The sequence below is a fragment of the Pseudomonas sp. MIACH genome (assembly GCF_001269925.1).
GTDB lineage: Bacteria > Pseudomonadota > Gammaproteobacteria > Pseudomonadales > Pseudomonadaceae > Aquipseudomonas.
In genome coordinates this window covers 113,446-169,220 of sequence record NZ_LHVO01000063.1, presented here as the reverse complement: position 1 = coordinate 169,220, position 55,775 = coordinate 113,446, and the positions used below count along the sequence as shown (strand labels likewise).

At 61.9% G+C, this 55,775-nt stretch carries 54 protein-coding genes and 3 pseudogenes (2 of these 57 only partly in view); 31 read left to right on the top strand and 26 right to left on the bottom strand.

Annotated elements, in window-relative coordinates; translation table 11 throughout:
- Positions 1–723: the 5' portion of a helix-turn-helix transcriptional regulator gene (locus AD670_RS27600; RefSeq protein ID WP_053139686.1), read on the bottom strand. The gene continues 255 nt to the left of window position 1, outside the view; only the first 723 of its 978 coding nucleotides appear in the window; it begins with the start codon at positions 721–723; the stop codon falls past the left edge of the window.
- A gap of 264 nt (positions 724–987) precedes the next feature.
- Between AD670_RS27600 and AD670_RS32165 the strand changes: the two are divergent.
- Positions 988–1,650 (top strand): annotated as a pseudogene (locus AD670_RS32165) (PAS domain-containing protein); the annotation flags it as partial.
- Positions 1,636–1,947 (top strand): annotated as a pseudogene (locus tag AD670_RS32385) (methyl-accepting chemotaxis protein); the annotation flags it as partial. The pseudogenes AD670_RS32165 and AD670_RS32385, both read left to right, overlap by 15 nt.
- 43 nt (positions 1,948–1,990) lie before the next feature.
- Here AD670_RS32385 and AD670_RS27590 read toward each other — a convergent pair.
- Positions 1,991–3,319 carry a hypothetical protein gene (locus tag AD670_RS27590; RefSeq protein WP_053139682.1) on the bottom strand — a complete coding sequence of 443 codons (1,329 nt, stop codon included), beginning with the start codon at positions 3,317–3,319 and terminating at the stop codon, positions 1,991–1,993.
- A gap of 291 nt (positions 3,320–3,610) precedes the next feature.
- Between AD670_RS27590 and AD670_RS27585 the strand changes: the two genes are divergently transcribed.
- The 4 genes from AD670_RS27585 (at position 3,611) to AD670_RS27570 (ending at position 7,426) form a co-directional block, all read left to right on the top strand.
- The gene (locus tag AD670_RS27585; RefSeq protein WP_053139681.1) at positions 3,611–5,110 is read left to right on the top strand and encodes an APC family permease; all 1,500 of its coding nucleotides are present in this window, start codon (positions 3,611–3,613) and stop codon (positions 5,108–5,110) included.
- Positions 5,055–5,675, top strand: a complete 621-nt coding sequence (locus AD670_RS27580) for a DUF3156 family protein (RefSeq protein ID WP_053139679.1) — start codon at positions 5,055–5,057, stop codon at positions 5,673–5,675. The genes AD670_RS27585 and AD670_RS27580 overlap by 56 nt, the downstream gene beginning before the upstream one ends.
- 116 nt (positions 5,676–5,791) lie before the next feature.
- Complete coding sequence (gene feaR, locus AD670_RS27575) at positions 5,792–6,754, top strand: transcriptional regulator FeaR (RefSeq protein WP_053139677.1); 963 nt, start codon at positions 5,792–5,794, stop codon at positions 6,752–6,754.
- A 15-nt stretch (positions 6,755–6,769) separates the two neighbouring features.
- A complete protein-coding gene (locus tag AD670_RS27570; protein ID WP_053139675.1) occupies positions 6,770–7,426 on the top strand; it encodes a TetR/AcrR family transcriptional regulator in 657 nt (218 codons plus the stop codon).
- Positions 7,427–7,449: 23 nt separating this feature from the next.
- Here the strand turns inward: AD670_RS27570 and AD670_RS27565 are convergent, their stop codons facing one another.
- The 6 genes from AD670_RS27565 to AD670_RS27540 form a co-directional block, all read right to left on the bottom strand.
- Positions 7,450–8,220: an SDR family oxidoreductase gene (locus tag AD670_RS27565; RefSeq protein WP_053139673.1), complete on the bottom strand. Its 771-nt coding sequence runs from the start codon at positions 8,218–8,220 to the stop codon at positions 7,450–7,452.
- Positions 8,213–9,013 (bottom strand): SDR family NAD(P)-dependent oxidoreductase, encoded by an 801-nt coding sequence (locus AD670_RS27560; protein WP_053139671.1) that lies wholly within the window; start codon positions 9,011–9,013, stop codon positions 8,213–8,215. Before AD670_RS27560 ends, AD670_RS27565 begins: the two co-directional genes overlap by 8 nt.
- On the bottom strand, positions 9,006–9,827 hold the full coding sequence (locus tag AD670_RS27555) for a molybdenum cofactor biosynthesis F family protein (RefSeq protein ID WP_053139669.1): 822 nt from the start codon (positions 9,825–9,827) through the stop codon (positions 9,006–9,008). Before AD670_RS27555 ends, AD670_RS27560 begins: the two co-directional genes overlap by 8 nt.
- Before the next feature lie 85 nt (positions 9,828–9,912).
- On the bottom strand, positions 9,913–10,572 hold the full coding sequence (locus AD670_RS27550) for a LuxR C-terminal-related transcriptional regulator (protein WP_053139668.1): 660 nt from the start codon (positions 10,570–10,572) through the stop codon (positions 9,913–9,915).
- 56 nt (positions 10,573–10,628) lie between these two features.
- Entirely contained in the window at positions 10,629–10,994 is a 366-nt protein-coding gene (locus tag AD670_RS27545) for a cupin domain-containing protein (protein WP_053139666.1), read from the bottom strand.
- A gap of 31 nt (positions 10,995–11,025) precedes the next feature.
- Positions 11,026–12,324 (bottom strand): FAD-binding oxidoreductase, encoded by a 1,299-nt coding sequence (locus tag AD670_RS27540; protein WP_053139664.1) that lies wholly within the window; start codon positions 12,322–12,324, stop codon positions 11,026–11,028.
- Between the two features lie 239 nt (positions 12,325–12,563).
- Between AD670_RS27540 and hpaR (AD670_RS27535) the strand changes: the two genes are divergently transcribed.
- The gene (hpaR, locus tag AD670_RS27535) at positions 12,564–12,986 is read left to right on the top strand and encodes a homoprotocatechuate degradation operon regulator HpaR (protein ID WP_053139663.1); all 423 of its coding nucleotides are present in this window, start codon (positions 12,564–12,566) and stop codon (positions 12,984–12,986) included.
- 79 nt (positions 12,987–13,065) lie between these two features.
- Here hpaR (AD670_RS27535) and hpaI read toward each other — a convergent pair whose 3' ends face one another.
- The 8 genes from hpaI to AD670_RS27495 all read right to left on the bottom strand — a co-directional run bounded on the left by hpaI (position 13,066) and on the right by AD670_RS27495 (position 20,400).
- Positions 13,066–13,869, bottom strand: a complete 804-nt coding sequence (gene hpaI / locus AD670_RS27530) for a 4-hydroxy-2-oxoheptanedioate aldolase (protein WP_053139662.1) — start codon at positions 13,867–13,869, stop codon at positions 13,066–13,068.
- 13 nt (positions 13,870–13,882) lie between these two features.
- A complete protein-coding gene (hpaH, locus tag AD670_RS27525) occupies positions 13,883–14,686 on the bottom strand; it encodes a 2-oxo-hept-4-ene-1,7-dioate hydratase (RefSeq protein WP_053139661.1) in 804 nt (267 codons plus the stop codon).
- Positions 14,687–14,698: 12 nt separating this feature from the next.
- Entirely contained in the window at positions 14,699–16,003 is a 1,305-nt protein-coding gene (locus tag AD670_RS27520) for an MFS transporter (RefSeq protein ID WP_053139659.1), read from the bottom strand.
- Positions 16,004–16,054: 51 nt separating this feature from the next.
- The gene (locus tag AD670_RS27515) at positions 16,055–16,447 is read right to left on the bottom strand and encodes a 5-carboxymethyl-2-hydroxymuconate Delta-isomerase (RefSeq protein ID WP_053139657.1); all 393 of its coding nucleotides are present in this window, start codon (positions 16,445–16,447) and stop codon (positions 16,055–16,057) included.
- Positions 16,448–16,492: 45 nt separating this feature from the next.
- Positions 16,493–17,350 carry a 3,4-dihydroxyphenylacetate 2,3-dioxygenase gene (gene hpaD / locus AD670_RS27510; RefSeq protein ID WP_053139655.1) on the bottom strand — a complete coding sequence of 286 codons (858 nt, stop codon included), beginning with the start codon at positions 17,348–17,350 and terminating at the stop codon, positions 16,493–16,495.
- Between the two features lie 148 nt (positions 17,351–17,498).
- A complete protein-coding gene (gene hpaE, locus AD670_RS27505) occupies positions 17,499–18,959 on the bottom strand; it encodes a 5-carboxymethyl-2-hydroxymuconate semialdehyde dehydrogenase (RefSeq protein WP_053139653.1) in 1,461 nt (486 codons plus the stop codon).
- 5 nt (positions 18,960–18,964) lie between these two features.
- Positions 18,965–19,735 (bottom strand): fumarylacetoacetate hydrolase family protein, encoded by a 771-nt coding sequence (locus AD670_RS27500; protein WP_053139651.1) that lies wholly within the window; start codon positions 19,733–19,735, stop codon positions 18,965–18,967.
- On the bottom strand, positions 19,732–20,400 hold the full coding sequence (locus AD670_RS27495; protein WP_053139649.1) for a fumarylacetoacetate hydrolase family protein: 669 nt from the start codon (positions 20,398–20,400) through the stop codon (positions 19,732–19,734). Before AD670_RS27495 ends, AD670_RS27500 begins: the two co-directional genes overlap by 4 nt.
- Before the next feature lie 179 nt (positions 20,401–20,579).
- On the opposite strand from AD670_RS27495, the gene hpaA reads away from it, so the two are divergent.
- The 6 genes from hpaA (at position 20,580) to AD670_RS27465 (ending at position 26,961) form a co-directional block, all read left to right on the top strand.
- Positions 20,580–21,485 (top strand): 4-hydroxyphenylacetate catabolism regulatory protein HpaA, encoded by a 906-nt coding sequence (gene hpaA / locus AD670_RS27490; protein ID WP_053139647.1) that lies wholly within the window; start codon positions 20,580–20,582, stop codon positions 21,483–21,485.
- A 183-nt stretch (positions 21,486–21,668) separates the two neighbouring features.
- Entirely contained in the window at positions 21,669–22,091 is a 423-nt protein-coding gene (hpaR, locus tag AD670_RS27485; protein ID WP_053139645.1) for a homoprotocatechuate degradation operon regulator HpaR, read from the top strand.
- Positions 22,092–22,259: 168 nt separating this feature from the next.
- Positions 22,260–23,252 (top strand): helix-turn-helix domain-containing protein, encoded by a 993-nt coding sequence (locus AD670_RS27480; RefSeq protein ID WP_053139643.1) that lies wholly within the window; start codon positions 22,260–22,262, stop codon positions 23,250–23,252.
- 68 nt (positions 23,253–23,320) lie between these two features.
- A complete protein-coding gene (locus AD670_RS27475; RefSeq protein WP_053139641.1) occupies positions 23,321–24,253 on the top strand; it encodes a transporter in 933 nt (310 codons plus the stop codon).
- Positions 24,254–24,263: 10 nt separating this feature from the next.
- The gene (locus AD670_RS27470; protein ID WP_053139640.1) at positions 24,264–25,496 is read left to right on the top strand and encodes an MFS transporter; all 1,233 of its coding nucleotides are present in this window, start codon (positions 24,264–24,266) and stop codon (positions 25,494–25,496) included.
- A 16-nt stretch (positions 25,497–25,512) separates the two neighbouring features.
- Positions 25,513–26,961 carry an amidase gene (locus AD670_RS27465; protein WP_053139638.1) on the top strand — a complete coding sequence of 483 codons (1,449 nt, stop codon included), beginning with the start codon at positions 25,513–25,515 and terminating at the stop codon, positions 26,959–26,961.
- A 61-nt stretch (positions 26,962–27,022) separates the two neighbouring features.
- On the opposite strand, the gene AD670_RS27460 is transcribed toward AD670_RS27465, so the two are convergent.
- Entirely contained in the window at positions 27,023–27,886 is an 864-nt protein-coding gene (locus AD670_RS27460; RefSeq protein WP_053139892.1) for a sensor domain-containing diguanylate cyclase, read from the bottom strand.
- A gap of 220 nt (positions 27,887–28,106) precedes the next feature.
- Here AD670_RS27460 and AD670_RS27455 point away from each other — a divergent pair, with 220 nt between their 5' ends.
- On the top strand, positions 28,107–28,886 hold the full coding sequence (locus AD670_RS27455) for a FadR/GntR family transcriptional regulator (RefSeq protein ID WP_053139636.1): 780 nt from the start codon (positions 28,107–28,109) through the stop codon (positions 28,884–28,886).
- On the opposite strand, the gene AD670_RS27450 is transcribed toward AD670_RS27455, so the two are convergent.
- Together AD670_RS27450 and AD670_RS27445 are read right to left on the bottom strand one after the other, a co-directional pair.
- Positions 28,826–29,659 carry an NAD(P)-dependent oxidoreductase gene (locus AD670_RS27450; protein ID WP_053139890.1) on the bottom strand — a complete coding sequence of 278 codons (834 nt, stop codon included), beginning with the start codon at positions 29,657–29,659 and terminating at the stop codon, positions 28,826–28,828. The genes AD670_RS27455 and AD670_RS27450 overlap by 61 nt on opposite strands.
- Positions 29,660–29,740: 81 nt before the next feature.
- Complete coding sequence (locus AD670_RS27445; protein ID WP_053139634.1) at positions 29,741–30,466, bottom strand: oligogalacturonate-specific porin KdgM family protein; 726 nt, start codon at positions 30,464–30,466, stop codon at positions 29,741–29,743.
- Positions 30,467–30,825: 359 nt separating this feature from the next.
- Here AD670_RS27445 and AD670_RS27440 point away from each other — a divergent pair, with 359 nt between their 5' ends.
- The 9 genes from AD670_RS27440 (at position 30,826) to AD670_RS27400 (ending at position 42,083) form a co-directional block, all read left to right on the top strand.
- Entirely contained in the window at positions 30,826–31,980 is a 1,155-nt protein-coding gene (locus tag AD670_RS27440; RefSeq protein WP_053139633.1) for a mandelate racemase family protein, read from the top strand.
- A 72-nt stretch (positions 31,981–32,052) separates the two neighbouring features.
- Complete coding sequence (locus AD670_RS27435; RefSeq protein WP_053139631.1) at positions 32,053–33,663, top strand: ABC transporter substrate-binding protein; 1,611 nt, start codon at positions 32,053–32,055, stop codon at positions 33,661–33,663.
- A gap of 20 nt (positions 33,664–33,683) precedes the next feature.
- Positions 33,684–34,721, top strand: coding sequence for an ABC transporter permease (locus AD670_RS27430; RefSeq protein WP_027603508.1), 1,038 nt, complete (start codon positions 33,684–33,686; stop codon positions 34,719–34,721).
- A 45-nt stretch (positions 34,722–34,766) separates the two neighbouring features.
- Positions 34,767–36,377, top strand: coding sequence for an ABC transporter substrate-binding protein (locus tag AD670_RS27425; RefSeq protein WP_053139629.1), 1,611 nt, complete (start codon positions 34,767–34,769; stop codon positions 36,375–36,377).
- Positions 36,378–36,419: 42 nt separating this feature from the next.
- Complete coding sequence (locus AD670_RS27420; protein WP_027603510.1) at positions 36,420–37,337, top strand: ABC transporter permease; 918 nt, start codon at positions 36,420–36,422, stop codon at positions 37,335–37,337.
- 14 nt (positions 37,338–37,351) lie between these two features.
- Positions 37,352–38,191 carry an ABC transporter ATP-binding protein gene (locus AD670_RS27415; protein ID WP_027603511.1) on the top strand — a complete coding sequence of 280 codons (840 nt, stop codon included), beginning with the start codon at positions 37,352–37,354 and terminating at the stop codon, positions 38,189–38,191.
- An 11-nt stretch (positions 38,192–38,202) separates the two neighbouring features.
- Complete coding sequence (locus AD670_RS27410) at positions 38,203–38,979, top strand: ABC transporter ATP-binding protein (RefSeq protein WP_053139627.1); 777 nt, start codon at positions 38,203–38,205, stop codon at positions 38,977–38,979.
- Between the two features lie 200 nt (positions 38,980–39,179).
- On the top strand, positions 39,180–40,091 hold the full coding sequence (kdgD, locus tag AD670_RS27405; protein ID WP_053139625.1) for a 5-dehydro-4-deoxyglucarate dehydratase: 912 nt from the start codon (positions 39,180–39,182) through the stop codon (positions 40,089–40,091).
- Positions 40,092–40,283: 192 nt separating this feature from the next.
- Positions 40,284–42,083 (top strand): glycosyl hydrolase family 28 protein, encoded by a 1,800-nt coding sequence (locus tag AD670_RS27400; protein WP_053139623.1) that lies wholly within the window; start codon positions 40,284–40,286, stop codon positions 42,081–42,083.
- A 223-nt stretch (positions 42,084–42,306) separates the two neighbouring features.
- Here the strand turns inward: AD670_RS27400 and ppk2 are convergent, their stop codons facing one another.
- Complete coding sequence (gene ppk2 / locus AD670_RS27395) at positions 42,307–43,224, bottom strand: polyphosphate kinase 2 (RefSeq protein ID WP_053139621.1); 918 nt, start codon at positions 43,222–43,224, stop codon at positions 42,307–42,309.
- A gap of 187 nt (positions 43,225–43,411) precedes the next feature.
- On the opposite strand from ppk2, the gene pstS reads away from it, so the two are divergent.
- From pstS to AD670_RS27365, 6 genes are all read left to right on the top strand, one after another.
- The gene (gene pstS, locus AD670_RS27390; RefSeq protein WP_053139619.1) at positions 43,412–44,440 is read left to right on the top strand and encodes a phosphate ABC transporter substrate-binding protein PstS; all 1,029 of its coding nucleotides are present in this window, start codon (positions 43,412–43,414) and stop codon (positions 44,438–44,440) included.
- A 74-nt stretch (positions 44,441–44,514) separates the two neighbouring features.
- Entirely contained in the window at positions 44,515–45,480 is a 966-nt protein-coding gene (gene pstC, locus AD670_RS27385; RefSeq protein WP_053139617.1) for a phosphate ABC transporter permease subunit PstC, read from the top strand.
- Positions 45,480–46,391, top strand: a complete 912-nt coding sequence (pstA, locus tag AD670_RS27380) for a phosphate ABC transporter permease PstA (RefSeq protein WP_053139615.1) — start codon at positions 45,480–45,482, stop codon at positions 46,389–46,391. Before pstC ends, pstA begins: the two co-directional genes overlap by 1 nt.
- Before the next feature lie 76 nt (positions 46,392–46,467).
- On the top strand, positions 46,468–47,229 hold the full coding sequence (gene pstB / locus AD670_RS27375) for a phosphate ABC transporter ATP-binding protein PstB (RefSeq protein ID WP_010210300.1): 762 nt from the start codon (positions 46,468–46,470) through the stop codon (positions 47,227–47,229).
- 55 nt (positions 47,230–47,284) lie between these two features.
- The gene (locus AD670_RS27370; RefSeq protein ID WP_053139613.1) at positions 47,285–47,983 is read left to right on the top strand and encodes a hypothetical protein; all 699 of its coding nucleotides are present in this window, start codon (positions 47,285–47,287) and stop codon (positions 47,981–47,983) included.
- Positions 47,983–48,591 (top strand): hypothetical protein, encoded by a 609-nt coding sequence (locus AD670_RS27365; protein ID WP_053139611.1) that lies wholly within the window; start codon positions 47,983–47,985, stop codon positions 48,589–48,591. Before AD670_RS27370 ends, AD670_RS27365 begins: the two co-directional genes overlap by 1 nt.
- 73 nt (positions 48,592–48,664) lie before the next feature.
- Here the strand turns inward: AD670_RS27365 and AD670_RS27360 are convergent, their stop codons facing one another.
- Positions 48,665–48,916, bottom strand: coding sequence for a hypothetical protein (locus AD670_RS27360; RefSeq protein ID WP_053139889.1), 252 nt, complete (start codon positions 48,914–48,916; stop codon positions 48,665–48,667).
- Between the two features lie 170 nt (positions 48,917–49,086).
- Between AD670_RS27360 and AD670_RS27355 the strand changes: the two are divergent.
- Positions 49,087–49,245, top strand: a pseudogene (locus AD670_RS27355) (C4-dicarboxylate transporter DctA); the annotation flags it as partial.
- A 41-nt stretch (positions 49,246–49,286) separates the two neighbouring features.
- Here AD670_RS27355 and AD670_RS27350 read toward each other — a convergent pair.
- The 5 genes from AD670_RS27350 to AD670_RS27330 form a co-directional block, all read right to left on the bottom strand.
- Positions 49,287–49,634 (bottom strand): BrnA antitoxin family protein, encoded by a 348-nt coding sequence (locus AD670_RS27350; RefSeq protein WP_053139607.1) that lies wholly within the window; start codon positions 49,632–49,634, stop codon positions 49,287–49,289.
- A 3-nt stretch (positions 49,635–49,637) separates the two neighbouring features.
- Positions 49,638–49,919 carry a BrnT family toxin gene (locus AD670_RS27345; RefSeq protein ID WP_053139605.1) on the bottom strand — a complete coding sequence of 94 codons (282 nt, stop codon included), beginning with the start codon at positions 49,917–49,919 and terminating at the stop codon, positions 49,638–49,640.
- Between the two features lie 338 nt (positions 49,920–50,257).
- Complete coding sequence (locus AD670_RS27340; protein WP_053139603.1) at positions 50,258–51,598, bottom strand: cytochrome c; 1,341 nt, start codon at positions 51,596–51,598, stop codon at positions 50,258–50,260.
- A gap of 16 nt (positions 51,599–51,614) precedes the next feature.
- The gene (locus AD670_RS27335; RefSeq protein WP_053139599.1) at positions 51,615–53,846 is read right to left on the bottom strand and encodes a molybdopterin cofactor-binding domain-containing protein; all 2,232 of its coding nucleotides are present in this window, start codon (positions 53,844–53,846) and stop codon (positions 51,615–51,617) included.
- Positions 53,846–54,304, bottom strand: a complete 459-nt coding sequence (locus tag AD670_RS27330) for a (2Fe-2S)-binding protein (protein WP_053139596.1) — start codon at positions 54,302–54,304, stop codon at positions 53,846–53,848. The genes AD670_RS27335 and AD670_RS27330 overlap by 1 nt, the downstream gene beginning before the upstream one ends.
- Before the next feature lie 411 nt (positions 54,305–54,715).
- On the opposite strand from AD670_RS27330, the gene AD670_RS27325 reads away from it, so the two are divergent.
- Positions 54,716–55,775, top strand: the 5' portion of a protein-coding gene (locus AD670_RS27325; RefSeq protein WP_371263203.1) for a methyl-accepting chemotaxis protein. Its footprint extends 848 nt past the window's final position; only the first 1,060 of its 1,908 coding nucleotides appear in the window; the start codon lies at positions 54,716–54,718; the stop codon falls past the right edge of the window.

Here is a 55,775-nt window from a genome sequence, read left to right as displayed (position 1 = left end):
GTGCTTGCCGTCATAGCCCCCGGCGTCCATCGCGACCGGCAGGCAAGGGCCGGTCCAGTCCGGCCATTCGCTGAGCAGCAAGTCGACGAAGCCACGTTCCGTACAGTGCAGGGTGCCGCGCTGGTCGCACACGGCAAGTGCGAGATTGCGCGGGTGGGTGAGGGCTTCGCGCATGGCGACCAAGGTACGAATCTGATTGGCCGAGACCGCCGCCACCAGGTGCCGCATGAGGTTGTTCAGCAGCAGGCAGTCCTGCTCGGTAAAGCGTGGGGCGTCGGGCGCACGGTAGAGCGTGAGGTGATCGCTGAGGTGGGTTTGCGGGTCGATGTACACGACGCACAGTAACTCACCGATCGCGTAGCACGAGCCGAGCCAGTTGAGCCCCGGGCCGTTGGCGGGGTTGCGCATGTCGACGATGACCGCTTGTCCCGGCACGTCGTTGACCCTGGCGATGGTCACATCGATATGGCGAATCGATTGCCAATCGGCCAGGTAGCTGCGGTGCAGGTTGTAGAGGTAGGAGCTGTGTTCTTCCGGCAGGCCGTCAATCAGCGCAGCCCGGCCCCACCAGGCGCTGTCGAAGGGCAGTAGTTGGCGGATGCAGCTCAGCGCCGCTTCGTGGAAGTGCTCGATGTCTTTGTCCTGCGCCAGGCGCTGGAGCTCCAGTGTCATCGCGCTGAATGCCTCCAGCAGGCTGGCGTGACCATGATCATGACGGCTCATTCGTATGTACCTCTGTGCGACATTCTTATTGTTTTCGTCACGAAGTCATTAAGGGCCGGAACGTCGTTTGGACGTGGGCAGGGCCTGGGGACAAGTATCGACGGGTTGAAAGCCGATCACCATCCTACAGATGCATGATAGCGCCCGACGCAGGGGTTTTTTGGATGGCAGCCACGCGCAAAAGTCTTGCAGGCTCGTACAAGCAATCACGCTCGGTTTGCGATCAGATCCGGGGTTTCGACTCGATCAGAAAGGGCCAGGCCGATGTTCTTCAAGAAAAAACAGCCGATGCAGGACGTTGCCGCCGTCCTCAAGCAACTGCTGGCGGGGGAGGTGTTGGGAACCCAGGCACTGCACGCTTATCCGTCGGTGCAGGCCGACCTGGAGCAACTCGCCACACAACATGCGCAGGCTACGCGGCAGTTGCTGTTGCTCGAGGAGTCAGCCCGCGATCAGGCTGCCGAAGGGGCGCGCAGCGAACAGGCACTTGCCGTGCTTCGCCGGCAACTGGAGCAGGCCGGGCAGCGTGAACAGGCGCTGGAAGCCGAGTTGCGTGAGCATGCGCAGCGCGCCCTTGCGCATCAACACGAGACGCAGATCTGGGAGCTGCTGCTCTGCACCATGACCGAAGGCTGCTGGGACATCACCGTGGTCAACGGTGACGTGCAGGACCCCGCCAGCTGCATGCGGATTTTCAATCAGTTCCGTCTGCTCCTGGGCTACGCGCCCCATGAGCTGCCCGATGGCTGGGACGCGCAGGTCAGCATTACCCACCCCGATGACCTGCAGAAGATCATGGCGATCTTCGATCAGGAAATCCTTGCGCCCCAGGGCAGCGGTGAGTACGTGTTTGAATACCGGATGCGCCACAAGACCCGTGACTACATCTGGTGCAGGGAGCGCGGGCGAGCGGTGCGCGATGCCCAGGGGCGTTTGACGCGGGTGATCGGCGCGGTACGCGATATCAGCGATGAGCAGTCGGCGAAGACCACCCATCAACAGCTGCTCGCACACAATCAGGCCACCTATGGCCAGATCGCCACGGTGGTGAGTGTGATCAAGGGCATTGCCGACCAGACCAACCTGCTGGCCTTGAACGCCGCCATTGAAGCGGCCAGGGCCGGCGAGGTCGGGCGCGGGTTCTCGGTGGTGGCCGATGAGGTGCGCAAGCTGGCGGAAAACACCCGTCAGGCGACCCATCAGATCCAGACGATGCTGCATCAGCACGAACGCTAGGAGGGAGCTGCGGCGCAGCTCCTGAGGCCGGTCAGAAAGGCACGGCCACGGTCAGTTGGCTGTAGAGGTTGGTGCCGTTGCCACCCACCTGGTTACCCCCGGTGTCGGCAGCCTTCTTGGGTTGGTAGATGCCCACCAGCGGGCTGATGATCAGGTGGCTGTTGACCGCCCATTCGGCGTACAGGTCCAGCTCCCGTGCGTCGAGGTTCAGCGCGTCGTGTTTGCGCAGGGTATTGAAGTCGAAGTACAGCGCGCCGACCGTCAGGTTCTCCAGGGGCGTCGCCTTGAGACCGACGTGATGGATGCCGGTATTGCTGTTGAACGGGCCGGCATAGTTGGAGGCGACTTCACCCTGGAACCAGGTGCCGTAGCCGCTGCTGAGCCCGGTGAACAGCGGATCCCATTTTTGCGAGTAGCGCGTGTAGCGGTAGGTCACTTTTGGCGACCAACCGACATCGGCGAAGGTGTAGCCGGCCTCGCCGTACCAGGCTTTTTCCGGCCCCGCGTCCTTGTCTTGCCAGGCGTATTCGAAGGCGAAGCTGGCGTTGTCGATGCCCGCGCTGCCTTCGCCGCGCAGGCTGTAAGTGTCCAGGCCCTCGCGCTGTTTCTGGAAGTCGCTGGCCCACTGGTCGGTGACGTTCATGCCGTGGACCCAGGTCAAGCCCAGCGTGCCAGCGGCGGCCGTGTAGTCGAGGGTGCCCGCCGCCAGTTCGGTTTCGGCCTGGGCACGGTTGTCCGACTTGAGCCACAGCACCGAACCGTGCAGGCCCTCTTGCCCGCCCAGGCGCAGCACCGCCGTGCGGTCGAACGCGTGGCGTGCCGCCAGGTAATAGGCGCCGCCACGATTCAGTGCACCGTCAGCCGGGCCTTTGCCCAGGTTGGGGCCGTCGTCGTTGATCAGGAAACCCCGGCCGATCTTGACCACCTGGCGCCCGACGGAAAAATCCACACCGTCCTTGCCCAGCGCCGGAAACAGATCGGCCGAGCGCCATCCCAGGTAGGCGTCTTCGATTTTGGTGGTGCGTTCGCTGCCACCGGTGTTGCCCGCCGCATCGCCGTCGCCCCAGGTGCCGGAGCTGACCCAGTTGAGCGCGCCATACGCAGTGCCGTGCCCTGCAAGGCCCTGGTCGCCGCTCACCCCGTACTTGATGAAACCCTCGCGCCAGGTCGAGCCGCCCGGTGTGCCGTCGTAGTTGTGACGGCTGTTGAACATCCCGTAGACCGCCAGGAAGTCCGCATTCAGGTGGGTGTCCTCATCGGCGTACAGCTCATAGGCCTGGGCCGATGAATGGCCGATCAACAGTGCGATACCCAGGCCGACGGCCAAGGACAGCGTGCGTGGTTTGAGTGTGTGCTCCATTGTTATATTCCCCAGCATGGTTAGGTCGAGGGCGCATTAAGATGACCGCAGGCAGGGAAAGTCTTTCACCTGCGTGCCACGCAATTGATCCTGCCCGCCAAGCCGTATGCCTTGGCAGGCAGCAACAAAAGCCACGGCAGACATGGGCAAGACGATCAGCGCCGGGGAGGCGCACAGTGATTTTGCGCACGATGCCGTTTCGATCAGGGACTGGCTGGGGAGGGCTTTATCGCCGGCTCCTTGTACGGCTCGATGCATCCACTCAGAAATCCGCTTTCGAGGATCCGTACCATGTCGATCAATGACCGGCTCACACAGCATTTGAAACGAGGCAGCGTCGGGTTTCCGACCGCGCTGGCCAGCACCATTGGCCTGATCATGGCCAGCCCGGTGATTCTCACCGCAACCATGGGCTTCGGTATTGGCGGCAGCGCCTTCGCGGTGGCCATGCTGATTGCGGTGGTGATGATGCTGGCCCAGGCGACCACCTTCGCCGAGGCCGCCTCGATCCTGCCGACCACCGGCTCGGTCTACGACTACATCAATTGCGGCATGGGCCGTTTCTTTGCGATCACCGGCACGTTGTCGGCGTACCTGATCGTGCATGTGTTCGCTGGCACCGCCGAGACGATTTTGTCCGGGGTCATGGCCTTGGTGAACTTCGAACACCTCAATACCCTGGCGGAGTCTGCCGGCGGTTCCTGGTTGCTGGGGGTGGGGTTTGTCGTGGTGTTCGGCATTCTCAATGCCTTTGGCGTCAGCGCCTTCGGCAGGGCCGAGATCATCCTGACGTTCGGCATGTGGACCACGCTGATGGTGTTCGGCGTGCTCGGTCTGATCGCCGCACCAGCGGTGCAACTGGAGGGCTGGTTCGGCGTGTCGCTGGTGGGTACCGACCTGATCACCATTCTGTCGCTGGTGGGCATGGCCATGTTCATGTTCGTTGGTTGTGAGTTCGTCACGCCGTTGGCCCCGGACCTGCGCAACTCGGCCAAGGTCATGCCCAAGGCCATGATTTTCGGCTTGTTGAGCGTGGCGACCTGCATGTTCATCTACGGCGCGGCGATGAAGCGCCAGGTGGAAAACGTGGTGCTGGATGCCGCCACCGGCGTGCACCTGCTCGACACGCCCATGGCGATCCCACGCTTTGCCCAGCAGGTCATGGGCGATATTGGCCCGCTGTGGCTGGGGATCGGTTTCCTGTTCGCCGGTGCCGCCACCATCAATACGCTGATGGCGGGCGTGCCGAGGATTCTCTACGGCATGGCGGTGGACGGCGCGTTGCCCAAGGTCTTCACTTATTTGCACCCGCGCTTCAAGACGCCGCTGCTGTGCATCCTGGTGGCGATGCTGATTCCGTGCCTGTATGCCCTGTGGTTGGGCGGCAACACCGACAACATCATGCACCTGGTGCTGGCGGCGGTGTGTGCGTGGAGTTTCTCTTATCTGCTGGTGACGCTGTCGGTGGTGATCCTGCGCATTCGTCGTCCGGATCTGCCACGGGCCTATCGCTCGCCGTTCTTCCCGTTGCCACAGATTCTTTCCAGCGTCGGCATCTTGCTGGGCATGTGGTTCATTACCCCGCCGGGCATGAACCCTGCGGACATTTATGTGCCGTTCGGGGTGATGCTCGGGATCACGGCTTCATACGCGTTGTTCTGGACACTGGTGGTACAGAAGGTCAATCCATTCAAGCCGGCTTCGGTAGAAGAAGTGCTGGCCAAGGAGTTTTCCCATGAGCCTGGCAACCCTCACAACCGTTATCTCGAGCAGGCTGCAAAAGCTGTCTGAGCTGTTCAGCGCCCAACGGGCCCCGTCCGGTTACCGGCCTGGGGTCACGCTTGAGTACGTGCGGCGCAACCTCGGGCTGGCGAGTTTCACCTCGACGGGGCCAGCCCAGGCAAGGTTTTGCCTGGACGACATCGGCCTTCAGGTCGACGTGGCCGAGCGCACCGAAGCGCAATTGCTGATGCACCTGGTCATGACCGAATTCATGTTCACGGTGGCCGCCTCAGAGCAGGGCAGTGCGCGCTTTGAAGTGCACCACAGCGGGTCGATTCGACGCACGGGGCTGGCCTGTCGGCAACGGGCAGGCGCTCCGGTTTTGCTGGCCAGGCTCCAGGCAGCCTTGAACGACGACCCCGGCCTGCATCAAGCGTTGATGGGGCTGGACTTCAAGCGCCTGCACCTCGATTTGAGCGGGCAGCAATGGCAGGTTCGGCTGGAACACATGGGCGGCAGCGAGGTGGTCAACCGCATGCCGGCGTTTCGGCGCTACATCCCCTTGAGCGGCGCGCAGCGTGATGGGCTGTTGACGGTGCTGGCGGGTTTGCAGCGGGTATTGGGCGCGATCTGAGTTGAGGAATTGGCATCATTAGTGCTTCTACAGTCGGTATCACGGACTTGTTGCGCCTATATAGATAACATGTTAACTATTGGCCAACAAAAACAAGAAACCATTGTGGAGATGCCATGAGCACCTATCAGTCTGCGCACTATGGGTTGGAAACCTGGACTCGGGATCTGCGAGCGGCCTGCGGCCATTTCGACACGGAACTGGCCTTCAACCGTTCACTGTTCATCGGTGAGGTTTCCAAGCACTCCCGGGGCGGCTTGTCACTGGCCAACCTGCGGACCAATGCCGGCCTGATCAAACGCGAGCGGCCCAATGCCGATCACGATATGGACCAGCATTGTTTCCTCGTCAGCCAGCGCAGCGGCTATTGCCAGATCAGCCAGAACGGCCAGGTCATTCAACTGGCCCCCGGCGATATGTTGCTGATGGACTCCACGGGTTCGATCGAGATCAGCCCGTTTGGCCTTATCGAACATGCCTCACTGTCACTCTCGCGCAACGAAGTGTGCAAGCAGCTGGGCAACGCCTCGAAAACCTTCGGCAAGATCTCTTCGAGCAAGGCCTGTGGGCGCATGCTCCACGTGTTGATGGACCAGCTGTGCCGCGAGGGCCTGGAGGGGCAGGATTCGATTGAAGAGGCCGAGGCCCTGCAAGCGGCGTTTGTCTCCCTGCTCGGTTCAGCCTTTGAACTGCATGACGCCCCAGGCGACAGCGGCGTGTCCTTGCAGGGCAGCAACCTGCGCAGTTATGTGCAGAAAGTCATCGACGAGTCCCTGACCCAACCCGGCCTCAGTCCGGTAGGCCTGGCCAGCCGCCTGAACATCTCGGTGCGGCATTTGTACCGTTTGTTTGAAGAGCAGGACGACAGCGTCTGCCGCTACATCCAGCGTGCGCGGCTCAAGCGCAGCGCGGACGATCTGACCAACCCGTTCCTCAAGAGCGAGTCGATCACCTCGATTGCCTACAAGTGGGGTTTCACCGATTCCGCGCACTTCAGCCGCTCGTTCAAGAAGCAATTCGAGCTGTCGCCCAAGGATTTTCGTTCCACTCATCTGCAGCAAGCGGCCGGGGCGGCGTAGGGTATCCATCGATCCATGAAACCGCTCACCCTGTCGGCCCATAACATTTGCGCAGTCGCGGTTGAACACTTTGCCGCCCATGGCTACGACGCCTCATCGCTGAACGAAATCGCGGTCGGGGCGGGTATGCGCAAGGCCTCGCTGTATGCGCATTTTGTCAGCAAGGATGCGCTGTTTCAGACGGTCTTCGAGATTGCCCTGGCCCATGAACATCAGTACATCGCGCAGTGCTTCAAGGAAGAGACCGCCCACACCGGCGTGCCGGGGCAATTGCACCTTGAACGGTTGAGCGGGCGCTATGAAAGGTCGGCGCACCTGCGCTTTCTGTTGCGCACGGCGTACTTTCCACCGGCGGAAATTCGCAGCGTGATCACGGCGGGATTTGAGGGTTACCTGGCGTGTATTCGCCAAGACTTTCAGCATGCAGCGCAAGGTCGATACAGGACGGTACGACCCGAAGCGCTTGAGGTGTTTGGCGACGCCTACCTGGGCATTGTCGACAGCTTGCATGTGGAGCTGATCTATTCGACGCCCCAGGGTTACGTCAAACGGCTTGCGGCGTTGTCGCGGGTGTTCAGTGATTCACTGTCGCTGCTTGAGGGAGCCGAGCGCTATTCAACGGATACACCACGATCAACATGTGGGAGGGGACTTGCCCCCTCCCACAGTTGATCCGGTTTACACCCCGACAGAGGTCATTTCACCTCAGGCAACGTCGAGCCGCCGTCCACCACGATGGTCTGCCCGGTGATGTAGCCCGCCAGGTCGGAGGCCAGGAACAGCATCGCCCCGGCAATATCCTGAGCGGCACCGAGCCGTCCCAGTGGCACGCGGCTGGCGATGTCGGCATTGACCTGGCTGTCGCCCAGGTTATCCATGGCCGGTGTGGCAATCATCCCCGGCTCGACGCCGTTGACGCGCACCTGGTAAGTCGCCAGCTCCAGTGCTGCATTGCGGATAAAGCCGTTGACCCCGGCCTTGGACGCCGCGTAGTGACTGAGTCCGGCATAGGCGACCCGTGGCCCGGTGACCGATGAGGTGACCAGCACGCAGCCACCGCCCTGGCGTTGAAACATCGGCAAGGCGGCCTGGGTCAGCCAGAACAGGGCCGAGAGATTCACCGCCAGCGTGCGCTCAAGAATGGCCGGGGTGATCTGCGCGAACGCGGTCAACGGAAAGTAGCCGGCGTTGTGCACCAGAATATCCAGGCGGCCCTCGTCCTGTTCGATGGCCTTGATGCCTTCGAACACCGCAGTCGCGTCGGCCAGGTCGAGCGCGATGGCCTCGACCTGGCAGCCTCGCGCACGCAAGCCTTCGGCCAATGCCTGGGCTTGTGCCAGGCGCAGGTCCGCGATCATTACGCGGGCGCCACGCCAGGCGAACGCCTCGACGATGGCCTGGCCGATACCCTGGGCGCCGCCGGTGACCAGCACGGTCTTGCCGCTGAAATCCAAGTCTTCAGGCATGTACACGCTCCATATGGACGTAAGCCAGTGTGGGCACATCGACGATGCTCGAACCGCCATCGGCGACCACGCTGGCCCCGGTGATGATCGCGGCGTCCGGGCTCGCCAGGAAGCGGCACACCTTGGCGATTTCCTCGGCACTGGCTGGGCGCCGCAACGGCACGTCGGCGCATACGCGGGCATAGGCTTGCTGCAGGGTGTCGCCATGGAAGCTCATCAGCGGCTGCATTTCCTCGTCGGCCATCGGCGTGGTAACCCAGCCCGGGCACACCGCGTTCACCCGCACACCACGTGGCCCGTAATCCCGGGCCAGGGAGCGATTGAGCCCGAGCAGCGCATGCTTGGCGGTGGTGTAGCCGCATACTTCGGGTCCGGCGGCCAGCGAGGCGATGGAGCCGAGCAGCACGATATTGCCAGCGCTTTCTATCAGTAGCGGCAGGCAGGCGCGGGCGCTGTAGAACGCGCTGTCCAAGTTGCTGCGCAAGGCCGCCTCCCAAGTGTGTGGGCTGGTCTGGGTGGCGCTGCCCACGCCATGCCCGCCGGCGCAGGCCAGCAGCACATCGAGGCGACCGTAGTGCTGACCAATCTGCGCAACGAATCCCTCCCAGGTGGCCGGGCAGGCCGCATCGCCGACCAGCACCAGGCCGCCGGTGTCCTGCGCAACCTGCTCCAGCGGCTCGCGGCGACGGCCTATGAGCACCAGGTTGGCCCCTTCGGCGGCGTACAAGCGCGCGCAGGCGGCACCGATGCCCGTGCCGGCACCGGTGATGACAACGGTGCGTGGATCAGGCATCGGGATACTCCGTGCGGTTGAGCACTTGGCAGTAGGAGCTGACCGGAAAGTTCGACAGCTCATCGAACGACGCACCGGCATAGCCGAAGATCTTGCCGTCGCTGCGGTGCTGTTGCAGGTCGATCAGGACCAGGCCGAGGGTCGGGATGATCTTTTCGCGCCAGACGAACAGGTACAGCTGATCGGCGATCTTGTAGTAGTGGCAGCGATCGGTATCGCACAGCCCTTGCTCCACGCCCTTGAGGCATTGCCAGGCATAGAACTGATCGTTCAGGTAGATGTGCTCGTAGACTTCGCTGGGGCTGTAGCGATACATATTGCGCAGGCCGGTGAGTTCCTGGGTGGGCGCGTGCGGGCATTGGCCCGGCTGCCAGGGTTGATCCAGGCTGCCGTGCAGGAAGTCCACGTCCACCGAGGTCAAGGCCTTGCCGGCCAGGGCACGGCTGTAGAGGCCTTGCTCGGTTTGTTCGCGGTCCGGCATGCGCCCGATCACGGCGGTGAACGACGACGTGGTGGTGTCCAGCACCAGGCTGATCGACCAGGCCTGGCCGGCTTCATGCTTGATGAAATCGACCAGGTACAGGCCCGGGCGTACCGAGGTGGCGCGGTAGGCGGCCGAGCCGCTGGAGTGACCGTCGGCGGCGTGCCAGTGCAGCTGCTCGGTGTCGAAGCGATGCTCGATCTGCCAGCCGTTGGCGAAGTGCAGGGTGAAGGCCTTGCCGTTGAGGTCGGCAAGGTTGGGCAGGATAAACGCGTCGGGGGCAAAACCGTCGGCGAGGGCGCCTACGGTGATCCAGTCGGATGAAGTGGTCATTGCATGGCTCCGGTTGAGGGAATGGACACCCCGGATCATGCGGTTGGTAACCTGGCTCGCCTATCAACCAAAGGGTTGAGGCGGCTTAAAGAAACAGCGCGGCGACCAGTTCGGTACGGCTGCTCACACCGGTTTTGCGAAACAGGTGGATCAAGTGCGTCTTGATGGTCGGCAGGCCGACGTCCAGCTCCAGGGCCAGTTGCTTGTTGCTCGCGCCCTGACGTAATAACCAGGCAATCTGCCGCTCTTTGGGCGTGAGACCGGCCAGCGCATCGTCGCAGGGCTGCATATTGGCTACGGCCATTTGCAGCAACGCCTGCAAGGCATTGAGCTGAGCCAACTGGTCGATGGTGAACACCCCTTGCTCCGCCGTGCGCAGCAAGGAGATGGCCGCCTGGGGCTGGTCGGCGCGATGGGCGACGATCTCCACCACATCGACCACACCGTAGCGCTGCAGGAAGTCTTGATAGCGGCGACTGTCACGCAGCGGCTGGCGGGCCATGGCAAAACCCAGCGGCACCACCGCCAGCCCGCTGGACAGGCAATTGCGCGGTTGCAACGGGTCGAATTGGCGGTAGTTGTCCAGGTAGTCGCGGTGCATCTCACCGCTCATGCCTTGCAGCCTGAAATCGCGGGCTTGCAGCTGGCGGTCGACACAATAGAACGCTGCCTGGCTGGCGGGCACCAGTTGAGTGAAAGCCTGCAGGCAGTGGCCGGCGACTTCCTGAGCGGGGATGGCGTGCATGGTCAGTCACCTGCGCCGTAAAAACGCTGCCGGCCGAAGCCGGCAGAGGGGAGCGATCAGACTACCGCGAAATAGTGCTTCACAAAACTCTCGCTTACCACCTCCCACAGCACCGGCGTGCCCTTGGTCACGAACCAGCTGTCGCCCGCCTTGTAACGGGTGCTCTGGCCGCTGCTTTCGTCGGTCAGCACCACTTCGCCGGTGACCACCGTGGCTTGTTCGGAGAACGGGTAGACCATCCGGAACTTGCCTTGGGTGGTGCCGAAATAGGCGCTGCTGACGGCGTCGGTTGGTGCGCCGAAGGTCATTTTGCCAAAGGCTTTGACTTCACCTTCGAGGATCTCGGAACCGAGATCGGCAACGGTGCCCCAGGCATCGAGGTCCGATAATTGGATGTCTTTCTTCAGGGTGGTAACGGGCATGGCAGTTCTCCTGTGAATGATACAGCGGGGCTCAACGGCGACCGTTGAAGTAGCCCGAAAGTTGATGAAGGCTTTTGCCGGCCGTGAGCAGCAGCGGGCGGATATGGTCCTTGCCCAGGATCTGCGCATGCTTGACCGCGCTGATCAGGTCATAGCGCGACGAGCCTTCGCTCATGCCCTCGGCCAGGACCTTGCAGATGATGTGGCTGGGCGTGACCCCGAAGCCGGCGTAGCCCTGCACATAAAAGGCATTCGGGCGCCCGCTGAGCGTACCGATCTGCGGGAACAGGTTGGCCCCGGTCGCCATTGGCCCGCCCCACGCCAGGTCGATCTTCACGTCCTTGAGGTAGGGAAAAATCTTCAGCATCAGGTTGCGGTTCCAGGCCTTGAGGTCCAGCGGGATGTGCTCGACGAAAGGCGTGGCGGCCCCGAACAGCAAGCGGTTTTCGTTGGTGACCCGGTAGTAGTCGATCACCGGGCGAATATCGCTGTAGGCGCCGCGAATCGGGCTGATGCGGTTGATCATCTCGTCCGACAACGGCTCGGTCATCAACTGGAAGGCATAGGTATTGACCGTAGTCTTGTGCAGTTCCGGTTCCAGCTTGTTGAGAAAACTGTCGCAGGCCCACAGCAACTTGGAGGCTTTGACCGAGCCTCGGCCGGTGCGCACGGTGATGCGTTCGCCATAACTGACTTCCAGCGCCGGGCTGTGCTCAAAGATGCGCACACCGTGGCCGGCCAGGGCCTTGGCTTCGCCCAGCAGCAGGTTCAGCGAGTGCACGTGCCCGCCGCCCATGTGCAGCAGCGCGCTGGTATAGGCGTCGGAACCGATGATCTGCTTGACCTCGGACCCCGCCATAAAGCGGATTTCGTCCTTGGTGTTGATCGACTTGAAGTCCTTCTCCCAGGCGCGCAGGGTTTTTTCCTGGCGGGCGTTGAAGCCCATGTAGCCGTAGCCGTGGCAGAAGTCGGCGTCGATCGCGTACTTGGCGATGCGATCCTTGATGATGCCGGCACCCAGCTCGCTGATTTCAAAGATCTGGCGCAGGCCTTCGTCGCCGACCTGGTTCTTGATCTTCTCCAGGTCATGGCCGATCCCCGCCATGATCTGCCCGCCATTGCGGCCCGTACCGCCGAAGCCCAGGTAGCGCGCTTCGAGCACCACAATATTGGTGATGCCTTTTTCGGCGAGTTCCAGTGCGGTGTTGATGCCGGAGAAACCGCCGCCAATCACCACCACATCGGCTTCCACGTCCTGTTCGAGGGTGGGGAAGCTGAGGTTGTATTTCTTGGTTGCCGAGTAGTAGGTCGGCGTTTCGATATTGATCATGGCGCAGCCTGGAAAAGTGAAGGGAAACTCACTGCAGAGCCGACACGAGGCTCTGTGCCTGTTGGGGTGTATTAAGTGCCTTCCGAGCGGTAGGTGTCTTGATTCTGTGTGCCTCGGCTCTTGACCGTGGCTGCCAATAATCAACCCTGAATCCGGCCGCGCGGTAAAGCCGCACACGGGGAACAATTGCCAATGCTAGAATGTTGTTAATCTGTTAACTAATTGCGACGCCACCCTCCATGTCCAAACCGCGCCAATCCCTGACCCTCACTTTGCTCCATGCGCGTGAAGCCGCCATGGGGTTTTTTCGCCCTTCGCTCAATCAGCACGGGTTGACCGAGCAGCAATGGCGGGTCATTCGGATCTTGAACCAGCACGATGAGCTTGAGATCAACCGCCTGGCCGAGTTGGCGTGCATCCTCAAGCCGAGCATGACCGGCGTGCTGGTGCGCATGGAAGCGGCAGGCATGGTTGAACGGCGCAAGGCGCAACAGGATCAACGCCGCGTGTTGGTGCGGCTGGCCGAGAAGGGCCAAGCCTGTTTCGACTCGATGAGCCAGAGCATGGAAGCCAATTACCAGCGCTTGCAGGCGGGGTTTGGCGAGGAGAAGTTGCAGACGTTGCTGACCTTGCTCAACGAGTTGAAAACCCTCAAGCGCTGAGCCGAGGCCGGCATGCCGGTCAGATAAGCCTGTGGCGAGCCGGCCTCCCTCGCCACAGGTCACTTTTCGTTCGCACTCCCTAGTAGATAGCGCCGGCCGCGCTGGCAGGCGCCGGTGAATCCTTGAAGGCCGCCGCCAGGCTTAGCAGCCCGCGCATCAGCACGGTGGTGTCCACGCCCACCGCCACGAACGCCGCGCCCAGTTCGATGTAGCGTCGGGCCAGTGCCTGGTCGGCGCTGAGAATGCCGGCGGCTTTGCCGGCGCTGCGTATGCGCACGATGGCGTCTTCGATTGCCGCCTGCACCTCAGGGTGGCCGGGGTTGCCGCGATGGCCCATCGAGGCGCTCAGGTCTGCCGGCCCGATAAACACACCGTCGACGCCTTCCACCGCCGCAATCGCATCCAGGTTGGCCAGGCCTTCGCGGTTTTCGATCTGCACCAGCAGGCACATCTGCTCATCGGCGTGGTCGAGGTAACCGGCAATACTGTTCCAGCGTGAAGCCCTGGCCAGCGCACTGCCGACGCCGCGCACGCCCCTGGGCGGATAGTGGATGGCTTTCACCAGCGTCCGCGCCTGTTCTGCGCTCTCCACCATGGGCACCAGCAAGGTTTGTACGCCAATGTCGAGCACTTGCTTGATCAACGCGGTGTCGCCGATCACCGGGCGAATCACCGGATGGCTAGGGTAGGGCGCCACGGCCTGGAGCTGGCCGAGCATGCCGCGCAGGTCGTTGGGCGCATGTTCGCCGTCGATCAGCAGCCAATCGAAACCGGCATTGGCGGCCAGTTCCGCGCAATAGGCATCGGCCAGACCCAGCCATAGGCCGATCTGGGCTTCACCGCTGCGCAGGCGACGTTTGAAGGTGTTGATAGGCATGTCCATGAGCACTCTCCCGTTAAACGAATCGGCAGGCAATCGACCCCAGCATGTCGTAGTCGACATGGAAGGTATCGCCAGGGTTGGCAGCCACCGGACGGGTGAAGGAGCCACCCAGGATGATTTGCCCGGGTTGCAGGGTGACGTCATAGGCGGCCAGTTTATTCGCGAGCCAGGCCACGCCCTTTGCCGGGTGATTGAGCACGGCGGCGGAGACGCCGGACTCTTCGATCACGCCATTGCGGTAGAGCACCGCCGGCACCTTGCGCAAGTCGATCTCGGTGGGGCGCACGGCCCGCCCGCCCATGACCACGCCGGCGTTGGCGGCGTTGTCGGAGATGGTGTCGAACACCTTGCGGGTCGCCTTGGTGTGCGGGTCGACCTGCTGGATGCGTGCATCGATGATCTCCAGCGCCGGGATTACCCATTCGGTGGCGTCGAGCACATCGAACACCGTCACGTTCGGCCCCTTGAGCGGTTTGCCCAGGATAAATGCCAGCTCCACCTCGACGCGCGGCACGATAAAGCGCTCGAAGGGGATGTCGGTGCCTTCATCGAAGAACATATCGTCCAGCAACGCGCCGTAATCCGGCTCGGTGATGTTGGACGAGACCTGCATGGCCCGGGAGGTCAGGCCGATCTTGTGGCCGACCAGCTTGCGCCCGTCCTTGATTTTTTGCGCGACCCAGGCGCGCTGGATGGCATAGGCGTCGTCGAGGGTGATCGCCGGGTGATCGAGGGAAAACTGGCGCACCTGCTCGCGTGAACGTTCGGCCTGGTCGAGGCGCGCGGCGGCTTGCAAAATGAGTGATTGATCAAGCATGGCAAGAGTCTCTTATTGAGGGTTGACGATGGCCGCTCGGGTGCGCAGCACCAGCAAGCCCCCGAGAGCAATGAGCAGCGCCAGGACGTACAGGGCCAGGCTGGCGCTCTGGGTGGTGTCGCGCATCCAGCCGATCAGGTAGGGCGCGAAGAATGACGCGATGCTGCCGAACGAACTGATCAGGGCGATCCCGGCGGCTTGGGTGCTGTTGGACAGGAACGCCGGGGGCAGTTGCCAGAACATCGGCAACGCCGCGCTGGCGCCCATGCCGGCGACGATCAGGCCGCCCAGCACCACGGCCGTGTTGGCGGGGGCGAGCCCGGCGATGGCAATGCCGGCGGCCGACATCAGCAAGGGCACACACAGGTGCCAGCGGCGTTCACGCTGGCGGTCGGACGAGCGCCCACAGCCGATCATGAAGAAACACCCGGCCAGGTACGGCACCGCACTGAGCAGGCCGACCTTGCCGTCGCTGCCGATACCGGCGCCGTGGATCAGCGTCGGCATCCAGAACGCCAGGGTGTTGACCGCCAGCATCACCGCGAAGTACACCGCCACCAGCAGCCACACCTGCGGGTTGCTGAGAATCGCCGAAAACGAGGTGATCGATTTGCGGTGTTCTTCCCGGTGCAGTTGCTCGCGCAGTTGTTGCTTCTGTTCCGGCGCCAGCCACTTGACCGTCTCGAAGCTGTCCGGCAAGCACTTGAGCACCACCAGCCCGAGCAGAATCACGGGAGCGCCTTCGATGACGAACATCCATTGCCAGCCGCGCAGGCCGCCCAGGTCGTGAAAGTGTTCAAGGATGCCGCCGGAAAGCGGACCGCCGATCACCCCGGCCATCGGCACCGCGATGGCAAACAAGGCGGTAACCTGAGCACGACGGCCGGCCGGGTACCAGCGGTTTAGAAACACCAGGATGCCCGGGAAGAAACCGGCCTCGGCCACGCCCAGCAAAAAGCGCAGCACATAGAAACCCAGGGCGCTGTCGATCAGGAACATGCAGGTCGACAGCACGCCCCACACCACCATCAGCGTGGCAATCCAACGCCTGGGGCCCACTCGGTCCAGGGCCATGTTGCTGGGCACGCCGAACAGCGCGTAGGCCACGAAGAACAGGCCGGCGCCGAAGCCATAGACGGTGTCGCTGAAGTTCAAGTCCGTACTCATCTGCATCTTGGCGAAGCCGATGTTGATGCGGTCGAGATGGGCGAAGAGGTAGCAGATCAGCAACAACGGCATCAGCCGCCAGGTGATGGTGCTGTGAGTGCGGTCGCGTGCGACCTGGCCGAGGTTGTCGGCGGTATGGGCTGTGCTCATGGTTTTATACTTTTTATCTGAGAGGCCGAGGGTGTGAACGGGCAGGGCGCCTTAACCGACCTGCGCCTTGAGGAACGCATGCACGTTGTTCTGCTTGAAGTTGAGCTGCTCGTGCAGTTCGATCATTTCAAACGACAAGGCCAGCAGGCGCTGGGCCTGAAGATCGGCGAAGTGCTGGGTGATGACCTCGAACAGGCGCTCGGCGACGTGCTGCCGGGTGGCCAGGTCGCGGCCATGGCCGACCTTCAACGTCATGTGCACGAAGGCGTAGTCATGCTTGCCGTCGGCCATGCGCCAGGTGTCCAGGCGCACGCCACGGCTGCGGATGCCGCCCAGGGGAAACACGCCGCTGGTGCCCAGGCTGGCGTGGACTTTTTCGAACAGGCCCGGCAGGTCCGCCTGCTGTTCAATGTTGTCGGTGTATTCAGCGATGAAGTGAGGCATGAACGGCTCCTTCAGGCCGCGCGGGGATGCCGCGCGGTCATGCGGTCAAACAGGGAAAATGGCGTTGATCTGCCCGGTGCCCGAGCTGCCGAAGGGCGCGGTGATGATCTCGGCCGGCTTGTCGTAGTCCGGCCCGCCGAGCAAACCCAGGAGCATGGCGGTGTCGTGCATCTTGCCTTCGCCAAAGCAATGCTCGGCGTAGTCCGGGAGCATGGCGCAGAACTCTTTCCAGCGGCCCTGGCGCCACAGTTCCACCACATGCAGGTCGACCTGTTTGTCGAATTCGCGCGTCCAGTTATGGATATTGGCTTCGGCATTGCGGTCGTCGGAGAAGCGGTGCGACAGCGACCCGGAGGCCAGCACCACGACTTTGCGGTCGCTCTTCTCGATGGCCCGGCGCACGGCGGCGCCGAAGGTGAAGCTGTCTTGCAGGCGATGCCAGGCACACCAGGCGGCAATCGAAACGACGTTGAATGTCTGCTCGTCCGGTACGCCCATATGCATATAGCGCATCGGTACCAGGGTGCCGTATTCCAACTCCAGGCTCGGGATGTTGTGGGCCAGGGTGCGCACATCGGCGGCGTTGGCCTCGGCGGCGATCAGCTCGCCCAGCTCCGGGCAGCCGGGGTATTCGTACGCCATGTTCTTGATGAAGTGCGGCAGTTCGTTACTGGTGTAGATGCCTTTGAAGTGCTCGCCGCTGTTGACGTGATAGGCGCTGTTGACCAGCCAGTGCACGTCGAACACCACGGCGGTATCGGCGCCCAGCTCGCGGGCGCGCCGACCGATTTCCTTGTGCCCGGCAATCGCCGCTTCGCGGCAGCCGTGGTGCTTGCCAGGCAGCTCCGACAAGTACATTGAGGGTACGTGGCAGATCTTTGCTGCCAGAACTACTTCGCCCATGATCATTCTCCTGAGTATTTATTCTTTTGTAGGAGCGAGCTTGCTCGCGAAAAACATCAACGATAACGCAGCACTTCTGTTAGCCGGCGGCGCCTGCGGATTCTTCGCGAGCAAGCTCGCTCCTACAGGACGCGTTGTTGTGTCCGGGTTACACGCCCCAGCGCGGGATGTGATGACTTCCCATGGAAATACACACGTTCTTGATCTCGGCGAACACTTCGAAGCTGTACTGGCCGCCTTCACGGCCGGTGCCGGAGCCCTTCACACCGCCGAACGGCTGGCGCAGGTCGCGCACGTTCTGGCTGTTGATGAACACCATGCCCGCTTCGATGCCATAGGCCAGACGATGCGCCTTGCCGATGTCCTGGGTCCAGATGTAAGACGCCAGGCCGTACTCGGTGGCGTTGGCCAGCTGCAGCGCTTCGGCTTCGTCCTTGAACGGAATCAGGCACACCACAGGGCCGAAGATTTCTTCCTGGGCGATACGCATATTGTTGTTCACATCAGCGAACACTGTGGGCTGGATGAACTGGCCTTTGCTCAGGTGCGCCGCCAGGTTGGCCGGGCGCTCCAGGCCACCGGCGAGCAGGGTGGCGCCTTCTTCGAGACCGATCTTGATGTAGCCGGTGACCTTGTCGTAGTGGGCCTGGGTGATCATCGAGCCGACTTGGGTTTTCGGGTCTTGCGGGTCGCCGACGATCAGGCGTTTGGCGCGCGCGGCGAACTCGGCGACGAACTGCGGGTACACGCTTTCCTGGATAAAGATCCGGCTGCCGGCGGTGCAGCGTTCGCCGTTGAGCGAGAAGATGGTGAAGAGCGCGGCGTCGAGGGCACGTTCCAGGTCGGCGTCTTCGAAGATCAGCACCGGCGACTTGCCACCCAGTTCCATGGAGTACTTTTTCAGCCCGGCGGTTTGCATGATTTTCTTGCCGGTGGCGGTGCCGCCGGTGAATGAAATCGCGCGTACATCGGGGTGGCGCACCAGGGCGTCACCGGCAGTCGCGCCGTAACCCTGGATGACGTTGAGCACGCCTTTTGGAATCCCGGCCTCCACCGCCAGGCGCCCCAGTTCATTGGCGGTCAGCGGTGACAGCTCGGACATTTTCAGCACGGCGGTATTGCCCAGGGCCAGGCATGGCGCGGTCTTCCAGGTGGCCGTCATGAACGGCACGTTCCACGGTGAGACCAGCGCGCAGACACCCACCGGCTGGTACAGGGTGTAGTTGAGCATCTGGTCATCGACCGGGTAGCTGTGGCCGTCCATGCGCGTGCAGACTTCGGCGAAAAAGTCGAAGTTGTGCGAGGCCCGTGGAATCAACACGTTTTTGGTCTGGTGGATCGGCAGGCCGGTGTCGAGGGTTTCCAGTTCGGCCAGGTGCGGCACGTTCTGTTCGATCAGTTCACCCAGCTTGCGCATCAAGCGCGCTCGTTCCTTGGCCGGGGTGCCCGCCCATTTCGGGAAGGCTTCCTTGGCCGCAGCCACAGCTTGCGCGACTTCCTCGGCGCCACCGCTGGCCACTTCGCCGATGGCTTCGCCGGTGGCCGGGTTGTAGTTGACGAACACGTCTTTGCTTTCGACCTCACGGCCGTTGATCCAATGTTTGATCATGCTGCTCAAGCCTCTTTACGGGCGCTGAAGAACGCCGCTTCGCTGACAATTCGGTTAACCAGGCGGCCTACGCCTTCGACTTCCACAATCACCTCATCGCCAGGCACGACATCCGCCAGGCCTTCGGGCGTGCCGGTGGCGATCATGTCGCCGGGTTGCAAGGTCATGAAGCTGGACAGGTATTCGATCAGGTAGGGAATGTCGAAAATCATGTCCTGGGTGCTGCCTTCCTGGCGCAGCTCGCCGTTGATCCAGGTGCGCAGTTTCAGGTTGGCTGGGTCCGGCACATCGGCTACATCGACGATCCATGGGCCGACAGGCGTGGTGGCGTCGCGGTTTTTCACGCGCAGGTTGGGCCGGTAGTAGTTTTCCAGGTAGTCGCGAATGGCGTAGTCGTTGCACACCGTGTACCCCGCCAGGTAATCCAGGGCGTCTTCGCGCTTGACGTTGCGCGCCGGCTTGCCGATGACGGCCACCAGCTCGCACTCGTAGTGCATGTAGGCGACGTTATCCGGGCGCCAGGTCACCTGGTTGTGGCCGGTGTACGTGCCCACGGACTTGATGAAGGCCAGCGGTTCGGTCGGCGGCTTGAAAGCCAGTTCAGCGGCGTGGTCGGCATAGTTCAGGCCCAGGGCGAACATGCTGCCGGTCGCCGGTGGCAGCCATTGCACCTGGTCTTCGGCCAGCAGGCGGCCGTCAGCCAGGCGTACGGCGTTTTCAGCTTCGACCTGTACCGAATGGACTTCACCTTCAAAGCGAATACGGGCGTGTTTCATGAGAGCTCCTCCGCCTTGATGTGATTGACCAGGCGGCCCAGGCCGCTGATCTCGACCTCCACGGTGTCGCCAGGCTGCACATCCACCCGGCCTTCGGGAGTGCCGGTGATCAGCACATCGCCTGCGTGCAGGGTCATGAATTCGCTGATCTCGGCGATCAGCAATGGAATGTTGCGCACGAAGTTGGCCGTGGTGTTTTGCTGGCGAATCTCGCCGTTGACGTACAGGGTGATCGCCAGATTGTGCGGGTTCGAGACCTGCGCCGTGGGTATCAGCTCGGGCCCGATGGCGCAGAAACCATCGCGGCATTTGGCTTTGACGGCGGGGCGGTAGTAGCTGTCTTCCGGCAGGCTGAACTCATTGACGAGGGTGTAGCCGGCCACGTAATCGAGGGCTTCGGCCGGGCTGACGCGGCTGGCGCTCTTGCCCATCACCACCCCCAATGCCGGCCCAGGCTGCAAGCGTTCGCCCTGGCCTGGATGCACCACCTCGGCGCCGTGCTGGTTGCGTGTGTTGGGCGTCTTGATGAACAGCACCGGCTTGACCGGCGGTTTCTGATACGGCGGCTGTTCGAACTCGGCGAGGCGCTGCTTGAGCAGCCCCTGGTAGTTCAGCGCGACACCGAAAAGGGTGCCAGTCGCGACGTCATGCAAGGCGCGGCTCATGCTTTCTCCTGGCAGAGCCGTGGGGGCCCTGTATTTAGTTAATGTGTTAACAGTTATAATTAAGATGTTAACTATCGTCAAGGGTGGCAGACTGTTTGTGCGGTGGTTGTGCCGCCCAAATCGGTGCAGGATGAGCGCTGCTGCACTGCAGCAATCACAATAAAAACGAGTAGCGTGCGATGAGCGACCGTCAACCCATCCCGAACATCAACATTGGCCAGGTGTACGACCAGCGCTACAGCGACGCTGAAGTCCACTACGACAAACTGGCGAACCTGGCGGATTTCTTCGGGCGCAACATGCCCGTTCACCGGCATGACCGGTTTTTCCAGGTTCACTACGTAAAAAGCGGCACCGTGCGCGTGTACCTGGACGACCAGCAATACGTCGAATCCGGGCCGATGTTCTTCCTCACGCCACCCACGGTCCCGCACTCGTTTGTGACCGAGGCCGACAGTGACGGGCACGTGCTGACGGTGCGTCAGCAACTGGTGTGGCAACTGATCGAAGCCGACGCCAGCCTGGCACCGGCCGGTGCGCAATTGCCGGCCGCGTGTGTCGCCCTGGCGCAGTTGGAGCCGCAATACGCGGGGGATATCCGCCGCTTGGATTATCTGTTCGAGGAACTGAGCGAAGAAGTGAAAGCCCAGCGTTCCGGGCGCAGTGCGGCCCTGGACAGCCTGACGCGGTTGATCATGATCAGCCTGTTGCGGCTTTGCTCCCACTCGTTGAAAGCCACCCCCGCCAGGCACGAAGACTTGAAAATCTTCCACCGCTTCAATGAGCTGATCGAAGTGCACTACCAGCAACACTGGCCGTTGTCGCGGTATGCCGAGGGCATCGGGGTGACAGAAGCACGGCTCAATGATGTGTGCCGACGCATTGCCGACTTGCCGTCCAAGCGCCTGATCCTGGAGCGCCTGATGCAGGAAGCCAAGCGCCTGCTGCTGTTTACCGGCAGTTCGGCCAACGAGATCTGCTATCAGCTGGGGTTCAAGGACCCGGCCTATTTCAGTCGTTTTTTCCAGCGTTACGCACAGCTCACTCCGGGGGAGTACCGCCAGCGCCAATCGGGGTTGCGTTGAGCCAGGCATAGGGGCTTCGCACCGTGGTCTTGTTGATCTTCTACGGATCATCATGCGCATCGCCGCGGTGCGACAGAATGGCTTTTACGCGGAACCGATTGTACTTTTCACAGCGCCAACGCCGCTTGCAGCCGCTGGCCGGCGACACTAAGCTGCCGACTCGCCCATTCAAGTGGTGCCGTCATGGCCAACCCCAGACCTTCGCTGACACTGACCCTGCTGCAAGCCCGTGAAGCCGCAATGGCTTTCTTCCGCCCGGCCCTGAACAAGCATGAACTGACTGAGCAACAGTGGCGGGTCATTCGCATCCTGCGCCAGCAGGGCGAACTCGAAAGCCATCAGCTCGCCCAGCAGGCCTGCATCCTCAAGCCGAGCATGACCGGTGTGTTGACGCGCCTGGAACGCGACGGCCTGGTGCGTCGGCACAAGTCCAGCCAGGACCAACGCCGGGTGTTCGTGGGCCTCACCGAGCGCGGCCAGCAATGCTTCGTCTCCATGAGCGAAGGCATGGAAAGCAACTATCAGAAGATCGAAGAGCAGTTTGGCGCCGAGAAGATGGAGCAGTTGCTGGGCTTGCTCAATGAGCTGAAAAACATCAAGCCTTGAACGCGCCAATATTTCATTAATAGGTGAACGTCTTTGCCCGTAGAAGGCATCGCGGACGCCAATCCTCACTATCCGTTTTCGGCACACCTGCACGAGCTGCCCCGGGTTCGGAATGGAACTTGCGTGCGATATGACCTGTAAGCCTTGCAACTGAAAAAGGTTGGGTCAATGAACAATAATAATGTGCTGACGCCTGTGGCCTCGGTGGTGCTTGCACCGACGCTACCCCTCCAGCGTTTTCTGACCAGCGACATCGACGAACACGCGCGCAATATGGACGGCTGGCAGGTTCGCTACGATCAGTTATCCCCCGGTCCCTTCACCGGTGAGTTGGTGGCGTTCCGTTCGGACTGGATGCAACTGGTGCGCGACCGCTCTAACCAGGCCATGATCAAACGTGGCGCGGCCTGGAAAGGCGCAATCACCTTCAGCATTCCCTTGAGTGCCAACGGTCCGGTGTATTGCTCGGGCCACCCGATCCACGAGCCCAGCCTGTTGGTGGCCCACGGTGAAAATCTTCCCGACCTGCGCACCCCACAGCACCTGGATCTGCTCGGGGTGGCCATTGAAGAGCACGCACTCGAACATGTGCTGGAGCGTCAAGGCAGTCAGTTTCGAATTACCGATCTTCCCAAGTGTTACCGCTTGGGCCATTCATCCGTGCAACGTGACCTCGCGGCGTTGTTCGATGAACTGGCGGGCTGCGATCAGGGCCGTGATGCCGTGCTGGGGCACGATTCGATCCGGCGCGGCATACGCGATGCGGTGATGCTGCATGTGCTGGAGTTGATCGCGCCGGACCAGGCGCCACCCCTCAACCCCACGGCGCGCAAAAGGATGGTCGACCGCGCCCGCGAGTACGCGTTGAGTCACCTCGACGAACCGCTGTCGATCCTTGATCTGTGCAATCACATCGGCGCCAGCCGGCGCAAACTCCAATACTGTTTTCAGGAAACCCTGGGCATCAACCCGGTGGCCTATCTGCGTGCGCTGCGCCTCAATGCAGTGCGCCGCGAACTGCGAACGAGCACCCAGGCCCATGGTGTACAGGAAGTGGCGGCGCGCTGGGGTTTCTGGCATTTGAGCCGGTTTTCCAGCGATTACCGCACCCTGTTTGGCGAAAGCCCCTCACAGACCCTGCGCCGCACGCAACTCTGCTGAAAACGGATAACCGGCTCACGTCGCGCGTTACTAGGATGGCCCACACCACTTGATGGGAGGGGCATTCGATGATTCATAACAATAACGCAAGCGTCGCACGCATGACGCTGTTCACCCTGGGGCTGCTGGGTTGCTGCGCCAGTGTCCAGGCCACCGAGAACGGTGCGCCGACCACCGCCGTCGGCGTGTATGACTTCGGCGCGGGGATGATGCCGCCGGCCACGCCTTTCGGAACTGTGGGGCTGCGCACGGCATTCTATTCGGCCAACGTGCAGAAGGATCGCCAAGGGCGCGCTGTCGACAACCACTTCTCACTGGATGTGCTGTCCATCGGCGTCGCCTATATGCGCATGACCGATTACACCGTATTGGGCGCCACCTATGGTTTCGGCGCGGTGGTGCCGTTTTTCAAGATGGACGCTTCGATCAAGGTACAGACGCCGGGGGGGCCGCTGAGCCTGGAGGCCGATCCGTTTCGAATGGCCGACGTGCAACTGTTGCCGCTGATCCTGCAGTGGAACCTGTCGCCGAATCTGTTTATCAACACGCAGTTGCAGATCCAGACGCCCACGGGGGATTACGACAAGAACCGGCTGGTCTCCCCAGGGCTCAATCACTGGACGTTCTCGCCGATCGTCAACGCTACTTACATCACCGACAGTGGCTTCGAGGTTTCTTCCAGCTTTGAAGTCGACGTCAATACCCGTAACCCCGCGACCGATTACAAGAACGGTGTCGAGTACCGCCACGAGTTTGCCGTGGGCCAGCACGTGGGGCCGTGGACCCTGGGCCTGGGCGGCTACTACTACCGGCAGTTCAGCGATGACGATGCGCCGGGGCTGCAATCGGGCAACCGCGCGCGGGTGTTGGCTGTCGGTCCGGCAGTGAGTTACTTCAAGCCCGGTCTGCCACCCATCTGGCTGCATGCCTATAAGGAAACCGATGCCCGCAACCGTGCCGAGGGTTACACCGTGGCGCTGCGCATTTCTCAAAGTTTCTAAGGGGCTGGCCATGAACTCATCACATTCCGATTCCCCATCACCACGGCAAGCCACCGGGCGCCGTGAAGGGCTGGTGCTGATGCTGGGCAGCAGCCTGACCATCATGGGCGCGGCCATGGTGGCGCCGATCCTGCCCAAGCTGGGCGCCGAGTTCGGTGCGCTGGAACCGCGTGCCGACTTGTTGGTGCCGTTGGCGGTCACCGGGCCGGCACTGGCGATTGCGCTGTGCGCGCCGCTGGCCGGCTGGTTGGCCGACCGGGTCGGGCGCAAGGCGTTGCTGGTGATCGCTACCCTGTTATATGCCGTGCTCGGGGCCATCCCGGCGCTGCTGGATAACTTGCCCGCCATCGTCGGCGTGCGCCTGCTGTTCGGTGCGGCGGAAGCTGCGGTGATGACCTGTTGCGCCACGCTGATTGCCGACTATTGGCAGGGCGAGGAGCGGTTGCGCTACATCAACCGGCAGGTGGTCACCATCGGTTTGGTCGGCTCGCTGTTCTATGTCGTGGGCGGCGCGTTGGGCGAACACTCCTGGCGCCTGCCATTCCTGCTGTACCTGCTGCCACTGTTGTTGATGCCGATGATGATCAAGGTGCTGTGGGAGCCCGCCGCCGCTCGCCAGCCCGCCGAGGTGGCTGAACAGGGCAGGGTGGCCGTGCTGCCCCTGGTGCTCGGTTATCTGCTGATCCTCAGTGGGATGGTGCTGAGTTTTATCGTGCCGATCCAGGCGCCGGTTTTACTCGTCAGCCTCGGCATTACTTCAAGCACGATGATCGGGCTGTCGGCGGGGGGCAGTCTGCTGGCGACCCTGGGCGGTTCGTTAGCCTGGCCGCTGCTGCGCCGGCGCATCGGCATCCCCGGCTGCAATGCGCTGTTGCTGAGCCTGTTGGGCCTGGGATTGTGGCTGCTGATGCGCGCACCGAGCTACAGCATGGTGTTTGTGGCAGTGCTGATCCATGGCCTGGGCGCCGGGCTGCTGGTGCCCAACGCGATGGCGCCGGTGATGAATGCCCTGAGCGCGAAAACCCGTGGGCGCGGCTTGGGTGGGTTCACGGCGTTTCTGTATTTCGGTCAATTTGTCAGCCCGCTGGTGGTGGCCTTGCTCAGCGTTTACTCGGGTGACGTACGTCGTTCAATCCTGTGGCTGGCCTGTGCCAGTTTTGCCTCGGCCCTGGCCTGGGCACTGGCAGGCCTGCAAGCACGGCGCAAAGCGCTGACCCAGGCATTCGGATCAAGTCATTCATAATCAATAGGAGACGAACATGGACATCCACAACCTGCTGGACAGCGAGGACGCCACCGGTTTGGCCGAATGGGTCAGGCGCGGTGAAGTGCAGCCCGGCGAGCTGCTGGAAGCGGTGATTGAGCGTATCGAACGGGTCGAACCGCAGCTGAATGCGGTCGCCGAGCGGCTTTACGAGTCGGCGCGGCAGTCGGCACGCACGTTGCGCCCCGGCCACGGTGTGTTTACCGGGGTACCGACCTTGATCAAGGACCTGTTTTCACCGGTTAACGGCGCGGCGATGACCAATGGCTCGCAGGCGTTGGGAGGCGCTCGCGCGGACTTTGAAGCCGAACACGTAAGCCGTATCCGCCGTGCCGGGTGTGTGATTCTCGGCACCAGCACCTCACCCGAGTTCGGCACGTCGTACTCAACCGAGTCCAACCGCTTTGGCGCCACACGCAACCCCTGGAATATCGGCCACAGTGCCGGCGGTTCCAGCGGCGGCGCGGCAGCCTTGGTGGCGGCGCGCGTCGTACCGTTTGCCCATGGCAACGATGGCGGCGGTTCCTTGCGTGTGCCGGCGTCCTGCTGTGGGGTGTTCGGCTTCAAACCCAGCCGTGGGCTGTTGCCGTCCGGGCCGATGATCGGCGAGGGCTGGGCCGGGATGGGCACCCCCCATGCGATTACCTTGTCGGTACGTGACAGCGCCGCGCTGTTGGATGCCACGGCCGGGATCGACCTGGGCGCACCTTATGCTGCGCCGCTGCAGGCACAGCCCTATGTCAGCGCGCTGCAGCATGACCCTCGGCCGCTGCGCATCGCCCTGGTTGAGCACCTCGGGCCTTGGCCGACTTCCAGCGAAAGTGTGGAAGCCGTGCGCCAGGCCGCCAGGTTGTGCGAATCCCTGGGCCACCGCGTTGAACCGGTCAGCTTGCCGGTGGTGTTGCCGACGTTTCTCGATCAGGTCTTCACCATCATTGGTGCAAGTACTCGCCACTATGTTGATGTGTTGGGCCAGATGCGCGGTTTCGCTGTGCAGCCTGAAGAGCTGGAAGCCCGCACCCGCATCATTTTGCGCAGCAAGGGCGATGTCAGTGGTGCGCAGTACGCGGGGGCCGTGGAGTGGATTCATGCCTTGGGTCGGCAGTTGGCGGTGTTCATGCAGGATTACGACCTGATCCTCACGCCGACCCTGGCACGCGAGCCGGTGCCAATCGGTGAGCTGGATCTGCAGGACGACCGTCTGAGCCTGGAAGATCTGATTGAACAGTTCCACAGCTACTCGCCGTTCACGGCACTGTTCAATGCCAGCGGGCAACCGGCGATGTCGGTGCCGTTGTACTGGAGCGCTGCCGGCTTGCCGATGGGCGCTCATTTCGCCGCGCGCTTTGGCGAAGAAAGTACCTTGTTTGCCCTCGCGGGGCAGTTGGAGCGGGCCCAGCCCTGGCGCGGTCGGGTACCGCCGGTCAATGCCTGTCGGTTGTAAGCGTCTGAGGGGGTCTGCATTGGGCGGGTGACCGACCTGCCCGATGCGAAACCGCGCCTTGTCACTCTGCCGCAGATCGGCGCCTTTTTACCCGGTACATGTCTCCGTCCGCATGGCTGAGCAGGCTGTCGGCGTCCTCTCCGTCCTGGGGATAAACCGCCACGCCGATACTGCAGGACGGCATCACTACCCCGCCAAACTCGGGGCCCAGCGGCTCGGCCATGACCGCGAGTATCTGCACCACCCTGGCAGAAATAGCCTCCCGCGACGGGATATCCGTCAGCAGCACCGTGAACTCATCACCACCCATCCGCGCCACCAGGTCGCTGTCGAGGACGCAGCGTTCCAAGCGTCGTGCAATCACACACAGCACGCGATCGCCCATGGCATGGCCATGCACATCGTTAATGCCCTTGAAGTCATTGATGTCCAGAAACAGCAACGCCAGGCTGCGGCTGTGGGACTGTGCCAGGTGCAGGGCGCGGTCCAGCCGATCATTGAACAGCGAGCGATTGGTCAGGGCGGTCAGCGGATCATGATGGGCGAGGAAGCGCAGTTCTTCTTCGGCCTGGGTGAGCGCCGTCACATCCCGGGCGACCCCGATCCGTGCGCCCACCTCTTGGGACCAGAAGGCTGCCCACAGGATGTGCACGACACTGCCATCCTTGCGTAGATAGCGGTTGCGGAAGTCGACATGGGATTGGCCATTCATGACCCGCACAATCGAGGCCCGGGTGCGCGCCAGGTCTTCGGGGTGCATGTAGTGGGTGATCAGGGTGCCGATCAGTTCGTCGGCTCGGTAGCCGAGCAGCGCCTCGCAGGCATCGCTCACGAAGACAATCTGGCTGTCACCGTCGACGACAAACACCGTATCCAGCATCAGGTGGATCAGTTTTGGGTACAGCGCTTGCAGGTCAACGGGCATGGGGCATCGGGCGTCCGGTTCATATCGGCCGATCATAGCCCGATCATGAACCGAGGCGTTGAGCAATCCTGCACATTTTTAGTCCGCTCAGTAACCGTCGAGAGCGGCCTGGCAGAGGCTTTCGTGTAGGCAAAGGCGCTGCGAACGGACAGGAAAGGTTGTCGTACAACCGAATGCGCTATGATGCGGGTTCCTTCGCTAACCGAGATACCCGTTCTTGATGGACAACCCGAACGTCCAGCCTACCGTTCGCCGCCGGCATCGCAGCCTGGCCGAAGAACTGGTCACCGAGCTTTCCCGGCGCATCTGTACCGGTGAGCTGCCGCGTGCCACCAAGTTGCCCACCGAATCCGAAGTCATGGCCGAGCATGGTGTGAGCCGCACGGTGGTGCGTGAGGCCATTTCGCGTCTGCAGGCGTCGGGCCTGGTGGAAACCCGCCACGGCGTCGGTACGTTCGTGAAGGATATTCCCAGTCCCAGTGGGTTTCGGATCGACCCGGACACCATCGTGACCCTGCAGGATGTGCTGGCCGTGCTGGAGTTGCGCATCAGTCTGGAGGTAGAGGCCGCCGGCCTGGCGTGCGTGGGGCGGACCGACCAGCAATTGCAGGTGATGCGCGACTCGCTGGATGCGCTGAACTCGCGGGCGGTGAGTGCCGACTACGCGGTGTCGGCAGACTTTCAGTTTCACCAGCAGATCGCGTTGGCCACCGGCAATCGCTACTTCACCGACATCATGTTGCACCTGGGGGTCAACATCCTGCCGCGTACACGCCTGCACTCAAAACGCTTGGCCAACGACAACAAGGAGCCCTTCCTGGAGCGCCTGAGTCGTGAGCATGAGGACATCTACAAAGCCATCCTGCGCCGTGACGCCGATGCGGCTCGGGCGGCGATGCGCCTGCATCTGTCCAACAGTCGCGAGCGTATGCGCCGGGCCTATGAAGCCGCCGCCGCCGAGTTGTCGAACGGCCCGGCCGCAGTGAACGCGCCGCCCTGAAGCCCGCTGCCCGGTTCATCAGCCGCCGCCGGCGGTTGCTGCTCGACCTTGGCGCGAAACTGTTCCGAGCTGTCCTTGGGTGCAAAGCCCAGGTGCTCCGTGTGCCGAGTGCTCCACCAGCGATCGCGATTGTCCGAGACGCCATACACCACACTGTGCCCAACCTCCTTGGTCAGCAGGGCGCGCGCCACCAGATGGTCCAGGTCGGTGTAGCTCAGCCAGGTCGAAAGCATCCGCCGGTTGCGCGGCTCGGGGAACGACGAGCCAATGCGCAGGCTCACGGTTTCAATCCCATAGCGGTGAAAGTAGAACGCCGCCAGGTCTTCGCCGTAGGCCTTGGAAAGGGCGTAGTAGCCATCCGGACGGCGCGGTGAGTGCACGTCCAGTTCAACGTCCTGGGGATAGAAACCGGTGACGTGGTTGGAACTGGCAAACACAATCCGCTTGACCCCCTGTTGTCGCGCCGCCTCATAAATGTGGAACGTGCCGCGAATATTGGCATCGAGAATCTCCTCGAACGGCCGCTCCACCGAAATCCCGCCCAGATGAACGATAGCGTCGACGCCGTTGACCAGCGCCGCCACGGCAGCCTTGTCGGCCAGGTTGCAGGTGATCACTTCGTCGTGCTCACCCCGGCTGGGCGTCATGGGGCTGATGTCCGAGGCGCGGACGATGTCGGCATGGGCGTGCAAGGTGTTCCGCAGGATTTGCCCCAGGCCGCCGGCGGCGCCGGTGAGCAGGATGCGCGTGAAGGGTTTGGGTTGTGTGGTCATGGTCAGGTCTTCCATTGAACGCTGAATGCAGGTGGCTTGCCTGTCGAGCGATGCGCGCTCGCCAGGCAAGTCGTGGGGGCTTTACATGAAGTTGTACTGGATGCCCAGGCGCCACCGCGCCTGGCGGTCTTCGGACGTGGAGTTGACCTTCACATCACCAATCTCCATGAACGGGGCCCATTCCTTGTTGAGCTTGTATTTGACGATCAGGTTCTGTTCGTAATCGCTCTTCTTGTTGTCGTAGCGGATGTAGTCAGTCTTGAAGTAGATGAACTGATATTCATACGCCCACTTACTGGCCGGCGTGTAGCCGAGCCAGCCCTCGAAACGATGGGTGGTCTGGTCATCCTTGATGTGGTCGGGCAAGTCCTCGTTGACCTGATCGCGGTCCAGCTTCTTGGCATCCAGGCGATAGCGCGTGGCGGCGTAGAAGGCGTCGTTGATCTTGTAGTTGTACTTGAGGCCGAACTTGTAGGTGGTCGAGTCTTTCGAGCTGTCCATCTGGAACGCCGGGGTCAACGTCGATTGCGCGCTGAGTTTGTAGTTGTAGCTCACGGTGAACTCGTGCCCGTTGTTGACCATGTTGTCGTAGGCGACGTCTTCACGGTCTCCGGCGGTGCGGTATTTCATTTCCGCTTCAAATCCCAGGCCACTGTCCAGTCGGTAGTTGAGCTTGATTCGGTCAGCGTGGGCGCTGTCCTCCTCGGTGAACTGGTGACGGTAGTTGATGCTGGCAGAGTCAGCGCTGACATACAGCGGCAGGCCGAGGGTCAGGGCAGTAACGAGCGTGCGTAGGGTGGTGTTCATACGGTCTTCTTTTTTGTTTTTGTTAGGGTCGTTTGACGGTTGCTACGGCAGTGAGTTGTTGCGTATGGCTCTCATCTAATGTGCCGATATACGTTATCGTACGACAAGACGACTCGTCTATGGGTTATCGGCTGTTTTGAAACATCTTGAAATATATATGCCAAGTGAATAGGGCTTTAAAGCAATCCAAGTTATTCCTTGGTTGTCTTTAAAAATAAGGGTTTTGTCGGGATTTACTGAAAATGTATGCAGCTGAGGGGCAGGTTATTGGGTCTTTTCAAGTGTTGTACGATGACCTATGATCGGTCGCAACAGACGACACTCCCGTCACAAATCCAATAAGAAGGCTTACGACGTCCATGAGAATCACAGCAGTCAACGTTCAGGTGTTTTCCTACCCGACCCGCCGCGCAGTGGACAGCGCCGGCCATGCGCACCCGGGTGATGTCACCCAGGCGCAGATGGCTTTGCTGCGCATCCAGACCGAAGACGGCCACGAGGGTTATGCCTTCGGCGCCCCCGAACTGATCCGCCCGTATGTGCTCGATGGTTTCGTGCGCAAAGTGCTGGTGGGGCAGAACGCCTTCGATCGCGAAAAAATCTGGCACGACCTCGCGCATTGGCAGCGTGGCAGTGCCAGCCAGTTGACCGACCGCGCCTTGGCGCTGGTCGAGCAGGCCCTGTGGGATTGGGCCGGGCGCAAACTGGGTGTGCCGGTGCACAAGTTGATTGGTGGTTTCCGCGACAAGGTGCCGGCCTACGGCTCCACCATGTGTGGCGACGAACTGCCCGGTGGCCTGGCGACTCCTGAAGACTACGGGCGTTTTGCCGAGACCCTGGTGCAGCGCGGCTACAAGGCCATCAAGCTGCACACCTGGATGCCGCCGGTGTCCTTTGCCCCGAGCCCGCGTATCGACGTGCAGGCTTGTGCGGCGGTACGTGAAGCGGTCGGCCCGGACATCGCCCTGATGCTCGATGGTTATCACTGGTACAGCCGCACCGAAGCGCTGTACATCGGGCGTGAGCTGGAGAAGCTCGACTTCGCCTGGTTCGAAGAACCGATGATGGAAGAGTCCGCCGAGTCCTATGCCTGGCTGGCGGGGCAGTTGGACATTCCGGTGCTGGGCCCGGAAACCCTGTCCGGCAAACACCTCGCCCGTGCCAGTTGGGTCAAGCACGATGTGTGCGATATCTTGCGCGCCGGTGTGGCGGGGGTTGGCGGGATTGCACCGTGCCTGAAGGTTGCGCACCTGGCTGAATCCTTCGGCATGGATTGCGAGATTCATGGCAATGGCGCGGCGAACCTGGCTGTCGTCGGCGCGATCAAGAACTGCACCTGGTATGAACGTGGCCTGTTGCACCCGTACCTGGATTACGACGAAGTACCGGCCTACCTCAAGCGTCTGGTAGACCCGATGGACAGCGACGGTTTTGTGCACCTGTCCGACTTGCCGGGCCTGGGTGAAGACATCGATTTCAACTTCATCGAAACCAATACGCTTAAAAGCTTCTGACGTGTACAGGGTCAGTCCGGCATAAGTCGGGCTGATCAAGAGCCCTATAAATATAAAAAAGGCACTCTTGTTATGAACATTTTCCCTTCGCTGTGGGCGCGGGTATTCGTCGCCGCCCTGGCCGTTACCGCCGTACCTGCAAGCTTTGCCAAGACGCCGGCTGATCAGTTGATCGTCGGCATGAGCATGATCAACCTGCTGTCCCTCGATCCGGCGGCGGCCACCGGCCTTGACGTGTCGGAGATCAACGCCAATCTCTATGACATGTTGCTGGTGCAGGACGTTGCCCAGCCGGATCGCCTGGTGCCGGCGCTGGCCGAGCGCTGGCAGGTCAGCGATGACCGCAAGACCCTGACCTTCAACCTGCGCACCGGCGTGAAATTCCAGTCCGGCAATGACCTGAGTGCCGAAGACGTTGCCTGGTCGTTGCAGCGCGTGCTCAAGCTCAACCTGGCGCTGGCTTCCACCTGGAAGGCCTACGGCTTTACGGCTGAGAACGTCGAGCGCTACATGCGTGCCACGGATGCCGCGACCTTCGTGATCGAGCTGCCGCGTCCGACCGACCCGCTGCTGGTGCTCAACACCCTGGCGACCTCGCCGAGTGCGTTTGTCCTTGATCGCAAAAAAGTCCTCGAACACCAGAAAAACAACGACATGGGCGCCGCCTGGCTGGTGACTCACGCCGCCGGCAGCGGTGCGTTTGTGCTCAATGACTGGCGCGCCAACGACGTGATCCTGATGACCCGTTTCGACGGGTACTGGGGCGGCCCGGCCAAGCTCAAGCGCATCGTCATGCGCAACATGACCGAGTCGCAGTCGTTGCGCCTGATGATCGAGCGCGGCGACCTGGACATCGCCAAAGGCATGTCTGCGCCGGACATCGAAGCCCTGCAGAAAAGCGATAAGGTCCGCACCCAGACCTTGCAGCGCGGCACCCTGTACTACGTCGCCCTGAGTGTGAAGCAACCGATGTTTGCCGATGCGCGTGTGCGCAAGGCCGTGCGTGCGCTGATCGATTACCAGGGCATCAACCAGACCGTCATGCCTCATTACGGCGTGATCAACCAACGGCCGCTGCCGCTGGGCCTGGCCGCACGCCTGCCGGATCCGGGTTACACGCTCAACGTCGAGCAGGCCAAGGCCTGGCTGGCCGAGGCCGGTTACCCGAACGGTTTCAAGACCACCATTCGCGTGCTCGCCGAACCGCCGTTTATCAACATTGCCTCCAACCTGCAGTCGACCCTGGCCCAGGCCGGTATCGACGCCAGCATCATCACCGGCACGGGCAACCAGATCTACGGCGCGATGCGTGAGCGCAACTTCGACATCATCGTCGGCCGCGGCGGTGGCGGCGCGGAACGTCATCCGCACTCCAGCCTGCGTACGCTGGTGTACAACCCGGATAACCGCGATGAAGCCAAGCTCACCAACTTCCAGGGCTGGCGCACGTCCTTCTACAGCCCTGAGCTGAACCAGCTGATCGAGCGCGCCGAAGTCGAGCCTGACACAGGCAAGCAACTGGCCCAATACCGTGACATCCAGGAGCAGGTCGACCGGCAGGTCGGGGCCATTTTGCCGGTCTCGCAAATGACCGACACCGTGGTGGTGTACGACGACGTGGCCGACTTCCAGGGCCATACCGCTGCGACCACGCGCTACAAAGACGTCTACAAGAAGCGCTGACCGATTATCAGGAGCTCACTATGTTTGTTATGACTGCCTCTGTCATGGGCGCTCGCGCGTCCAACACAGCCCGGCGTGCCGGTACGGTGCTGGTGACCTTGCTCGGCCTGCTGGCCCTGACGTTCATCATCGGCCGGGTCATGCCGCTCGACCCCGTGCTGGCGGTAGTCGGGCCGGATGCCGACAGTTCCACCTACGATCAGGTGTATCGGTCGATGGGCCTGGACAAGCCGATCTGGACCCAATTCGGTCTTTACCTCAACGACCTGCTCCACGGTGACTTCGGCAATGCGCTGTTGACCGGCCACCCGGTACTCGACGATATCCTGCGGGTATTCCCCGCGACCATCGAACTGGCCACCCTGGCGATCCTGTTCGGCGTGCTGATCGGTTTGCCGCTGGGCGTCTGTGCCGCCAGCAACCAAGGGCGCCTCGGCGATCACGTGGCGCGGGTGATCACCTTGTTCGGCTACTCCACGCCGATTTTCTGGCTGGGCATGATGGGGCTGCTGGTGTTCTACGCCTGGCTCGGCTGGGCCGGTGGAGCGGGGCGCATCGACCTGGCCTACGACGGCATGGTGCCCGAGGTCACCGGCCTGCTGCTGATCGACTCGACCCTGGCACGTGACTGGGATGCCTTCGCCAGCGCCCTGCGCCACATCGTGTTGCCGGCGCTGATCCTCGGCCTGAACTCGGTGGCGTATATCAGCCGCATGACCCGCAGCTTCATGCTCGAGCAGCTGTCCCAGGAGTACATCATCACCGCGCGGGTCAAGGGTCTGTCCCGTCGCCAGGTGGTGTGGGGGCATGCGTTTCGCAACATCCTCGTGCAGTTGCTGACGGTGGTCGCGCTGGCCTACGGCTCGTTGCTGGAGGGCGCGGTGCTGATCGAAACCGTGTTTGCCTGGCCGGGGTTCGGCCAGTACCTGACCAGCAGCCTGATGCTCGGCGACATGAACGCGGTGATGGGCTGTGTGTTGGTGATCGGCTTGATTTTCGTCGCGCTCAACCTGATCAGCGACGCCTTGTACAAGGTGTTCGACCCCCGTACCCGTTAACGCACTGCGCCGTACCGATAAAACTATAAAAAGAAGGAATTTTGCATGAAGACGGTATTTTCAACACTGCACCTTGGCCTGTTGACGGCGATACTCGCCCTTGGGCCGATGACAACGGCCAGCGCCAAGACCCCCGCCGATCAATTGATCGTCGGCATGAGCATGGTCAACCTGTTTTCCATCGACCCGGCCAATGCGCCCGGCCTGGATGCCTCCGGCGTCAACGCCAACCTCTACGACACGCTGATCAAGCGCGACCAGGGCAACCCGGAAAAACACCTGCCGCAATTGGCCGAACGCTGGGACATCAGCGAAGACGGCAAGCAGGTGACCTTTCATCTGCGCCAGGATGTGAAATTCCATTCGGGCAACCCGCTGACTGCCGAGGACGTCGCGTGGTCGCTGTACCGGGTGATGAAGCTCAATTTCGGCCTGGCCACCACCTGGAAGGCCTACGGCTACAGCGTCGAGAATATCCAATCGCTGATCCGCGCCACGGACGCCCACACCCTGGTCATCGACCTGCCGCAGACCATGGACCCTCTGCTGCTGGTGGACTCCCTGGCGATCTCGCCGAGCGCCGTGGTGGTGGACCGCAAGACGGCCCTGGCGCATGAGAAAAACGGCGACCTCGGCGCCGGCTGGCTGGTGACGAACGAGGCGGGCAGTGGCCCCTTCGTGCTGACCAAATGGAGCGCCAACGATTCGCTGCTGCTGACCCGTTTCGACGGCTACTGGGGCGGGGCGGCAAAGCTCAAGCGCGTGGTGGTACGGCACATGACCGAATCCCAATCCTTGCGCCTGATGCTCGAACGCGGCGACCTCGACCTGGCCTACGGCATGGCGGCGCCGGACATTCGTGCCATCGACGGTTCGGACAAGATCCAGGTGCAATCATTGCCGCGCGGCACCATGTACTACGTGGCGATGAGCATGAAGCAACCCGAGTTTGCCAAGACTCAGGTGCGTGAAGCCGTGCGCAACCTGATCGACTACAAGGGCCTGGATGAACAGGTGATGCCGTATTACGGCAAGCTCAATCAGCAGCCGATGCAGTTGGGGCTGGAAGCGCGCTTGCCGGATCCGGGCTATCACATGGATGTGGCCAAGGCGAAAAAGCTGCTCGCCGAGGCGGGTTACCCCAACGGTTTCAGCACCACCATTCGCACGCTGTCGGAGCCGCCGTTCATCGACATCGCCGCGCGCCTGCAGGCGACCCTGGCTGAGGGCGGGATCAAGGCCAGCATCGTCACCGGCACCGGCAACCAGGTCTACGGCGCCATGCGCGCGCGCAATTTCGAGATCATCGTGGCCCGTGGCGCCGAGCGCTATCCGCATCCGTATTTCAGCCTGCGCACCTTCGCCTACAACCCCAACAACAGCGATGACGCCGGCTTGCCGAACTTCCAGGGCTGGCGCGCTTCATTCTTCAATCCGCAGCTCAACAGCCTGATCGACCAGGCGGGCGTGACGCGCGATTCGGCACAGCGGGTCAGCCTGTATCACCAGGCGCAGACGCTCTATGACCAGCAGGTGGGGCCGATCCTGATGATCTCGCAGATGACCGACACCGTGGTCAGCGCTGCCGACGTCAAGGGTTTCAGTGGTGACGATGCCGAGGCCACCCGTTACCTGGGTGTCTACAAGCAGCGTTGAGTGGGGCTGCGGCCCTTCAGAATTCACACAGAGAAGATGCTTATGAATGCCAATCTGTCTTCCATCGACACGGCGGCGAAGCGGCCGGTGGATCGCTCGCCGGGCTCCAGCTTCGATGCCTTCTGCAAGAGCGGCCTGCGGGTGCTGCGTCACCTGTTGCGTAACCCCATGACCCTGGCGGGCCTGCTGGTTGCGCTGCTCTTGGTGGTGGTCGCGGCTTTTGCGCCGTGGATCGCCACCCATGACCCGGTCGCGCAGAACCTCGCCACTGCCTTGCAGGCGCCGGGCTCGGCGCACTGGTTCGGCACCGACGAATACGGCCGCGATATTTTCAGTCGGCTGGTCTATGGCTCGCGGATCACGCTGTACATCATTGCCCTGGTAACCGTGATCGTCGGTCCCATCGGGCTGTTTATCGGCACCGTCTCGGGCTACTTCGGCGGGGCGGTCGACACCGTGTTCATGCGCCTGACCGACATCTTTATTTCCTTCCCCAGCCTGGTCCTGGCGCTGGCCTTTATCGCCGCCCTGGGCCCTGGCCTGGAGCATGCGGTGGTGGCGATTGCCTTGACGTCATGGCCACCGATTGCGCGGCTGGCGCGGGCTGAAACCCTGTCCCTGCGCAACGCCGACTTTGTCGTCGCCGTGGAACTGCAAGGCGCGTCGCCGGCGCGGATTATCCTGCGCCATATCGTGCCGATGTGCCTGTCCTCGGTGATCATCCGCCTGACCATGAACATGGCCGGGATCATCCTCACCGCCGCCGCTTTGGGCTTCCTCGGCCTGGGTGCCCAGGCGCCGCTGCCGGAGTGGGGCGCGATGATTTCCACCGGGCGCCGCTACATGCTCGAGTGTTGGTGGCTGGTGGCGGTTCCCGGGGCGGCGATCATGTTGGTCAGCCTGGCCTTCAACCTGTTGGGCGATGGCCTGCGGGACATCCTTGATCCGCGCAGCGAATAATCGGAGAACACCTTATGTCCGCCATCAAATTGAATGTCGAAGGGCTTAATGTGCGCTTCGTCAGTGGCCAGAAAGAAACCCATGCCGTGCGCGACGTGTCCTTTACCTTGGGGCGGGAAAAACTGGCGATTGTCGGTGAGTCCGGCTCAGGCAAGTCCACCGTCGGGCGCAGTCTGCTCAAGCTGCATCCGCCCAGCGCCAGAATCACCGCCAAGGCCATGGCGTTTGGCGAGGTCGACCTGCTCTCGGCCAGTGAAAAGGCGATGCAGAAGATTCGCGGCCAGCGCATCTCGATGATCATGCAAGACCCCAAGTACTCGCTGAACCCGGTGGTCAAGGTGGGCGACCAGATTGCCGAAGCCTACCTGGCCCACCACAAGGCCAGTCGCAGTGATGCGCGCGAACGGGTCATGCAGATGCTCGAGCAGGTGCATATCCGCGATCCGAAGCGGGTCTACAACCTGTACCCCCACGAGGTGTCCGGCGGTATGGGCCAGCGCATCATGATTGCGATGATGGTGATCACGCGTCCGGAAGTGATCATTGCCGATGAGCCCACGTCGGCGCTGGATGTCTCGGTGCGCCAGCAAGTGCTCAGCGTGCTGGAAGAGTTGGTGGACCAGCAGCAGATGGGGCTGATTTTTGTCAGTCACGACCTCAACCTGGTGCGCAACTACTGTGACCGCGTGCTGGTGATGTACGCCGGGCGCGTCGTCGAATCCCTGGCCGCCTGCGACCTGCAATACGCCGAGCATCCCTACACCCGTGGCCTGCTGGCCGCGCTGCCGAGCATGGATAACCGCCGCGTGCACCTGCCGGTGCTCAAGCGCGATCCACTCTGGCTGACTCAATAAGGAACCTGACCATGCCCATGATCCAAGCGCACGCCTTGAACCTGAGTTTCGGCACCGGCGCTGCCATCAACCAGGTGCTGCACGATGTGAGCCTGAGTGTCGCCGACGGCGAATCGTTCGGCCTGGTGGGGGAGTCCGGTTCGGGCAAGACCACCGTGCTGCGCTGCCTGGCCGGGCAATACCGGCATTGGAACGGGGAGCTGAGCATCGCCGGCGCGCCGTTGCAGCACAAGATTCCCAAGGAGCATTTTCGCAAAGTGCAGATGGTCTTCCAGGACCCCTACGGCTCCCTGCACCCCAGGCACACCATCGACACCGCCCTGCGCGAGCCGCTGATTATCCACGGGGTAGGGGACAAGGACGACCGGATCAACGAGATCCTGCTCAAGGTCGGCCTGAACGACAGCTTCCGCTTTCGCTATCCCCATCAGTTGTCCGGTGGGCAGCGCCAGCGCGTGGCCATTGCGCGCGCATTGATCCTTGAGCCCCGCGTGCTGTTGCTGGATGAACCGACCTCGGCCCTGGATGTGTCGGTGCAGGCCGAGATCCTCAACTTGCTGGCGGACCTGCGCCAGCGCGAGAAACTCACCTATCTGCTGGTCACCCATGACCTGGGGGTGGTCACTCACTTGTGCGACCGGGTGGCGGTGATGCAGCACGGCAGGATCGTCGAATTGCTCGACTGCCAGGCCTTGAGTCAGGACCAGGCCGTGCACGACTACACGCGCATGCTGGTGCAGGCCAGCCGTGATTTCAGTCAGGAGTCTGTCGGGCGTAAGGTCGGCTGATTTCTGTAGTCATCGTATGACTATGGGTGGGTGAAGATGCGTGCATTCATGTTTATTGCACGTAACCATCTGTTTTTATTAATCAAATGATAATGGCGCAAACTAAAGCGCTTAGAGGCTGGCTAACGCTCTCTTACAGTTGTACGATGACTTACCTCTTTAGGTATCCCCCTTTATTTTTCGATTTGAGGTTTGCGAACATGACGCCACAAGAACTAAAAACAGTCCTGTCTTCCGGCTTGCTCTCGTTCCCGGTTACCGACTTTGACGCGGCCGGTGACTTCCGTGCCGACACCTATGCCCGCCGCCTGGAGTGGCTGGCACCTTACGGCGCCAGCGCGTTGTTCGCGGCGGGGGGCACCGGGGAATTTTTCTCCCTGGAGTCCAAGGAATACACCCAGATCATCAAGACTGCGGTGGACACCTGCAAAGGCCAGGTGCCCATCCTCGCCGGTGCCGGTGGCCCTACACGCCAGGCCATTGCCTACGCCCAGGAGGCCGAGCGCCTCGGTGCCGCCGGTATTCTGCTGATGCCTCACTACCTCACTGAAGCCAGCCAGAAAGGCCTGGTGGCCCACGTTGAGCAGGTGTGCAACTCGGTGGATTTCGGCGTGGTGGTGTACAACCGCAACCTGTGCCGTCTCAACGCCGACAGCCTGGAACAGTTGGCCGAGCGCTGCCCGAACCTGATCGGTTTCAAGGACGGCATCGGTGAAGTCGAATCCATGGTCTCGATCCGTCGCCGCCTCGGCGACCGCCTGACCTACCTCGGCGGGCTGCCGACCGCCGAAGTTTATGCCGCGGCCTACAAGGCCCTGGGCGTGCCGGTGTATTCCTCGGCGGTGTTCAACTTCATCCCGAAAACCGCGATGGATTTCTACCGCGCGGTGGCCGCCGACGACCACGCCACCGTGGGCCGCTTGATCGATGATTTCTTCCTGCCGTACCTGGCGATCCGCAACCGTTGCGAAGGTTATGGCGTGAGTATCGTCAAGGCCGGTGCACGCCTGGTCGGCCACGACGCCGGCCCGGTGCGCGCGCCGTTGACCGACTTGCTGCCTAAAGAAGTGGAGCAGTTGGACGTGCTGATCAAGGCATTGGGCGCCCAGTAAGCCCCTTGTAGGAGCGAGCTTGCTCGCGAAAAAACCACAGACGACTCGGGCCACCCGGTAACGCTGTGTGTTGGTTGACGCGTTTCGCGGGCAAGCCCGCTCCTGCAACCGCCTTATCAACTACCTCGAAAAAACCGGGCGGCAGATGTAGCGCCCCTCGGTGTGAATACCGGCAAAAACAAGGAGAACAACATGCCGTATCAACCCTCGAAAAAAAGACCGGTGCGTTGCGCGCTGGCCCTGGTGGTCCTCGGTTGCAGCCCGCTGTCATGGGCGCTGCAAGCCCCGTCAAAACTGCAAGTACCGACCCTGGCCTTTGATGACCGGCAAATCATCCTGGTGTGGGAAAAGCCTGCCGAGCATGCCGGCATCAAGGATTACCGGGTCTACGCCAACGGCACGCTGCTGGGCAGCGCCAATGCCAATAATGACCAGGTATCACCGGCCAAACCCTACATCGACCAGTTTTATCGGCAAGACACCGCCAACTTTCATCATCGCATCGGCATTCACAGCTTCACCGCCCAGGGCCTGAAGCCTGACACGGCGTACCGCTTCACTGTGCGTTCGGTGGACGGCAACGGCAAAGAGTCTGCCGACAGCGCCCCGGTGCTGCAACGCACCACCCCGGTTGCGGCGATATTCGACGTGAAAAAATACGGCGCCAAAGGCGACGGCAGCCATCTCGATACCCTGGCGATCCAGAACGCCATCGATGCCTGCACCGTCGGTTGCAAAGTCTTGTTGCCTGAAGGCACCTACAAAAGCGGCGCGCTCTACCTCAAGAGCAACATGACCCTGGAGATCGCCGAAGGCGCGACCTTGCTCGGCTCCGAGCGCGCCGAAGATTACCCCCTGGCCGGCTACATCCAGTACCCATATTCCACCACCGTGCGCCCGGCCTCGCTGATCAACGCGTTGCCCCGTGATCCACGCCAGCATCAGTCATTCGAAAACATCCGCATCGTCGGCAAGGGCACCCTCGACGGCAATGGCTGGAAGCGCAACGCCGATGTCGTCGACGAGCGTGGCCAGGCGCTGCCGTTCTACCTGCCCAGCGACAATACCCGCTATGCCCAGGACGGCATCCTCGCCAAGGCGCAGGTGGAACAGGCCGTGGCGCGCGGCATGAACGTCAAGGATGCCTACGGGCAGATGCGCTCCTCGCTGATCACCCTGCGCAATGTGAAGAACGTGTTCTACGGCGGCTTCACCGTGGTGAACCCGGCGTTCCACGGCATCATGAACCTGGAGACCGAAAACGTAGTGCTGGCCAACACCACCCACAAGACCTACGACGCCAACAACGGCGACGGCATCGAGTTCGCCAACAGCAAGGGTGCGATGGTGTTCAACAACTTCTTCGACACCGGCGATGACTGCGTGAATTTCGCGGCCGGCACCGGTGCCGATGCCGTGCACCAGCCGCCGCAGGAAGACGCGTGGATCTTCAACAACTACTTCCGCAAGGGCCATGGCATGGTGGTCGCCGGCAGTCACACCGGCGCTTGGATCCAGAACATCCTGGCCGAAGACAACGTGTCGGACGGCACCGATGCCGGGTTGCGCATGAAAAGCACCAACTTCATGGGCGGCGGCGCGCGCAACGTGACATTCCGCGACTCGGCGATCCGCAACACGGTCAAGCAGGCGTTCATTTTTACCCTCGACTACAACGACCCGAACGCCAAGCTCGACTATCAGCGCTCAACCATCGCGGGGCAGTTCAAGGACATTCGGGTGAGCGACGTGAGCGTCGAGAATGCCCAAGGGGCGGCGATCGAGGTCAAGGGTGATGCAGCGCACAACGCCTACCATCAGGGCCTGGTGTTCGAGCGCGTGCGTTTCAGCGGCGCGGCCAAAGCGCGTATCGATGGACTGAAAGACTCACGCTTCGACCACGTGGTCTTCAGCCAGACCGGCGGTGCCAACCCGTGGCAGGTCAGCGATAGCCAAGGGTTGGTGTTTAAGGACGTGGAGCCGGCGCCGTAAGCGCAAACGTTATGGTGAATGGACCGTTGCACTGTTAGGAGCGAGCTTGCTCGCGAAAAACGCCCAGGCAACGCGTTCATTCTCGATAAGCGCGGTGGCCCTGAGTTCTTCGCGAGCTCGCTCCTACAAAAAGCTTTAGTTCCCTCGCCACAGGTCGGACTGCCCGTAAAGTTGGGTAGATGCCCATGCCCGCTCACCACTGGGGAATCTATTACGTCCTGCGTTAATAGACCTGCGGCACAATGATTTCCGCTGGCGTCGGGCTGCGCGAGTAGTCCTCCTGGCGGACCCGTTGCGGCAGCTCGATCACCGGCAGTTCCACTTCTTCATAAGGCATTTGCCCAAGCAGGTGGTGGATGCAGTTGAGTCGGGCTTTCTTCTTGTCATCGGCCTGCACCACCCACCATGGCGCTTCGGCGATGTGGGTGCGTTCGAGCATGACTTCCTTGGCCTTGGTGTAAGCCTCCCAGCGCCGACGCGACTCCAGGTCCATGGGGCTGAGTTTCCACTGTTTGAGCGGGTCGTGAATGCGGCTGAGAAAGCGCAGGTGCTGTTCCTGGTCGGAAATGGAAAACCAGTATTTGATCAACTGGATGCCGGAGCGGGCGAGCATGCGTTCGAATTCCGGCACGGTGCGGAAGAACTCTTCGTACTGGTCTTCGTTGCAAAAGCCCATGACTTGTTCGACGCCGGCGCGGTTGTACCAACTGCGGTCGAACAGCACGATTTCACCCGCAGCCGGCAGGTGCGAGACATAGCGCTGGAAGTACCATTGCGTCTGCTCACGATCATTCGGGGCGGGCAGGGCGGCGACGCGGCAGACCCGTGGATTGAGTCGTTGGGTAATGCGCTTGATTACACCGCCTTTGCCGGCGGCATCGCGACCCTCGAACAGGATCACCACTTTGGCGCCGGTCTTGACCACCCAGCTTTGCAGCTTCACCAGTTCGCCCTGCAGGCGGAACAGTTCGCTGAAGTAAATCCTGCGCGCGGCCTTCTCGGGGCTCTCCTCGACGTGCTCATCGAACAGTGCGTTCAGGTCGTGCCCGTCTTCGGATAATTCCAGTTCCAGCTCTTCGTCACTGTGATCCAGCAGCTCACGGTGGATGCGCTGGATCAAGGCGTCTTCGGTTGTGTACATGGGAAGGAGCTCGCGTCGTGGAGGATGGCAAAGTCTTAGTCGCATTTTGTTACCAACCAATTACAACAAAATGCGCGGATGCGGCGGAAAGGAGGGACGAAATAGCGGTTTGCCATTCAATTTTCATAAAAGCGTAACAAACCTGCTGCAAAGTTCCGGGAGCCCGTAATCACAAGGATTTCCCTGAATGAAACGTCTGATGAAGTCAGCTGCACTCGCCGTTGCGGTTTCTCTAAGTGCCACCTCGGTATTTGCTGCCGAGAACGTCCGTCTGACAGGTTCTGGCGCCAGTTTCCCAGCGCCGATCTACCTCACCTGGTTCAAGGATTTCAGCAAGAAGACCGATGGCGTCACCGTTGACTACCAATCCAAAGGCAGCGGCGCGGGTGTACAGGACTTCCTGAACAAAACCGTGGACTTCGCCGCCAGTGACTCGGCGATGAAAGATGAAGACATCGCCAAGGTCGCCGAAGGCGTGCAGTTGCTGCCGATGACCGCAGGCGAAATCGTGCTGGCGTTCAACCTGCCAGGCAATCCTAAAGAACTTAAGCTGCCACGCGATGTGTACTCCAACATCTTCCTGGGCAAGATCACCAAGTGGAACGATCCGCAGATCGTCGCTGCCAACCCTGGCCTGAAACTGCCGGACATGCCGATCACCGTGGTCGTGCGTGCGGACTCCAGCGGTACCACTGCCGTTTTCACCAAGCACTTGGCGGCCATCAACCCGCAGTTCCAGAAGGACTTGGGTGAAGGCAACACCGTCAACTGGCCAGCCAGCGACAAATTCATCAAATCGCCGAAGAACGATGGTGTGACCGCCACCGTGCGCCAGACTCCAGGCGCGATTGGCTACATCGAATACGGCTTCGCCAAGCTCGCCAAGGTTGACTTTGCCCAGCTGCAAAACAAGGCCGGCAAGTACGTCGTACCTAACGCCGAAAGCGGTGCCGAAGCACTGGCAGCAGTGAAGATGCCGGAAAGCCTGGTGGCCTGGCTGCCGGACCCGGACGGTGCCAAGTCCTACCCGATCACGTCCTACACCTGGATGATCTTCCGCAAGGACAACGGCAACCCGGCCAAAGCCAAAGCCATGCGTGAAATGGTCGAGTACAGCCTGACCGAAGGTCAGAAAATCGCCGACTCGATGGGCTATATCCCGCTGCCGAAATCGGTGGTCGAACAGGTTCGCAAAGCGTCTGCCAACATCCAGTAACGCTCGTGAGGCCTCTCTCGGCGGGTGCTGTCAGCCCGGCCGGGAGAGTTACCCCCCTGTTCCGGAATTAGCCAATGAACACACCGTTTGTCGTACCGGGTAACCCGGATTCTGCCTGCCAGCCACCTTCTACGAAGGACTTCCTGGTTGACCGCACCTTCCGTGCGCTTGCACGAATAGGCGTGGTCCTGGTGCTGGCGTTGGTGTTTGCCCTGGTGTTCGAAGTCGGTCGCAAGGCCCTTCCAGGCATGGAAAAGCACGGTTTTGACGTGCTGCTGGGCAGCGTCTGGGATGTCAACCAAGGCAAGTACGGCATTCTGCCGGCCATCTGGGGCACGCTTTACAGTGCCTTTATCGCGTTGCTGATCGCAGGTGTTTTCGGCGTCAGCATGGCGATTTTCCTCACTCAGGATTTTTTGCCGGCGAAGCTGGCGGCGGTGTTTCGTACCATCGTCGAACTGCTCGCGGCCATCCCCAGCGTTGTTTACGGCCTCTGGGGCATTTACGTGGTCATCCCGGCAATTCGGCCGTTGACCGCATGGTTGAACACTGAACTTGGCTGGATCCCCTTTTTCGGCACGTCCCTGAGCGGGCCGGGGTTGCTCCCGGCAGCCCTGGTGCTTGCAATCATGATTTTGCCGACCATCGCCGCCGTGTCGCAGGATGCGCTCACCGCCGTGCCGATGAAAACCAAGCAAGCCGCCTACGGCATGGGTACCACCCACTGGGAAGCGATTCTCAAGGTGATGGTGCCGTCCGCCGCCACCGGCATCTTCGGTTCCCTGGTGCTGGGCCTGGGCCGCGCGCTCGGTGAAACCATGGCCCTGGCCATGCTGGTGGGCAACGCCAACAACATCTCTCTGTCGTTGTTCGCACCGGCCAACACCCTGGCGGCCTTGCTGGCGCTGAACTTCCCTGAAGCCGGGCCGAACGAGATCGAGGTGCTGATGTACGCCGCACTGGTGCTGATGTTGATCACGCTGATCGTGAACATCTTCGGCTCCATGATCATGATGTACGCCCAACGGGGTAATAAGTGATGACTGACCTCACTGCTGCAACCGACCTGACGTCCCCCGCCGGCGCACTGCCCAGCCTGCAACGCCGGTTCGAAGGCCGTGCCCTGCGCAGCCTGGTGTTGACCACCCTGGTCTGGACGGGCGCGCTGCTGGCCAGCGTGCCGCTGATTTCCGTGCTCTACATGCTGATCATGCGCGGCGGCGCACGCCTGAGCCTTGAAGTGTTCACCGAACTGCCACCCACCGGTTTCGAGACCGGCGGCGGTTTCGGCAACGCGATGGCCGGTACTTTCGTGATGGTCGGCATTGCCGCTGCCATCGCCGTGCCGGTCGGCATCATGGCGGCGATCTTCCTCGCCGAACTGGGCCCGGACAGCAAGCTGGCGAACGCCGCGCGTTTTGCCGCGAAGATGCTCACCGGCCTGCCTTCCATCCTGGCCGGTGTATTCGCCTACGCCCTGGTGGTGATGACCACCGGCACCTACTCGGCCCCGGCCGGTGGTGTGGCGCTGGCGGTACTGATGCTGCCGATCGTGGTGCTGACGGCTGAAGAGTCGATGCGCATGGTGCCCAAGATCATGAAGGACGCCGCCTACGGCATGGGCTGCACCCGCTCCCAGGTGATCTGGAAAATCGTCCTGCCCACCGGCCTGCCGGCAATCCTCACCGGCGTGATGCTCGCCGTGGCCCGCGCCGCAGGCGAAACCGCGCCGCTGTTGTTTACCGCGCTGTTCAGCAACTACTGGATCTACCACGACGGCAGCCTGGCGGTGATGAATCCGACGGCCTCGCTGGCCGTGCTGATCTACAACTTCTCCGGCATGCCCTTCGACAACCAGCTTGAACTCGCATGGGCGGCGTCGCTGGTACTGGTAATGATCGTGCTGGTCGTGAATATCGTGAGCCGTATCTTCGGCAAGCCAAAGTATTGAAAACGGGAGCATCTGAATCTTGAACGTATCAACTGCGCAAATAGCCGCTCCGTTTGTCACCCAGGCACCTGTGGTCATGGACTGCAAGCTGGACAAGATCTTCTACGGCAACTTCATGGCCGTGCGTGACAGCCATGTGCCGATCGAAAAGAACAAGATCACCGGCTTCATCGGCCCGTCTGGCTGCGGTAAAAGTACCGTGCTGCGTAGCCTCAACCGCATGAACGACCTGGTCAAAGGCTTCCGTTTCGAGGGCCATGTGCACTTCCTCGGGCAGGACGTCTATGGCAAGGGCGTGGATCCGGTGGTCGTGCGCCGCTACATCGGCATGGTGTTCCAGCAGCCGAACCCGTTCTCGATGAGCATCTTCGACAACGTCGCCTTCGGCCTGCGTCTGAATCGCTACAAAGGCGACCTGGGCGACCGCGTCAAGCACGCCCTGCAAGGCGCTGCGCTGTGGGATGAGGTCAAGGACAAGCTCAAGGTCAGCGGCCTGTCGCTGTCCGGTGGCCAGCAGCAACGTCTGTGCATCGCCCGCGCCATCGCCACCGAGCCGGAAGTGCTGTTGCTCGATGAACCCTGCTCGGCGCTTGACCCGATTGCCACGCGCCGGGTCGAGGAGTTGATGGTCGAGCTGAAGAAGGACTACACCATCGCCCTGGTGACCCACAACATGCAGCAGGCCATCCGTGTGGCCGACACCACGGCGTTTTTCTCGGTGGATATTTCCCAGGGCACGCGCACCGGCTACCTGGTGGAGATGGGCCCGACGGCGCAGATCTTCGAGAACCCGCGTGAACAAATGACCGGGGACTACATCAGCGGCAAGTTCAGCTGATGCCCCTGCGGGAGCTGGGATGCTCCCGTATTTTCAACTGCTTATGGGAATGCCAATGCCTGCAACACGACGCCTTGATTTGCCCGCGATTGAACGTGCACTGCGTGAGGTGCAACAGCGCTTCGCCGAGCTCAGCCGGGACTTTACCGAGCCGCGCGACCCGTTGACCGACGAAGTGCTGCACAACGTGCTTGAAGGCTACGCGCTGATTGACGACTATGTCGCGCGGGGCGTCGACCTGTTCGACCTTCAGCAACTGAACCTGATGCTGGAGATCAACGCCACCGTGCTCTGCGGCAGCGACCCGGCACGCCGCCTGGAATACGCCCAGCACCTGGCGGCGACCGAGGAACACTTCTTCAACAACGTCGAGGGCGGCATCAAGGATTTGTACAACTGGTACTGCGCGTATCGCAGTGAATCAGTCTGGAAGCGCGCCGCCGGGGTGTATGTACGCATCCTCAGCAAGCCGCAGCTGTTCATTGAAGGCAACAACCGCAGCGGTTCGCTGATTGTCAGCTATTTGCTGATGCGTGCAGGCTTGCCGCCGTTCGTGCTGACGCTGGAGAACGCCGAGGGCTACTTCAACCCTTCGTCGGTGATCCGCAACTCAGCCAAACATGGAGTCAAGGCGTTGTACGAATTGCCCAAGATCAAGAAAAAATACGCCGCCTTCCTGGAAGAACAGGCGCCGGATCCGAACAAGTTTTTTCTTAAAGACCAGCCCTTGCCTGTCTATCAAGGGGGCCATTGATGAGCGGTTATCCCGTGTTCGCCAAGGCAGGGCGGGCTCTCAAGCGTGTTTTCCTGATGCAGCAGCGTCCGCGCATCCGCATTTCCTTCGATATCGACGATACCCTGGCCTGCCAACTCCATCATTGCGACGTCGAGCCGAGCCGGCTGCCAGCCTGCGTGCACCGTTGGCTGGGTGAGCCCTTGCGGATCGGCACACGCTCCCTGACCCGCGAACTACGCCGCCAGGGCTGCAGCATCTGGGTCTACACCTCGTCCGGTCGCACGCCGTCTTATATCCGCCGTTGGCTGATGCTCTACGGCATCCGCGTCGACGGCGTGGTCAACAGCGTGCTGCACAACCACGCGCTGACGGCACACGGCCTGTCCAACGCCCCCTCTAAATTCCCGCCGGCCTTCGACATCGACCTGCATGTGGATGACTCCGAAGGTGTGCGCAGTGAAGGTCATGACCATGGTTTCCGCGTGGTAGTGGTGGATCCTCAAGACGAAAACTGGGCACAGCGGGTGTTGGAGGCCGTAGCGCAGGTCCAGGCGCAGTTGGCCTGGCAGCAGCCGCTCCGGTACAAAAAGACAACACGGCAGCGCGCGGAGGTTTTTTCTTCCTGAGGCGCTGTGAAAATCCAGAAAAGCCACTCGAACGATTGGTTTTTTTTGTCTTGCCGCAGCGCCCCGAGCGGCCTCAGTCGGAGCGTGCCGCCTCCATGCCGCGCCGAATACGCATCAGGTCTTGATACGCCTCGGTGCGCTTTGCGTCGGCTATCTGTTTCGCTTCGGTAAAGCGCAGCCAGTCACCGGCATCGGCCAGGCTGCTGCCTATGATGGCGTAGGCCTGTGTTTCCAGGCGGTCTGCCTCGTAGAACAGCTCGGTGTTCCTGGCCAGCTCTGCTTCCCAGCCGGTTTGTTTCGACGCTTCACGCCTATTCGCTGCCATGGCCTTCACCCCAAGGTCGTCATGTGCGAGCGAAGAGTGGAGAGGCCTGCTCGAGGCCGCCGGGTTCGTAGCTCGCGTAGGAGCGACACGAGCCGTTCTCGTGTCTGATAAATCCTTCAATGTTGATGGATAAACGTGGGGGTTCGTTCAAATTAGTTCGGGGGGCGGGCCGTACCCTCGGCTCGATCTATGTGATATCGGCAGCAGGCCTGGTGCTGGTACTGGGCGTCTGCCTGTTTATCTCCGAAGGCGGCGCACTGATCAATGTGATCGGCAACGGCGTGGCCACCCTGTTCATTGCCCGCTGGGATGGGGCGCTGGACCGTTAGCCACTCAAGCGGGAGTTGGGGTAGGTCGCAGAAAGCCTTGGTCAATCGGCCGGTTTGGCTGTGCCCAGCACGCGATTCAACTCGCCAGCGACAGCGATGAGTTGTTGTTCCAGTGCTTCAACCTCAGAAAGGCTAATGCCATTGTTGATAACTTGCAGGGTTTTAGCCCGCTTCTTTGGAGCGGGCGCCAGATTGTGTGCTTGTTGCGAAATCAACACCTGACGCAACAGATTGTTGATCACGGTTTGATAGCCCGTACCGGCGCTTTCTGCGCGTTCACGGGCGGCATCGATTACCGCATCGTCAAGCATGATGGTGATGCGGGTCTTGCCCTTGTTGCTGGCGACAGCACCGCGTTTGCCGTGGGTGAAATCGTATTCGTCTTTCATTGTTCAAGCCTCCAGATAACGGCGCCGTTCATTTTTTGATGCGAGCCTGGCGCTGATAACGCGTACGAAATTCGGATCGCGGTAAGTGTATGTCACTACCAAAATTCGTCCCCTCGCGTCAGTGCCCATGGTCACCCAGCGCTCTTCACCGTGATCGTGGTCTTGTATCGTCAGGGCGATCTCATCGTTGAACACCGGTTCTGCGTCCGCCAGGCTTATGCCCTTGTGCTTCTGCTGATTGGCGATGTTTTTTGCCTCATCGTATTGAATCCTGAACGTCTTCATTATGCATACTTTATATGTATGAAAAAGCGGTTGAAGGAACCGTCAGTCAGGAAGATGGCCAGCCATAAATAGCGGTAGTGTGAATTTGCCATGTTCCGCTCGGTCAGTTGGGTCTCGATCTTGCTGAGGTTGCCAACATATTTCCGTGCGTAATGGTTAATCCGTTACGTAGAAGGATTCTGTTTTGATTGTCGGAAGAGGCGAGCCTGAATAGGCGACTAATCGGACAGATCAACGTTCGCGGGGCCGGATCAATACTAAGTTTGTTCACATCAACCCTTATTCCCCAGCATGCTCATTTCACTGACCACACCGGGGAAAAGGTCGGGACGCTACCTTCAACGCATATGCAAAATAATCGGACTGCTGCTGGCCGGGTCGGTATGCCCGCGCAGCTTGCCGACTGCCTTGGCGTCGACCGCCTCCCCGTGGTTGCCCCAGGTGCTGCGTACGTAGGTCAGCACCTGGGCGATTTCCTCATCGGACAATTGCTCACGAAACGCCGGCATGCGGTAGGCGTCCGGTACGCCGGCGGCCACTACCCGTTGTGAGCCGTTGAGGGTGATGTTGATCGCCGAGGCGCTTTCCTTGGCCAATGCCGAGGTGGCGCCGGCCAGAGGCGGCATCCATTCGGGTTGGCCCTTGCCGTCAAGGCCATGGCAGGAGGCGCAGCGGGTCGCGTAGGTGTGGGCGCCGGGGACGTCCTGGCGTGTGTCGGCGGTCGTGTACTGCCAGGGTGTGCCGTCGCGCTGTGGGTCGCCGGGCAGTGACTTGAGGTAACGGGCGATGGCGGCCAGGTCGGCGTCTTCCATGAACTGCGTGGAGTTGTTGAAGGCTTCGGTCATCGAGCCGTAGACCACCGCATGGGCGTTGCGCCCGGTCTTGAGGAATTGCACGATCTGCGGCTCGCTCCAGCGCCCCAGCCCGGTGTTCGGGTCCTGGCGCAGGCTCGGTGCGTACCAGCCGTCGAGCAGGGCGCCGGCGAGGAACGGCTTGCCGGATTCGTCCAGGGCTTTTTCGTTGAAGGCCAGGCCGCGCGGCGTGTGGCAGCTGCCGCAGTGGCCAGGGCCTTGGACGATATAGGCGCCGCGATTCCACAGTGCGTCCTGGTCGGGTTTGGCCGCGTAAGTGGCGGTCGGCGCGAAGAGGCCGTTCCACAGGGCGATGGGCCAGCGCAGATTGAGCGGCCAGGGAATATCGCTGGGGATGTTGGGCTCGTTGGCCGGTTGTACGCCTTGCATGAAGAACGCATACATCGCGCGTATATCGTCGTCGCTGAGCTTGGCGTAAGACGGGTAGGGCATCGCCGGGTAGAGCCGCCGGCCGCCCGGTGCCACGCCGTGGCGCACTGCACGGTCGAAGTCGGCCAGGCTGTAGGTGCCGATGCCGTGGGTGCGGTCCGGAGTGATGTTGGTGGCGTGAATGGCGCCCAGCGGCGTGGCCATTTCCAGGCCCCCGGCGAAGGGCGCCTTGCCCGGCAGGCTGTGGCAGGCGACGCAGTCACTGAGGCGGGCGACATACTCGCCGCGACTGACCTGTGCGGGGTCGACGCTGGCGGCCTGTTCCTGTTCGAACGGTGACGCGGGCTGGCGGGTGACATACCAGGCCAGCAAGCCGGCGGCGACCAGGCAGGGCAGCACCAGCCAGCCTGCGGTTCTTGCGAATCGACGGTTGTTCATGGGCGGTCTCGCTCGGTTAGCTGAAGGTGTGTCGGCTTAATGGCAGGCTGCGCACACGCTGGCCGGTCAACTGCGCTACCGCATTGACCACGGCTGGCGCCACAGCGGGGAGCGGAGGCTCACCGATGCCGCCCATCTTCTCGCCACTCTCGACGATCTTTACGTGCACCTGCGCCATCCGTGAGGGCGGCAGGATCGGGTAAAGGTCGTAGTTGCGTGCCCGTGGCTTACCCTCCACGTACACCGCTTCCTCCAGCAGGGTTTGCGATAAACCCAGGGCCACCGCGCCATTGACCTGGGCTTGCACAATCGCCGGGTTGACGATGCTGCCGGGGTCGATGGCTTCCCAGATGTGGTGGACCTTGACCTGGCCGTTCTCAAGCGAGACTTCGGCAATCACCGCCGCGTGGGAGCCAAATGGCGAGGCCATGGCCACGCCACGGGCGCGCCGGGTGCCGTCTTCGGCGGTGTAGGGGCCACGCTTCCAGCCACCGGACAACTCGCCCACGGCCTTGAGCAGGGTGGTCAGCCGTGGGTTGTCGCGCAGCAGATGCAGGCGCAGCTCATAGGGATCGCGGCCGCCTTTGTCCGCCAGCTCATCGAGGAACGCTTCGTAGAAGAAGTCATTCAGCGAATTGCCCACCGAACGCCAGTAACCGAGCATGGCCGGGCCCTTGACGTAGATCTGCGCGATGCGTTTGTTGGGGATGGCGTAGCTCTTGCCCGACAGGCCTTCAAGGGCGGTGGGGTCGAGTTTTTCGCCCTGCTTGCCGGCGATGGCCTCGGTAGGGCCTTCGGTGGCGCTCACCGCTTCGATCGCCACCGGCAGGCCGTCGGCGTCCAGCGCGGCGCGGAACTTGACCACCGCGACCGGGCGCAACACGTCGCGCAGGAACTCTTCCTCACGGCTCCAGATCAGCTTGATCGGACGGCCCACCGCCTTGGCCAATGCAATCGCCTGCGGGTAAGGGCTGGCCGAGTCATACAGGAAGTGTCGGCCGAAAAACCCGCCCAGCAGCGGCGAGTGCAGGGTCACTTGCGCGGGGTCGAGCCCGGCGCGCTTGGCGATGTCGGCGCGGAACATATCGGGCGCCTGGTTGGGCAGCCAGATCTCCAGCGAACCGTCGGGGTTGAAGCGCGCCAGGGCTGACGGTGGCTCAAGTTGCGCATGGTTGAGGTATTGGTTGTGGTAGGTGGCCTCGACCTGGGTCTTGGCGTTTTTCAACGCGCCGGCCACATCGCCTTCGTTCTCGTCGTCACGGGCCGGACCTTGCTGGGCCGCGAGAAAATCGCGAAAGCCGTCGCTGGAGAAATCCGCGGGCATGCCGCGCACTTTTGAGTCGGCCGTGGGTTCCTGCCAGTCGACCTGGATCGCCTCCACCGCACGCTTGGCGTGCCACCAGCGTTCGGCCACCACGGCCACCGCACCGGGCAGCACATGCACGGAGTGCACGCCTTTCATGGCTTCGACCTGGGATTGGTTACGCAGGCTGCCCACGGTCATGCCCAGGCGCGGCGCGTGCTGCACGGCGGCGTGGAGCATGCCGTCGACCTTCATGTCGATGCTGTACTGTGCCTTGCCGGTGGATTTGTCATAGGCATCCAGGCGCTTGACCGGCTTGCCGATCCAGCGGAACTGGCTCGGGTCGCGCAGGGTGATGCTGGCCGGGTCGGGCACCGGCATGTCCAGCGCGCGGCCGGCCAACTCGCCGTAGCCCAGGGAGCGGCCGGACGCGGCGTGCACCACGCGGCCGGGTTGGGTGGTCAGTTGCGCCACCGGCACACCGAGCTGCTCGGCACCGGCCTGCAACAGCATGGCGCGGGCGAGGGCGCCCAGGCGACGCATGACCGGGTAGCTCATGCGTACCGACATGCTGCCGCCGGTGATGCGCATGCCGTTTTCCATCACCACGTAGGCTTCACCGGGCGGTGCGGCTTCGACGATAAAGGTGGCGGGGTCGGCATCCAGCTCTTCGCCGACGATCTGCGCCATGGCGGTATGGGTGCCTTGGCCGCCTTCCATAAAGGGGCTGAGCAGGCGCACCGTGCCGTCCGGGCGAATCTCCAGGAACGCCGGCACCTGGGTGCCGCGTTCTGCGGCACTGGCGGCCTGCACTCGGGCCGAGCCCAGCGGCAGGCCGAAACCGATGACCAGCGCACCCACGGCCGTGCTGGCCAGGAAGCGGCGACGCGACAGGTTGATCGGCTCGCCCAGGGTGATGCCAGGGATGACGGATGGCGTGTTCATCAGGCGCTCTCCTTCCCGGCGGCCAGGTCATGCATGGCGGCATGGATGGCGTTGTAGGTGCCGCAGCGGCACAGGTTGACCATGGCCGCGTCGATCTGCGCATTGGTGGGGGCAGGGGTGTGCTTGAGCAACGCGGTGGCGGCCATCACCTGCCCGGACTGGCAGTAACCGCATTGCGCCACCTGATGCTCGACCCAGGCACTGACCACCCGCTTGCCGACTGCATCGGCTTCGATGGCCTCGATGGTGGTGATTTCACGCCCGACCACCCCGGCCACCGGCGTGACGCACGAACGCACGACATTGCCGTCCACCAGCACCGAGCAGGCGCCGCATTGGGCCAGGCCGCAGCCATACTTGGTGCCGGTCAGCCCGAGGTCATCGCGGATCACCCATAGCAACGGCGTGTCCGCGTCGGCGTCGACCTGATAGGCCTTTTGGTTGATGCGTAATTCCATGGCTGACTCACCTGCTGATCATCGGTTGGGATGGCTTGTTTCTTATAAGAAAGGCGATGGGCGCCCATTGTCGAACTCTAGACCAGGGCACAAGGGCTATCTATGAAAAAGCCGAAGACTCGGAGGATCAGGCAAGTATTCAGGAGGATTGAGTCAGTCAGGCAAGGTGGTCGATCAACATAGGGACCGGCCCCCGATTGATTTGTGAGCCTTCATTGATCTGGGTCAATACAAGCCCCGATTGACTCAAGATGGCCGTCCGAGAGCGGTAGAGCCGTTTTTATGGGTGATATCATGGCGCCACTATTTTGGCGTGACAGGCGCCAGTCTTACCCATGGACATGAGGCTTTAGGGAAATGCTTAAGAACGCTCCGCTGCGTCTGAAACTGTTGTTGATTCTGCTGCTGCCGATGCTCGGGTTCCTGACCCTGGCCGGCGTGTTTGTGGTGGACAACTACAAAACGCTGCGCGACATGAACACCACGGTGATGGCCAGCGCCACCGCCCAGAAGTTAAGCCAACTGATTACCACGTTGCAGCGCGAGCGCGGTGCCAGTGGCGTGTTCCTCGGCAGTGGCGGCAAGTCCATGGGCGATCGCATGGTCCAGATGCGCAGGGACTCCAGCACGGCCGTCGAGGTGGTGCGCGGTGTGTCCACCTCCGGCAATGCGAACCTGGACGACGTCCTGCGGGCCCTGGACCAGCTGCCGGCCATGCGCGAACAGGTCGATAAACTGAGCATCAACAGCACCGAATCCGGCGCGCGTTATACCCAGATCATTCAAGTGCTGACCGGCTACACCCATTCCCTGGAAGCGAGCGTCAACAACGCGACCATCGTCTACGCGCTGGGTGCACTGAATCAATTTATCGAGATGAAAGAGCGCGCCGGCCGTGAGCGCGTGGTGCTGGGCCTGGTGTTCAACCAGGGGCATTTCGATGAGGCGCTGTTGTCGCGCTTCAGCCGCAACCTGGGCGAGTTCGGCGCCTACTACGAGGCGTTCCGGCGCAAGGCGCCCGCGGCCTCACTTGCGCAGTTCGATACGCAAATGCAGCAACCTGCCGCCGTCGAAGTCGCCAAGTTGCAGCGCCTGGCGTTTGAGGTGCCGATGGGGCAGGCGCTGGGGATCAAACCCGAAGCCTGGTTTGAAACCTCCACCCAGCGCATTGACCTGATGAGCCAAGTGGAGGAAGCCCTGGGCCAAAGTGTCAGCAGCCTGGCAATGCACGAGCGTGATGACGCCAGCCGCGCCCTGTGGCTGACCATCGGCGCGGTGATCGTGTCCCTGTTGGCAGTGGCGGTGTTGTCCTGGCTGATCATCCGCATGATCGATTCGGCGGTGCGCGACCTGAACCGCGTGCTCAACGACCTGGCACAGCGCGACCTCACCGCGCGGGCGACTTATGAGAGCAAAGACGAATTCGGTCAGATCTCGCGCAACCTCAACCGCATGGCGCAAGAGATCAGTG

Bases quoted from the DNA above. Each gene is read 5' to 3' on its own strand.
- AD670_RS27590 (WP_053139682.1), bottom strand. From the start codon at position 3,319: ATGGAGCACACACTCAAACCACGCACGCTGTCCTTGGCCGTCGGCCTG.
- AD670_RS27585 (WP_053139681.1), top strand. From the start codon at position 3,611: ATGTCGATCAATGACCGGCTCACACAGCATTTGAAACGAGGCAGCGTC.
- AD670_RS27580 (WP_053139679.1), top strand. From the start codon at position 5,055: ATGAGCCTGGCAACCCTCACAACCGTTATCTCGAGCAGGCTGCAAAAG.
- feaR (WP_053139677.1), top strand. From the start codon at position 5,792: ATGAGCACCTATCAGTCTGCGCACTATGGGTTGGAAACCTGGACTCGG.
- AD670_RS27570 (WP_053139675.1), top strand. From the start codon at position 6,770: ATGAAACCGCTCACCCTGTCGGCCCATAACATTTGCGCAGTCGCGGTT.
- AD670_RS27565 (WP_053139673.1), bottom strand. From the start codon at position 8,220: ATGCCTGAAGACTTGGATTTCAGCGGCAAGACCGTGCTGGTCACCGGC.
- AD670_RS27560 (WP_053139671.1), bottom strand. From the start codon at position 9,013: ATGCCTGATCCACGCACCGTTGTCATCACCGGTGCCGGCACGGGCATC.
- AD670_RS27555 (WP_053139669.1), bottom strand. From the start codon at position 9,827: ATGACCACTTCATCCGACTGGATCACCGTAGGCGCCCTCGCCGACGGT.
- AD670_RS27550 (WP_053139668.1), bottom strand. From the start codon at position 10,572: ATGCACGCCATCCCCGCTCAGGAAGTCGCCGGCCACTGCCTGCAGGCT.
- AD670_RS27545 (WP_053139666.1), bottom strand. From the start codon at position 10,994: ATGCCCGTTACCACCCTGAAGAAAGACATCCAATTATCGGACCTCGAT.
- AD670_RS27540 (WP_053139664.1), bottom strand. From the start codon at position 12,324: ATGATCAATATCGAAACGCCGACCTACTACTCGGCAACCAAGAAATAC.
- hpaR (WP_053139663.1), top strand. From the start codon at position 12,564: ATGTCCAAACCGCGCCAATCCCTGACCCTCACTTTGCTCCATGCGCGT.
- hpaI (WP_053139662.1), bottom strand. From the start codon at position 13,869: ATGGACATGCCTATCAACACCTTCAAACGTCGCCTGCGCAGCGGTGAA.
- hpaH (WP_053139661.1), bottom strand. From the start codon at position 14,686: ATGCTTGATCAATCACTCATTTTGCAAGCCGCCGCGCGCCTCGACCAG.
- AD670_RS27520 (WP_053139659.1), bottom strand. From the start codon at position 16,003: ATGAGCACAGCCCATACCGCCGACAACCTCGGCCAGGTCGCACGCGAC.
- AD670_RS27515 (WP_053139657.1), bottom strand. From the start codon at position 16,447: ATGCCTCACTTCATCGCTGAATACACCGACAACATTGAACAGCAGGCG.
- hpaD (WP_053139655.1), bottom strand. From the start codon at position 17,350: ATGGGCGAAGTAGTTCTGGCAGCAAAGATCTGCCACGTACCCTCAATG.
- hpaE (WP_053139653.1), bottom strand. From the start codon at position 18,959: ATGATCAAACATTGGATCAACGGCCGTGAGGTCGAAAGCAAAGACGTG.
- AD670_RS27500 (WP_053139651.1), bottom strand. From the start codon at position 19,735: ATGAAACACGCCCGTATTCGCTTTGAAGGTGAAGTCCATTCGGTACAG.
- AD670_RS27495 (WP_053139649.1), bottom strand. From the start codon at position 20,400: ATGAGCCGCGCCTTGCATGACGTCGCGACTGGCACCCTTTTCGGTGTC.
- hpaA (WP_053139647.1), top strand. From the start codon at position 20,580: ATGAGCGACCGTCAACCCATCCCGAACATCAACATTGGCCAGGTGTAC.
- hpaR (WP_053139645.1), top strand. From the start codon at position 21,669: ATGGCCAACCCCAGACCTTCGCTGACACTGACCCTGCTGCAAGCCCGT.
- AD670_RS27480 (WP_053139643.1), top strand. From the start codon at position 22,260: ATGAACAATAATAATGTGCTGACGCCTGTGGCCTCGGTGGTGCTTGCA.
- AD670_RS27475 (WP_053139641.1), top strand. From the start codon at position 23,321: ATGATTCATAACAATAACGCAAGCGTCGCACGCATGACGCTGTTCACC.
- AD670_RS27470 (WP_053139640.1), top strand. From the start codon at position 24,264: ATGAACTCATCACATTCCGATTCCCCATCACCACGGCAAGCCACCGGG.
- AD670_RS27465 (WP_053139638.1), top strand. From the start codon at position 25,513: ATGGACATCCACAACCTGCTGGACAGCGAGGACGCCACCGGTTTGGCC.
- AD670_RS27460 (WP_053139892.1), bottom strand. From the start codon at position 27,886: ATGCCCGTTGACCTGCAAGCGCTGTACCCAAAACTGATCCACCTGATG.
- AD670_RS27455 (WP_053139636.1), top strand. From the start codon at position 28,107: ATGGACAACCCGAACGTCCAGCCTACCGTTCGCCGCCGGCATCGCAGC.
- AD670_RS27450 (WP_053139890.1), bottom strand. From the start codon at position 29,659: ATGACCACACAACCCAAACCCTTCACGCGCATCCTGCTCACCGGCGCC.
- AD670_RS27445 (WP_053139634.1), bottom strand. From the start codon at position 30,466: ATGAACACCACCCTACGCACGCTCGTTACTGCCCTGACCCTCGGCCTG.
- AD670_RS27440 (WP_053139633.1), top strand. From the start codon at position 30,826: ATGAGAATCACAGCAGTCAACGTTCAGGTGTTTTCCTACCCGACCCGC.
- AD670_RS27435 (WP_053139631.1), top strand. From the start codon at position 32,053: ATGAACATTTTCCCTTCGCTGTGGGCGCGGGTATTCGTCGCCGCCCTG.
- AD670_RS27430 (WP_027603508.1), top strand. From the start codon at position 33,684: ATGTTTGTTATGACTGCCTCTGTCATGGGCGCTCGCGCGTCCAACACA.
- AD670_RS27425 (WP_053139629.1), top strand. From the start codon at position 34,767: ATGAAGACGGTATTTTCAACACTGCACCTTGGCCTGTTGACGGCGATA.
- AD670_RS27420 (WP_027603510.1), top strand. From the start codon at position 36,420: ATGAATGCCAATCTGTCTTCCATCGACACGGCGGCGAAGCGGCCGGTG.
- AD670_RS27415 (WP_027603511.1), top strand. From the start codon at position 37,352: ATGTCCGCCATCAAATTGAATGTCGAAGGGCTTAATGTGCGCTTCGTC.
- AD670_RS27410 (WP_053139627.1), top strand. From the start codon at position 38,203: ATGCCCATGATCCAAGCGCACGCCTTGAACCTGAGTTTCGGCACCGGC.
- kdgD (WP_053139625.1), top strand. From the start codon at position 39,180: ATGACGCCACAAGAACTAAAAACAGTCCTGTCTTCCGGCTTGCTCTCG.
- AD670_RS27400 (WP_053139623.1), top strand. From the start codon at position 40,284: ATGCCGTATCAACCCTCGAAAAAAAGACCGGTGCGTTGCGCGCTGGCC.
- ppk2 (WP_053139621.1), bottom strand. From the start codon at position 43,224: ATGTACACAACCGAAGACGCCTTGATCCAGCGCATCCACCGTGAGCTG.
- pstS (WP_053139619.1), top strand. From the start codon at position 43,412: ATGAAACGTCTGATGAAGTCAGCTGCACTCGCCGTTGCGGTTTCTCTA.
- pstC (WP_053139617.1), top strand. From the start codon at position 44,515: ATGAACACACCGTTTGTCGTACCGGGTAACCCGGATTCTGCCTGCCAG.
- pstA (WP_053139615.1), top strand. From the start codon at position 45,480: ATGACTGACCTCACTGCTGCAACCGACCTGACGTCCCCCGCCGGCGCA.
- pstB (WP_010210300.1), top strand. From the start codon at position 46,468: ATGGACTGCAAGCTGGACAAGATCTTCTACGGCAACTTCATGGCCGTG.
- AD670_RS27370 (WP_053139613.1), top strand. From the start codon at position 47,285: ATGCCTGCAACACGACGCCTTGATTTGCCCGCGATTGAACGTGCACTG.
- AD670_RS27365 (WP_053139611.1), top strand. From the start codon at position 47,983: ATGAGCGGTTATCCCGTGTTCGCCAAGGCAGGGCGGGCTCTCAAGCGT.
- AD670_RS27360 (WP_053139889.1), bottom strand. From the start codon at position 48,916: ATGGCAGCGAATAGGCGTGAAGCGTCGAAACAAACCGGCTGGGAAGCA.
- AD670_RS27350 (WP_053139607.1), bottom strand. From the start codon at position 49,634: ATGAAAGACGAATACGATTTCACCCACGGCAAACGCGGTGCTGTCGCC.
- AD670_RS27345 (WP_053139605.1), bottom strand. From the start codon at position 49,919: ATGAAGACGTTCAGGATTCAATACGATGAGGCAAAAAACATCGCCAAT.
- AD670_RS27340 (WP_053139603.1), bottom strand. From the start codon at position 51,598: ATGAACAACCGTCGATTCGCAAGAACCGCAGGCTGGCTGGTGCTGCCC.
- AD670_RS27335 (WP_053139599.1), bottom strand. From the start codon at position 53,846: ATGAACACGCCATCCGTCATCCCTGGCATCACCCTGGGCGAGCCGATC.
- AD670_RS27330 (WP_053139596.1), bottom strand. From the start codon at position 54,304: ATGGAATTACGCATCAACCAAAAGGCCTATCAGGTCGACGCCGACGCG.